The organism is Burkholderiales bacterium, assembly GCA_015075645.1.
Taxonomy (GTDB): Bacteria; Pseudomonadota; Gammaproteobacteria; order Burkholderiales; family Casimicrobiaceae; genus VBCG01.
This window is the reverse complement of sequence record JABTUF010000003.1, coordinates 113,451-169,575: the sequence shown is the minus strand read 5'-3', so window position 1 is coordinate 169,575 and position 56,125 is coordinate 113,451. Positions and strand designations below refer to the sequence as shown.

54 protein-coding genes and 1 pseudogene (2 of these 55 only partly in view) are annotated in these 56,125 nt (G+C 71.9%); 18 read left to right on the top strand and 37 right to left on the bottom strand.

Translation table 11 applies throughout. The annotated features are described in order from the left end of the window. Positions 1-727: the 5' portion of an SDR family oxidoreductase gene (locus HS109_07680; protein MBE7522250.1), read on the bottom strand. It extends 176 nt beyond the left edge of the window; the window shows 727 of its 903 coding nt (coding positions 1-727); it begins with the start codon at positions 725-727; the stop codon falls past the left edge of the window. 105 nt (positions 728-832) lie between these two features. On the opposite strand from HS109_07680, the gene HS109_07675 reads away from it, so the two are divergent. Continuing rightward, entirely contained in the window at positions 833-1,864 is a 1,032-nt protein-coding gene (locus HS109_07675; protein ID MBE7522249.1) for a CDP-6-deoxy-delta-3,4-glucoseen reductase, read from the top strand. 19 nt (positions 1,865-1,883) lie between these two features. Here the strand turns inward: HS109_07675 and HS109_07670 are convergent, their stop codons facing one another. From HS109_07670 to HS109_07660, 3 genes are read right to left on the bottom strand one after another with little or no spacing between them, the layout of a single operon-like run. Continuing rightward, positions 1,884-2,708 (bottom strand): polysaccharide deacetylase family protein, encoded by an 825-nt coding sequence (locus HS109_07670; protein ID MBE7522248.1) that lies wholly within the window; start codon positions 2,706-2,708, stop codon positions 1,884-1,886. Further along, positions 2,708-3,904 (bottom strand): heme biosynthesis protein HemY, encoded by a 1,197-nt coding sequence (locus HS109_07665; GenBank protein ID MBE7522247.1) that lies wholly within the window; start codon positions 3,902-3,904, stop codon positions 2,708-2,710. Before HS109_07665 ends, HS109_07670 begins: the two co-directional genes overlap by 1 nt. 36 nt (positions 3,905-3,940) lie before the next feature. Further along, positions 3,941-4,921, bottom strand: a complete 981-nt coding sequence (locus HS109_07660; protein ID MBE7522246.1) for a uroporphyrinogen-III C-methyltransferase — start codon at positions 4,919-4,921, stop codon at positions 3,941-3,943. 205 nt (positions 4,922-5,126) lie between these two features. Between HS109_07660 and HS109_07655 the strand changes: the two genes are divergently transcribed. Continuing rightward, a complete protein-coding gene (locus HS109_07655) occupies positions 5,127-5,801 on the top strand; it encodes a hypothetical protein (protein ID MBE7522245.1) in 675 nt (224 codons plus the stop codon). Continuing rightward, the gene (locus HS109_07650; GenBank protein ID MBE7522244.1) at positions 5,798-6,751 is read left to right on the top strand and encodes an EamA family transporter; all 954 of its coding nucleotides are present in this window, start codon (positions 5,798-5,800) and stop codon (positions 6,749-6,751) included. Before HS109_07655 ends, HS109_07650 begins: the two co-directional genes overlap by 4 nt. Positions 6,752-6,794: 43 nt before the next feature. Here HS109_07650 and HS109_07645 read toward each other — a convergent pair whose 3' ends face one another. The 7 genes from HS109_07645 to HS109_07615 form a co-directional block, all read right to left on the bottom strand. Continuing rightward, entirely contained in the window at positions 6,795-7,868 is a 1,074-nt protein-coding gene (locus HS109_07645) for a Gfo/Idh/MocA family oxidoreductase (protein ID MBE7522243.1), read from the bottom strand. Between the two features lie 159 nt (positions 7,869-8,027). Then, the gene (locus HS109_07640) at positions 8,028-8,978 is read right to left on the bottom strand and encodes a 2-hydroxyacid dehydrogenase (protein MBE7522242.1); all 951 of its coding nucleotides are present in this window, start codon (positions 8,976-8,978) and stop codon (positions 8,028-8,030) included. Positions 8,979-8,980: 2 nt separating this feature from the next. Continuing rightward, on the bottom strand, positions 8,981-9,790 hold the full coding sequence (locus HS109_07635; protein MBE7522241.1) for a uroporphyrinogen-III synthase: 810 nt from the start codon (positions 9,788-9,790) through the stop codon (positions 8,981-8,983). After that, positions 9,787-10,716, bottom strand: a complete 930-nt coding sequence (gene hemC / locus HS109_07630; protein MBE7522240.1) for a hydroxymethylbilane synthase — start codon at positions 10,714-10,716, stop codon at positions 9,787-9,789. Before hemC (HS109_07630) ends, HS109_07635 begins: the two co-directional genes overlap by 4 nt. Before the next feature lie 41 nt (positions 10,717-10,757). Then, positions 10,758-11,708, bottom strand: coding sequence for a hydroxymethylbilane synthase (gene hemC, locus HS109_07625; protein ID MBE7522239.1), 951 nt, complete (start codon positions 11,706-11,708; stop codon positions 10,758-10,760). 223 nt (positions 11,709-11,931) lie between these two features. Then, on the bottom strand, positions 11,932-12,324 hold the full coding sequence (locus HS109_07620; protein MBE7522238.1) for a RidA family protein: 393 nt from the start codon (positions 12,322-12,324) through the stop codon (positions 11,932-11,934). Positions 12,325-12,402: 78 nt separating this feature from the next. Continuing rightward, positions 12,403-13,956, bottom strand: coding sequence for an aldehyde dehydrogenase (locus tag HS109_07615; GenBank protein ID MBE7522237.1), 1,554 nt, complete (start codon positions 13,954-13,956; stop codon positions 12,403-12,405). A gap of 307 nt (positions 13,957-14,263) precedes the next feature. Here HS109_07615 and HS109_07610 point away from each other — a divergent pair, with 307 nt between their 5' ends. The 8 genes from HS109_07610 (at position 14,264) to HS109_07575 (ending at position 22,310) form a co-directional block, all read left to right on the top strand. Next, a complete protein-coding gene (locus HS109_07610; protein MBE7522236.1) occupies positions 14,264-15,280 on the top strand; it encodes an ABC transporter substrate-binding protein in 1,017 nt (338 codons plus the stop codon). Between the two features lie 3 nt (positions 15,281-15,283). After that, the gene (locus HS109_07605; protein ID MBE7522235.1) at positions 15,284-16,468 is read left to right on the top strand and encodes an ABC transporter permease; all 1,185 of its coding nucleotides are present in this window, start codon (positions 15,284-15,286) and stop codon (positions 16,466-16,468) included. Positions 16,469-16,512: 44 nt separating this feature from the next. Further along, positions 16,513-17,301 carry an ABC transporter permease gene (locus HS109_07600; protein ID MBE7522234.1) on the top strand — a complete coding sequence of 263 codons (789 nt, stop codon included), beginning with the start codon at positions 16,513-16,515 and terminating at the stop codon, positions 17,299-17,301. 32 nt (positions 17,302-17,333) lie between these two features. Continuing rightward, the gene (locus tag HS109_07595; GenBank protein MBE7522233.1) at positions 17,334-18,437 is read left to right on the top strand and encodes an ABC transporter ATP-binding protein; all 1,104 of its coding nucleotides are present in this window, start codon (positions 17,334-17,336) and stop codon (positions 18,435-18,437) included. 24 nt (positions 18,438-18,461) lie between these two features. Continuing rightward, positions 18,462-19,814, top strand: a complete 1,353-nt coding sequence (locus HS109_07590; protein ID MBE7522232.1) for an aminotransferase class III-fold pyridoxal phosphate-dependent enzyme — start codon at positions 18,462-18,464, stop codon at positions 19,812-19,814. A 134-nt stretch (positions 19,815-19,948) separates the two neighbouring features. Then, positions 19,949-20,449 carry a thioredoxin family protein gene (locus tag HS109_07585; GenBank protein ID MBE7522231.1) on the top strand — a complete coding sequence of 167 codons (501 nt, stop codon included), beginning with the start codon at positions 19,949-19,951 and terminating at the stop codon, positions 20,447-20,449. 133 nt (positions 20,450-20,582) lie between these two features. Then, positions 20,583-21,557 carry an SDR family oxidoreductase gene (locus HS109_07580; protein ID MBE7522230.1) on the top strand — a complete coding sequence of 325 codons (975 nt, stop codon included), beginning with the start codon at positions 20,583-20,585 and terminating at the stop codon, positions 21,555-21,557. 9 nt (positions 21,558-21,566) lie between these two features. Continuing rightward, complete coding sequence (locus HS109_07575) at positions 21,567-22,310, top strand: hypothetical protein (protein MBE7522229.1); 744 nt, start codon at positions 21,567-21,569, stop codon at positions 22,308-22,310. Positions 22,311-22,319: 9 nt separating this feature from the next. Here the strand turns inward: HS109_07575 and dusA are convergent, their stop codons facing one another. Continuing rightward, complete coding sequence (gene dusA / locus HS109_07570; GenBank protein ID MBE7522228.1) at positions 22,320-23,306, bottom strand: tRNA dihydrouridine(20/20a) synthase DusA; 987 nt, start codon at positions 23,304-23,306, stop codon at positions 22,320-22,322. A gap of 160 nt (positions 23,307-23,466) precedes the next feature. Between dusA and HS109_07565 the strand changes: the two genes are divergently transcribed. Next, positions 23,467-25,194 (top strand): tetratricopeptide repeat protein, encoded by a 1,728-nt coding sequence (locus HS109_07565; GenBank protein MBE7522227.1) that lies wholly within the window; start codon positions 23,467-23,469, stop codon positions 25,192-25,194. Here the strand turns inward: HS109_07565 and HS109_07560 are convergent. The 5 genes from HS109_07560 to HS109_07540 form a co-directional block, all read right to left on the bottom strand. Further along, positions 25,157-26,443 carry a TRAP transporter large permease gene (locus HS109_07560; protein MBE7522226.1) on the bottom strand — a complete coding sequence of 429 codons (1,287 nt, stop codon included), beginning with the start codon at positions 26,441-26,443 and terminating at the stop codon, positions 25,157-25,159. The two genes, HS109_07565 and HS109_07560, sit on opposite strands and share 38 nt — an antisense overlap. Continuing rightward, positions 26,440-26,922, bottom strand: a complete 483-nt coding sequence (locus HS109_07555; protein ID MBE7522225.1) for a TRAP transporter small permease — start codon at positions 26,920-26,922, stop codon at positions 26,440-26,442. The genes HS109_07560 and HS109_07555 overlap by 4 nt, the downstream gene beginning before the upstream one ends. 171 nt (positions 26,923-27,093) lie before the next feature. Further along, positions 27,094-28,068 carry a sialic acid TRAP transporter substrate-binding protein SiaP gene (locus tag HS109_07550; protein ID MBE7522224.1) on the bottom strand — a complete coding sequence of 325 codons (975 nt, stop codon included), beginning with the start codon at positions 28,066-28,068 and terminating at the stop codon, positions 27,094-27,096. After that, positions 28,065-28,802 (bottom strand): GntR family transcriptional regulator, encoded by a 738-nt coding sequence (locus tag HS109_07545; GenBank protein ID MBE7522223.1) that lies wholly within the window; start codon positions 28,800-28,802, stop codon positions 28,065-28,067. The genes HS109_07550 and HS109_07545 overlap by 4 nt, the downstream gene beginning before the upstream one ends. Before the next feature lie 11 nt (positions 28,803-28,813). Further along, positions 28,814-29,704, bottom strand: a complete 891-nt coding sequence (locus tag HS109_07540) for a dihydrodipicolinate synthase family protein (protein MBE7522222.1) — start codon at positions 29,702-29,704, stop codon at positions 28,814-28,816. 98 nt (positions 29,705-29,802) lie between these two features. Between HS109_07540 and HS109_07535 the strand changes: the two genes are divergently transcribed. Beyond that, positions 29,803-30,840 carry an aldo/keto reductase gene (locus tag HS109_07535; protein ID MBE7522221.1) on the top strand — a complete coding sequence of 346 codons (1,038 nt, stop codon included), beginning with the start codon at positions 29,803-29,805 and terminating at the stop codon, positions 30,838-30,840. Between the two features lie 74 nt (positions 30,841-30,914). Next, positions 30,915-31,748 carry an amidohydrolase family protein gene (locus HS109_07530; protein ID MBE7522220.1) on the top strand — a complete coding sequence of 278 codons (834 nt, stop codon included), beginning with the start codon at positions 30,915-30,917 and terminating at the stop codon, positions 31,746-31,748. 17 nt (positions 31,749-31,765) lie between these two features. Here the strand turns inward: HS109_07530 and HS109_07525 are convergent, their stop codons facing one another. Beyond that, a complete protein-coding gene (locus tag HS109_07525) occupies positions 31,766-32,947 on the bottom strand; it encodes an SAM-dependent methyltransferase (GenBank protein MBE7522219.1) in 1,182 nt (393 codons plus the stop codon). Positions 32,948-33,025: 78 nt separating this feature from the next. Here HS109_07525 and HS109_07520 point away from each other — a divergent pair, with 78 nt between their 5' ends. The 3 genes from HS109_07520 (at position 33,026) to HS109_07510 (ending at position 35,936) form a co-directional block, all read left to right on the top strand. Beyond that, positions 33,026-33,769: a pteridine reductase gene (locus HS109_07520; protein MBE7522218.1), complete on the top strand. Its 744-nt coding sequence runs from the start codon at positions 33,026-33,028 to the stop codon at positions 33,767-33,769. Between the two features lie 125 nt (positions 33,770-33,894). Continuing rightward, complete coding sequence (locus HS109_07515; GenBank protein ID MBE7522217.1) at positions 33,895-34,572, top strand: response regulator transcription factor; 678 nt, start codon at positions 33,895-33,897, stop codon at positions 34,570-34,572. Beyond that, the gene (locus HS109_07510; protein MBE7522216.1) at positions 34,572-35,936 is read left to right on the top strand and encodes a sensor histidine kinase; all 1,365 of its coding nucleotides are present in this window, start codon (positions 34,572-34,574) and stop codon (positions 35,934-35,936) included. The genes HS109_07515 and HS109_07510 overlap by 1 nt, the downstream gene beginning before the upstream one ends. Positions 35,937-35,953: 17 nt before the next feature. On the opposite strand, the gene HS109_07505 is transcribed toward HS109_07510, so the two are convergent. The 11 genes and pseudogenes from HS109_07505 to HS109_07455 all read right to left on the bottom strand — a co-directional run bounded on the left by HS109_07505 (position 35,954) and on the right by HS109_07455 (position 43,726). Continuing rightward, positions 35,954-36,640, bottom strand: a complete 687-nt coding sequence (locus HS109_07505) for a gamma-glutamylcyclotransferase (GenBank protein ID MBE7522215.1) — start codon at positions 36,638-36,640, stop codon at positions 35,954-35,956. Positions 36,641-36,642: 2 nt separating this feature from the next. Further along, on the bottom strand, positions 36,643-36,807 hold the full coding sequence (locus HS109_07500; GenBank protein ID MBE7522214.1) for a hypothetical protein: 165 nt from the start codon (positions 36,805-36,807) through the stop codon (positions 36,643-36,645). Beyond that, entirely contained in the window at positions 36,804-38,099 is a 1,296-nt protein-coding gene (locus HS109_07495) for an amidase (protein ID MBE7522213.1), read from the bottom strand. Before HS109_07495 ends, HS109_07500 begins: the two co-directional genes overlap by 4 nt. Further along, positions 38,096-39,310: an oxygen-independent coproporphyrinogen III oxidase-like protein gene (locus HS109_07490; protein ID MBE7522212.1), complete on the bottom strand. Its 1,215-nt coding sequence runs from the start codon at positions 39,308-39,310 to the stop codon at positions 38,096-38,098. The genes HS109_07495 and HS109_07490 overlap by 4 nt, the downstream gene beginning before the upstream one ends. A gap of 4 nt (positions 39,311-39,314) precedes the next feature. Beyond that, positions 39,315-39,749, bottom strand: a complete 435-nt coding sequence (locus HS109_07485) for an acyl-CoA thioesterase (GenBank protein ID MBE7522211.1) — start codon at positions 39,747-39,749, stop codon at positions 39,315-39,317. Beyond that, positions 39,746-40,363: an RdgB/HAM1 family non-canonical purine NTP pyrophosphatase gene (rdgB, locus tag HS109_07480; protein ID MBE7522210.1), complete on the bottom strand. Its 618-nt coding sequence runs from the start codon at positions 40,361-40,363 to the stop codon at positions 39,746-39,748. The genes HS109_07485 and rdgB overlap by 4 nt, the downstream gene beginning before the upstream one ends. Further along, complete coding sequence (gene rph / locus HS109_07475; GenBank protein MBE7522209.1) at positions 40,360-41,103, bottom strand: ribonuclease PH; 744 nt, start codon at positions 41,101-41,103, stop codon at positions 40,360-40,362. Before rph ends, rdgB begins: the two co-directional genes overlap by 4 nt. Positions 41,104-41,287: 184 nt before the next feature. After that, positions 41,288-41,533 carry a DUF2442 domain-containing protein gene (locus HS109_07470; GenBank protein MBE7522208.1) on the bottom strand — a complete coding sequence of 82 codons (246 nt, stop codon included), beginning with the start codon at positions 41,531-41,533 and terminating at the stop codon, positions 41,288-41,290. A gap of 7 nt (positions 41,534-41,540) precedes the next feature. Beyond that, positions 41,541-41,795: pseudogene (locus HS109_07465) on the bottom strand (DUF4160 domain-containing protein). A 75-nt stretch (positions 41,796-41,870) separates the two neighbouring features. Further along, a complete protein-coding gene (locus tag HS109_07460; protein MBE7522207.1) occupies positions 41,871-42,842 on the bottom strand; it encodes an NAD-dependent epimerase/dehydratase family protein in 972 nt (323 codons plus the stop codon). Continuing rightward, on the bottom strand, positions 42,833-43,726 hold the full coding sequence (locus HS109_07455; protein ID MBE7522206.1) for a glycosyltransferase: 894 nt from the start codon (positions 43,724-43,726) through the stop codon (positions 42,833-42,835). The genes HS109_07460 and HS109_07455 overlap by 10 nt, the downstream gene beginning before the upstream one ends. Before the next feature lie 183 nt (positions 43,727-43,909). On the opposite strand from HS109_07455, the gene HS109_07450 reads away from it, so the two are divergent. Beyond that, entirely contained in the window at positions 43,910-44,971 is a 1,062-nt protein-coding gene (locus HS109_07450) for an Ldh family oxidoreductase (GenBank protein MBE7522205.1), read from the top strand. 28 nt (positions 44,972-44,999) lie between these two features. Here HS109_07450 and HS109_07445 read toward each other — a convergent pair whose 3' ends face one another. From HS109_07445 to HS109_07410, 8 genes are all read right to left on the bottom strand, one after another. After that, on the bottom strand, positions 45,000-45,137 hold the full coding sequence (locus tag HS109_07445) for a hypothetical protein (GenBank protein MBE7522204.1): 138 nt from the start codon (positions 45,135-45,137) through the stop codon (positions 45,000-45,002). A 58-nt stretch (positions 45,138-45,195) separates the two neighbouring features. Continuing rightward, a complete protein-coding gene (gene prmC, locus HS109_07440; GenBank protein ID MBE7522203.1) occupies positions 45,196-46,002 on the bottom strand; it encodes a peptide chain release factor N(5)-glutamine methyltransferase in 807 nt (268 codons plus the stop codon). 53 nt (positions 46,003-46,055) lie between these two features. Further along, entirely contained in the window at positions 46,056-46,577 is a 522-nt protein-coding gene (locus HS109_07435; protein ID MBE7522202.1) for a GNAT family N-acetyltransferase, read from the bottom strand. Continuing rightward, the gene (gene prfA, locus HS109_07430) at positions 46,574-47,656 is read right to left on the bottom strand and encodes a peptide chain release factor 1 (protein MBE7522201.1); all 1,083 of its coding nucleotides are present in this window, start codon (positions 47,654-47,656) and stop codon (positions 46,574-46,576) included. Before prfA ends, HS109_07435 begins: the two co-directional genes overlap by 4 nt. A 71-nt stretch (positions 47,657-47,727) precedes the next feature. Continuing rightward, positions 47,728-48,975: a glutamyl-tRNA reductase gene (locus HS109_07425; protein ID MBE7522200.1), complete on the bottom strand. Its 1,248-nt coding sequence runs from the start codon at positions 48,973-48,975 to the stop codon at positions 47,728-47,730. 155 nt (positions 48,976-49,130) lie between these two features. Continuing rightward, a complete protein-coding gene (locus tag HS109_07420; GenBank protein ID MBE7522199.1) occupies positions 49,131-49,634 on the bottom strand; it encodes a hypothetical protein in 504 nt (167 codons plus the stop codon). Between the two features lie 111 nt (positions 49,635-49,745). Next, entirely contained in the window at positions 49,746-51,389 is a 1,644-nt protein-coding gene (locus HS109_07415) for an ATP-dependent DNA helicase RecG (GenBank protein MBE7522198.1), read from the bottom strand. 195 nt (positions 51,390-51,584) lie between these two features. Then, on the bottom strand, positions 51,585-56,125 hold the end of the coding sequence (locus tag HS109_07410; protein ID MBE7522197.1) for a PASTA domain-containing protein. The gene runs 4,549 nt beyond the window's last position; the window shows 4,541 of its 9,090 coding nt (coding positions 4,550-9,090); its start codon lies beyond the right edge, outside the window — the gene reads right to left on this strand; its stop codon occupies positions 51,585-51,587.

Genomic DNA, 56,125 nt, shown 5'->3' with positions numbered 1-56,125 from the left:
CCTCCCAGTCGACCCGCGGAGGCCGAGGCAGCCGATGCGCGTCGGCGAGCGCGTCGAACCACTGACCCATCCGAAGTTCCGAGTCGTCGGAGGCGTGGTAGGCGCGGTTGGGCCGGCCCCGGAAGAGCGCCGCCACGACCGCGCGAGCGAGATCGTCGGCATGGATGTGGTTCGTGTACACGTCATGCTCGGGCACGAGTACCGGCGTGCCCTGGCGGATGCGCTCGAGCGGCAGGCGCGTCTGCGCGTAGATGCCGGGCGCGCGCAGGATCGCGAGCGACACGCCGTTGCGCACCGCCCAGGAACGGAGCCGGTCCTCGGCGTCGACCCGCCTCCGTGCCCGCGGCGATTGCGCGCGCCTCGGCCGCGTCTCGGCGACCCGCGCGCCCGCGCAATCGCCGTAGACGCCCGTCGTCGAAACGTAGACGAGTCGTCGTGGTATCCTGCGCGCCGCCGAGAGCGCGGCCACGAGGCGCCCGGTACGCGGGTCGCCGCGGCCGCCGGGAGGGGGTGGCGCGAAGTGCAGCACGGCGTCGGGCGCGGCGCGCAGGCGCGCGAGCGTGCGCAGGTCGTCGAGATCCCCGACCAGCGGAACGACACCGTGTTCGCGCAGCTTCGCGACTTCGTCGGCGCGGCGCGTGAGCCCCACGAGGCGCGCGCGGCCGTCGAGGAGCTTCGCCGCGCGCATCGCGACGTCGCCGCAGCCCACGACGAGCACCCGGATCATGCGCCCGGCGGCGGGGAAAGTAGGGTCAGACTCGACTTTTCGATCTGCACGCCGCCCCGAAATCGTCGCCGCGGATAAAAGTCGAGTCTGACCCTACTTTTCCACATGACATTCGAGGTTACCATAAAGCCCGGCGAGCACGCGTTCCGGTGCGCCGCCGACGAGACCGTGCTCGAGGCCGCGATGAAGGCGGACCTCCTCCTGCCCTACGGCTGCCGGAACGGCGCCTGCGGCACCTGCAAGGGCAGGATCCTCTCGGGCCGCGTCGACTACGGAGCGCACCAGCCCTCGACGCTCCCCGACGCCGAGAAAGCGCGCGGCTACGCGCTCTTCTGCTGCGCGAAGCCGCTCTCCGACCTCACGATCGAGGCGCGCGAGGTCCGGCGCGCGGGTGACATCCCGATCAAGCGGCTGCCCTGCCGCATCGAGTCGATCGACCGGCCTTCGCACGACGTCGCCATCGTGAAGCTCAAGCTGCCGGCCACCGAGCGGATGCAGTACCTCGCCGGGCAGTACGTGGATTTCCTGCTGAAGGACGGCAGGCGCCGCAGCTTCTCGATCGCCAACCCGCCGCACGACGACGCGCTCATCGAACTGCACCTGCGTCACGTGCCCGGCGGCTTCTTCACCGACCAGGTCTTCAAGACGTTCAAGGGTCGCGAGATCCTGCGGATCGAAGGACCGCTCGGGTCGTTCTTCCTGCGCGAGGAAACCGACAAGCCGATGATCTTCGTCGCGGGCGGCACCGGCTTCGCGCCGATCAAGGCGATGATCGAGCACGCGCTGCACCACGAGATCGACCGGCCGATGGTCCTCTACTGGGGCGCCCGCGCGAAGCGGGACCTCTACCTGCCGTCGATTCCCGGCGCCTGGCAGGAGCGGCACCCGCTGTTCACCTTCATTCCGGTGCTCTCCGATCCGCATCCCGACGACGCCTGGCCGGGGCGCACCGGCCTCGTGCACCGCGCCGTCATCGAGGACTTCCCCGACCTCTCCGGCTACCAGGTCTACGCGTGCGGCGCGCCGGCGATGATCGACGCCGCGCGGCGCGACTTCACGACGCAGTGCGGCCTCCCGGAGGACGAATTCTTCGCCGACAGCTTCACCTACGCCGCGGAGGCGGAGGCGCGCGAATAGCCCGGCATGGCGCGGTCCGTCAGGCGCCGCGCAGCCGCTCGAGCAGTTCGTCGGGCGAACGCCAGTCCGCGCCGCAGACGAACCGCGGCAAAAGGAAGCGCGAGTCGCCCGGCGCGACGAGCCGGGGCTCGGTCGTGAACGCCGCGGCGCAGACACCCTCGCCGACCGCGGGCAGGTAATCGCGCGCGAGGAACGCGTTGTGGTGCCCGAACGGGTAGGCGAAGTACGGCGAGGCGCGCCCGCGCGTCGCGCTCCACAGGAATGCGGCCGCGTCGCGGATCTGCGCGTCGGCATCGCCGATCGTGTCCACCTGCGCGAAGTCGCCGCGCGCGTCGCGGGAGTGCCGCACCGCCGCGAGCGCGGGATGCAGGTGGTCCCAGCTGTGGTTGGCGATCGCGATCATGCCGCTGTCGATCGCGGTGGACCACCACGCATCGGCGAGCGAGCCCGGCGTGAGCCAGGTGTACGCGGGGTCGGCGTTCGACTCCATCGCGAGCCGGCCCTCCGGTGACGCGATGACGAAGCTGGTCGCGTGGAGATCCGGCTGCGCGCCCGGGCGCCGTGCCGCGAAGGCGCGCATCGCCCCGGCGAAGCCCTGCTGGATCCCGTATACCGGGTGCACGACGTCGTCCACGTCGAAGCGCGGCCCGTCGTCGAAGGTGAGCGCGACGAGCTTCGCGTCGTTGCCCCGCGCGTGCGCTCGGACGAGTTCGCCCAGCGGCACGATGCGCCACCCGGCGTCGGTCAGGACGTCGAGATCGAGCGCGAGCGCGACGTGGTCGTTCGCGTCGTAGTCGGGGCCGACCACGTGGTGCGAGTGGTAGGCGAGGATCGCGAGCGGCATCAGGCGCCCCGCTCGCGCAGTTCCGCGATCGCGAGCTTCAGCGCCGCCGCGAGGTGGGCGTTGGCCTCGTCGACGCGCCCGAGCCGGGCCAGCATCTCGCCCAGGAACACGCGCGTGTTCCAGTGGTCGTCGAGCGCGAGACTCGCCTCGCAGTAGGTCTGCGCCTTCCCCCAGAGCTGCGCACGCTCGCAGAGCCGGCCCAGCGCGAAGAGCAGCGTCGCGTCGTCGCTGTGCTGCGCGAGCCAGCGCTCGGCGACCTCGAGCTGGCGCGCGCCCTCGGGGGGATGGGCGTCCGCGAAGAGCGCGACCAGCGCGCTCTCCCATTGGCGGTCCAGCGATCTCGCGAGCAGGTCGGCGGCCTCGCGGTCGTCCCCCGATCGCAGGAGCCCCGACGCCGCCGCGCGGGCGACGCGCGGGTGGAGCCGATCGGCCTCGGGAAGCCGGTTCCAGTACGCGCGCAGCCCCGACGCGTCGTGGCCGAGTCCTGCCAGCGCGTCGGCGTGCGCACTCGCGCGGACCATCGCGCCCTGCTCCGCGTCGTAGACCTTCCGGCGCACGAGCTGATCGACGACCGGAGGCATCTCCGCGGGGCGGCCGGCGGCCGAGAGCGCGCGCAGCGAAAGGCGGAGCGCCGCCGTGTGCGAGCCCGCCTCGCGCCTGAGGTCGTCGAGACGCACGAGCGCCTCGCCGGCTCGCCCCTGCTCGAGCGCCATCTCGGCTTCCAGCATCAATCTGGGCACGCAGAGCGAATCCGCACGGGCGTCCGGCCGCGCGAGCAACGCCGCGGCGGCGCCGAAGTCGCGCATGTCGAGCGCCGCGCGCGCTCCGATCAGGGCCGGAAGTCCGCCGGACCGAGGCAGCGCCAGCGCCTCGTCGGCGAGCTCCCGGGCGCGCCCGTAGCGTCCTTCCAGCAAGGCGACGATCGCGGCGTCCTGTTTCGCGCGCGCGCGCTCGAGCTGGGCTCGCGCGCGGTGCGTACGCACCTCGCGCGGCATCGCGGCAATGCGCGCGGCGAAGCGCAGCAGCAGATGAACCACCAGGAACGCGACGAACGTGCCCAGCACGAAGACGAAGAACGACGTCTCGATACGCAGCGGCGGCAGCACGAACTGGACGTAGCCCGCGTCGGACTTCGCGAGGAGCGCGAATCCGACCGCGAGCGCGGCGATCGACAGGAACGCGGCGAGGAAGCGCATCGAGCGCCGGTCAGCGAAACGGAAGGCCGCGCGCGCTCACGGCCGCCCGCGGGGCGCGTCGGCGCGCGCCTCCTGCGCGACGCGCAAGGCCCGCGCGGCGTCGAGACTGCGCGTGAGTTCGGGCACGTCCGAGGCCATCGTCACCGAGGACATCGTCGCGAGCGAGGCGAGCGTGACCGCGACCGGCCTCGCGCGCACGTCGAAGTACTGGCGGATCCACGTGTCCGCCGCCTTCACGTCGGCGCGGAACGCTGCTTCGTTGCGCGCGATGAGCGAGAGGCGCGCCGACAGGAGGCGCAGGCGCAGGTTCTCGCGCAGGTAGTACTGCTGCGTCGGCGAGACGAGCGGCGGCGCCGGCCGCCCGCTCACCTCGACGCGCACGAGCGATTTGAGGTCGGACCACAGCTCGCGCAGGTGGCGCGACCACGACGGAGCGTCGGCGAGCGGGGGCGCGGGCGTCGGCGGCGGCAGGTGCTCGTCGCGCGCGAGCGGCATGGCGTCGATCGCGAGGACCGCGGCGTCGAGGCGTCCGGCGAGGCCGGCCGTGTCGACGTACGGCACCGCCTTCAGCTTCTCCATGTCCGCTGCGATCGCTCGGCGCAGCGGAGCGAACTTCGGCCGGTCGAGACGGGCGAGCTTGCCGTCCGCGAGCTGCAGCGCGGCGATCGCCGCGGGCACGTTGCCCGCGATCGCGAGTTGCTGGCTCGCGAGCGAGAGCACCTGCTCGACCTCGACCACCGCCAGTTCGTCGCGCGACGGCGCGAGGTCGCGGTAGAGCGTTTCGAGCGCCGCCTGCTGCGATTGCGATTCCGCGAGCCGCGTTTCGAGCAACGCGAGCTTCGCGAGGGCCTCGCGCAACTCGCCCGCCATCGCCGCGTCGCGCGCCTTCGCCTGCGCCTCCGCCGCGTCCGCGGTCGTGAGCCGGGCGGCCACCTCGGTCCGAAGCGTCGACAGGTCCCGCTTCGCGTCGATCCAGGCGACCACGGCGGCGGCGACGGCCACGGCAGCCGCGGCCATGCCGATCGTCCGCAGGCGCCGGGCGGGTCCCGACGCGGACAGGGGCGGTCGAGCGGGCCGATCGGTTTCGGCGCGATCGACGCGGTCAGCCGGCGTGTTCACCGCGCAATTCTAGCAGCGGGGGGCGCCCGCCGAGCCCCGGCAGCAGGGTGTTCGGGATTACAATGCTCCCTGCGCGAGCGTCCCGCGCGCCGCATCGCTCCCCGTGAACGGACTCACGTTGATCGCGCTGATCGCGCTCGCGATCGGCATCGTGTTCGCGTACCGCGCGGGCCGCATCGCCGGCCGCCGCGAGGCGAACGCGCCGCCGCCGCCGTTCTCGAGCGCGGCGCTGCAGGATGCGTCTCCACGTTCACCCCCCGCGTCGGCGCCGCCGGCGTCCGTGCCCGAGTCCGCGCCGTCGGCACCGGGCGGGCCGCCGGATCCCATCGACACGGAACGATCGCGGCTCGTCGTCGCCTGGGAGGCGGAATGCGCGCGGACGACGTCCGCGCTCGCCGACGAGCGCGCCTCGCGCGTCCAGTTCGAGGCATTCGCGCGCGATCGCCGCGCGCTCTTCTCCGACCTCGCGGACGCCCGCGGCGAGACCGCGCGCTACCGGCGGCTCGTCGTCGACTTCGAGACCAACGCGCCGCCGTCGATCCTCGGCGGCCCCGGCGCGCCGGACGACCTCAAGCTCATCGTCGGCGTGGGTCCGATGCTCGAGCGCATGCTGCAGCAACTGGGCGTCACGACCTTCCGCCAGATCGCGCGCTGGTCGGAGCGCGACATCGACGAGTTCGACGCGAAGCTCGCGGAGTTCCCCGGACGCATCCGCCGCGACGGCTGGGTGGTGCAGGCGCGCGCGCTGCACCAGAGCAAGTACGGCGAGCGCGCGTGACCCGGCCGGTCGACACCCCGCACGCGGTCGGGCATGCGCTGTCGCACGCCTTCGTGCCGATGGCGGTCCTCGCGCTCATCTGGGGCTGCAACTGGCCGGTGCTGAAGCTCGGCGTCACCGAGATCCCCCCGCTCACCTTCCGCGCCGTCACGCTCCCGTTCGCCGCGCTCGGGATGCTCGCGGTCGCGCGCGCGTCGGGCGAGTCGATCGCGATCCCGCGCGACTGGTGGGGCCGCGTCGCGGTGCTCGCGTTCTTCAACATCGCCGGATGGAACGGGCTCGTGCTCTTCGGCGTGCAACTGCTCCCGGCGGGCCGCAGCGCGATCATCGCCTACACGATGCCGGTGTGGGCGACGCTCGTCGCGCTGATGGTGCTGCACGAGCCGCTCGGCAGGCGCAAGGCGATCGGCCTCGTGCTGGGCATGATCGGCATGGCGCTGCTGCTGGGCGAGGACTTCGCGCTGCTCCGGCGCAGCCCGTTCGGCGCGGGCATGATCCTCGGGGCCGCGATCCTGTGGTCGATCGGCACCGTGCTGCTGCGCAAGTGGAAGCCGCCGATCGCGCAGAACGCGCTTTCGGGCTGGATGATGCTCGGGGGCTGGTTGCCGCTCGCCGTCGCGGCGCCCTTCCTCGACGACGCCGGCGTCGTCGCGCGCGTCGCGAACGCGTCGCACCTGGCCTGGCTCGCCATCGCCTACAACATCGTGCTTGCCGGAACGCTCGCGCACTGGGCGTGGTTCACCCTCGCACGCACGCTCCCGGTCGCCGTGTCGGGACTGGCGTCGCTGCCGGTGCCGGTCGTCGGCGTGTTCGCCGGGATGATCGTCCTGGGTGAACGCCCGGGCACGGCCGAGTGGCTCGCGCTCGGCTTCGTGGTCGCCTCGCTCGTCGCGGTGCTCTGGCCGGCGCGGACCGTGCCGAAACCGGCGCCGTTGACGCCGGCGGATTGAGCGTCGCCGCGGGGAGCCGCCCCGATCGGCAGCCCGAATCGCCCTACGCCACCGCCTCGTCGATCGCGTCGTGGTCGTGCGCGAGGTCGACCGGTGCTCCGCGTTCCGACGACGTCGAGATCGCGAGCGTCGCCGCGAGCGTGCGCGCGCCGTCCGCACCGGAGGCGAGCGGCACCTCGCGTCCTTCGATCGCCGCGCGCAGGTGTCGTACCTGCTCGAAGTAGGGATCGCGATCGAAGCTCTTGATCGGCGTCGAGGCGATCGGCTGGTTCCAGTCGCCGGTCGCCGGATCGCGGTAGCGCCAGACGCGAAGCGCCGGGAATTCGAGCGCTCCGCCGGTGCCGACGATCCGGGTGCTGTTCTCGCCCGACCACGGGAAGCTCGGGCTCTCGCCCAGGCCCTGCTCGATCGTCCACGGGCTCGCCGCCACGTCGCTCGCGAGGATCGTACCGAGCGCGCCGTTCGCGAAGGTCAGCACCGCGGCCGCCGTGTCCTCGACCTCGAACGCGCGGATCGCGCGGCTCGTGCGTCCCTGGACGCTCGTGACCTCGCCGACGAGGAAGCGCAGCATGTCGACCTCGTGGATCAGGTTGATGAGCACCGGGCCACCGCCCGCCGTGCGCCGCCAGGCCGCGTCGAAATAGGCATCGGGCTTGCGCGTCGCCCACAGCAGCGTCGCGCCGGCGACGCGGCCCAGCACGCCGTCGGCGACGATCCGTCGCGCCTCCTGCGCCTGCACGTGATGGCGGCGGTGGTGCCCGACCAGCAGCACGACGCCGGCGTGCTTCGCCTCGCGCAGCAGCACGCAGGCGTCGCCGACCGTGTCGGCGATCGGCTTCTCGACGAGCATGTGCACGCCCGCGCGCGCGCAGTCGACGCCGATCGGAACGTGCAGGCGGTTCGGCGCCGCGATGATGACCGCGTCCGGTTTCGCCGTGTCGAGCAGCGCCCGGTGCGAGGCGAAGACCGGGACCGGCAGCGTCGCGACCGCCGGGTCGTCGCGCGGGAGCGTGTCGGCGACCGCGCACAGTTCCGCGTCGGGAGATGCGACGAGCGTCGCGATGTGGCGCCGCCCGATCAGGCCCGCCCCGATCACGCCGACGCGCAGCTTCGCCATGCTCTCTCCCGTGGGTCAGGCCTGACGGGTTCTGCCGAATCGTAGGGCGTCAGGCTGAAGCCTGACCCACGAGGACAGCGGAGCGGCGCTCGATGCGCCGCCGCCGGAGACTCCCCCGCCACTGTCAACTGTCAACTGTCAACTGAATCCTGAACGCGCTCACGCGAGTTCGGGAATCAGCGTCGGCAGCGGGCGGTGCGCGAACCACGCGTCGAGGTTCGCCTTGCAGAGGTCGCCCATCGCCTGGCGCGTCTCCCGCGTCGCGCTGCCCACGTGCGGCAGCAGCACGACGTTCTCCATCGCGAGGAGCGCCTTCGGCACGTGCGGCTCGTCGGCGAACACGTCGAGCCCCGCCGCCTTGATCGTGCCCCGTTCCAGCGCGGCCACCAGCGCCGGCTCGTCGATGATCGAGCCGCGCGCGATGTTGACGATCGTGCCCTTGCTGCCCAGCGCCGCGAGCACGCCGGCATCGACGAGGTTCTTCGTCGCCGGCCCGCCCGGACACGCGACGACGAGGAAGTCGGACTCCGCCGCGAGCGCCTTCAGGTCGGGCACGAACCGGTAGTGCACGCCCGCCTGCGCGTTGCGGCCGGTATACGCGATCAGCATGCCCATCGCCTCGAGGCGCAGCGCGATCGCCTTGCCGATGCGCCCGAGGCCGAGGATCCCGGCCTTCCTGCCGCCCAGGCGCGTCGTGAGTTCCGGCCCGGACTTCTCCCACGCGCCGGATCGGACGAACCGTTCGGCCTTCGCGAAGCCCCGACCGGTCATCAGAACGAGGCCGACCGCGACGTCGGCGACGTCGTCGGTCAGGACGTCGGGTGTGTTGGTCACCTTGATGCCGCGCTTGCGGCAGTAGTCGATCGGCACGCCGTCGTAGCCCACGCCGAACACCGAGATGATCTCGAGCTGCGGCAGTGCGTCCAGGAGTTCGGTCGGTGTCACCGTGCCCCCGCCCTGCACCAGGCCCCTGATGCGGCCGGCATGAGCGCGCAGGAGCGCCGCCCGGTCCGCCGCCTGCACGTAATCGTGGCAGCGGTAGTCGCGCCGCAGCGGTTCGTAGAGGAACGGCGGCAACGGCGCGGTGACGATCACCTCCGGCATGCTCATGGTCATCCTGTCCTGTCGTTCGTCGTTCGGGTGCGGGCCCATTCTAGCAATCCGGCGATCAGTCCCGCGTCGGAACCGGGCGTGAGCCGCGCGTCGAGGCCGGCGGCGCGCGCGTGCATCGCGATGCGTTCGTGCGGCGCGAACGCGGGCAGGCGCGCGAGACGCGCGCGGCCCGCCTCGCCGGCCGCGCGCAGCAGATTGTCGACGCCTTCGGAGGACGTGAGCGTCAACGCGTGCGCGCGTCCGCCGTCGATCGCGTCGAGGACCGCCGCGACACCGCCCGTCGGAGCCGCGCGCCGATAGCAGGCCACCGTCGTCACGCTGGCGCCCCGCGCAGCGAGCGTCTCCGCGAGGAGTTCGCGGCCGCCCTGCCCGCGAAAGAGGACCGCGCGCCTCCCGCGCAGGTCGGCGAGTTCCGGGAGCGCGAGGAGCCCCTCGCTGTCGTAACGGTCCGGCGGAATGCGCACGTCGGGCACGCCCACGCCCGCGAGCGCCTCCGCGGTGCCGGGACCCGGCGCATACGCCTGCAGGTTGCGCGGCCAGCGCCCGGGCGGGGGCGCGCCGAACTCCGCCGCGTTCGCCGACACGAAGAACGCGAGATCGAACGACGCGAGCGCCGCGTGGGCGCGATCGAGCGCGCCGCGATCGTCGGGCGGCAGGATGACGATCGCGGGCCACGCGATCGGGTTCGCGCCGAGCGAGGCGAGCTTCTGCGCGAACGCGCCCGCCTGCCGCGCGGGCCGCGTCACGACGATGCCGAGCCCGGACAGCGGACCCCCGGCCGCCCGCGTGTTCCGCGTGACCGCGTTCATCCCGCGAGGAGCCGCGCCGCCCCGCGTGCGAGCAGCCGGTCGGCGACGGCGAGTCCGAGCGCGTCGGCGGTCCCGTGGTCTTCGACGACGGCTTCGTCCTCGGCACGCAGAACGTCGCGACCATCGGCGCTCGCGACCAGAGCACGCAGCCACAGAACCTCCCCGACCCACACCGCGTGCGCGGCGATGGCGGTCCGCCGACCGCCCGGGAGCGCGCGCTCGCACGCACGTTCGGCGGCCGTCGCGAACGTCGTCGCGATGTCGCGGAACGGCGCGAGCAGATCGATCAGGTCCGGTCGGTCGGCGCGGCACAAGAGCGCGACCGCGCCCTGCCCGGTCGCGGGCAAACTCTCCGAAGGGTCGAGGAGCTCGGTGATTCGATCGGCGTAGCCCAGCGGCCGCATGCCGGCCACGGCGGCCACGATCGCCTGGCATCGACCCGAGTCGAGCGCTGCGATTCTCGTGCCGATGTCTCCGACCAGCGGTTCGACCACGATCGTCGGCGCGCGATCGTGCAACTGCGCCCGGCGGCGAAGGCTCGACGTGCCCACGACACCTTCGCCGAACTCGTCGACGCGCACGCCACCGGAGGACACCCACGCGTCGCGCGGGTCATCGCGCGCGCCGATCGCGGCGATCGCGAAAATCCCGGGCAGGCGCGCCGGCACGTCCTTCAACGAGCGAACGGCGACGTCGGCGCGACCTTCCGTCAGCGCGTCCTCCGTCGGAGTCGGGCATCCACGACAACCGAGGGCCCGATGCGTCGGACGCCGCTGCGTCGAGCCCGAGCCGACGCGCAGGATGTCGACATGGGTATGCGGCAGCAATCCCGCGAGCCGCGCCCGGACGCGATCGACCTGCGCGCCGGCGAGCGCGGTAGCAGGGGCCACCAGCGTGAGCCGGCGCGGCACGGGAGGCGAGATCATCGGTCCGTGATCGAAACGCGCAACCTCCGGGGCGCGACCGGCTACGCGGCGATGAAGCGACTCGCGCCGCGAGCGAGGAACTCGTCGGCCAGCGCGCGCCCGAGCGTCTCGGCGTCCGAGGTCTCACCGGTCTCGGGGTCGATGCGGGCGGTGCGTTCGCCGCGCAGGATGTCGGTACCGTCGCGCGAGGCGATCAGTCCGCGCAACCACAGCCCGTCCTCGCGGAACGTCGCGAAGCCGCCGATCGGCGTGTGGCAACTGCCGGAGAGCGCGCGCGAGAACGCCCGCTCGGCGGTGATCGCCAGCAAGGTCGGCCGGTGGACCAGCGGCTGCAGCCACTCGATGACGTCGGTGCGAGCGCTCGGGCACTCGAGGGCGAGCGCACCCTGCCCGACCGCCGGCAGGAACTCCGCCGGGTCGAGCAGCGCGGAAACGCGGTGGCCCTGCTCGAGACGATTGAGGCCGGCCGCCGCGAGGACCATCGCGTCGTACTGACCCTCGTCGAGCTTCTGCACACGTGTGTTCACGTTGCCACGCAGGAGCTTCACCCTGAGGGTCGGCTTGCGATCGCGCAACTGCGCCTCGCGGCGCAGGCTCGAGGTGCCGACGACCGCGCCGTCGGGCAGCGCGTCGATCGACGGCCAGGCGTTGCACACCAGCGCGTCGCGCGGATCCTCGCGAACCGGCACCGCGGCGATCGTGAAGCCGGGCGCCATCTCCATCGGCATGTCTTTCAGCGAATGGACGGCGAAATCCGCGCGTCCCTCGAGCATTGCGGTCTCGATTTCCTGAATGAACAGGCCCTTGCCGCCGATCGCGGCGAGCGCCTGGTCGAGGACGCGGTCGCCCTGCGTGGTGATGCCGCGCAGCGTCACGGCGCAATCCGGATAGATCGCGAGGAGCCGGTCGCGGATGTACTGCGCATGGCACAGCGACAACGCCGACTTGCGCAACGCGACCAGCAGCTGTCGGGGGGGGGTGGGGAGAGCCATCGTCGCGTTGTCGTGGGCCGGCGCCCGCGGCTGCCTGCCTCCGGACGGCCGCAGATTCTAGCACTCCCGAACCGGCGCTCCGGAGCACGGGCAGGGCGCACGCGATCGACCGCGGACCGACGCCCCCGTCGTCGGGCGGACGCCCGTGTTGCATTCGCGGCGATCGAAGCGGGGGCCGCCGCGAACGCGCCCTGCCGGTCGGTCGCGCGCGTCGCGACGCGCGTCACGCGGAAACGCGCGCGATCGCTTTCACCTCGAGCAGGAGTCCGGGGACCGCGAGCGCGGCCACGCCGACGCAGGTCAGCGGAAACCGCGCGTCGGCGACGTACCGATCCTTGACCGCGCGGAACAGCGGCCAGTGCGACGCGAGGTCGACGTGGTAGGTGGTCAGGTCGACGATGTCTCCGAAGCCGCAGCCCGCCTCGGCGAGCACGAGGCGCAGGTTCTCGAAACAGGCGACGAACTGAGCCTCCGGGTCAGCGATGACCTCGAGGTCCGGCGTGCGTCCGACCTGTCCGGCCGCGAAGAGGAAGCCGCCGGCGACGAGGCCCGGCAGGTAGCCGCGCGTCCGCGGTATCGCGCGCATCGACTCGGGAACGATCGGTCGGCGGTCCATCGATGACTCGCTTTCTGCGCGCGAGCCAAGGCATCGCCTCCGCCCGCCGCAACGTCTCGCGCGCCGGCGTTTCCGTCATCAGCGGCGCACGAAGGGATTGGGGAACTCGGTCGCAGTCGACACCCAGACGCTCTTCGTTTCCAGGAATTCCCGGATGCCGGCGAGACCGCCCTCGCGCCCGTGTCCGCTCATCTTGAATCCACCGAACGGCGACGTCGTGCTCGTCATCCGGTAATTGTTGATCCAGACGGTGCCCGCGCGCACGCGATCGGCCATCGTGAGCGCCCGACGCATCGACGTCGTCCACACGCCCGCAGCGAGCCCGAATCGCGTGTCGTTCGCGATCGCGACCGCCTCGTCCTCGGTGTCGAACCCGATCACGGCGAGGACCGGGCCGAAGACCTCCTCCCGCGCGATGCGCATGCCGCTGGTGACGTCGACGAAGATCGTCGGCTTGTAGAACAGGCCCTCCGGCCAGCCCGGCACGCTCGCGCGCTCCCCGCCGCAGACCAGGCGCGCGCCCTCGTCCCGGGCGATCGCGACATAGCGCTCGATCTTCTCCATCTGCGGCTTGGTCGAGATCGGCGCGATCTGCGTCTCCGGGTCCGCCGGATGTCCGAAACGGGCGTCCGACACGAAATCGACGAGCCGGCGCACGAACGCGTCGCGGATCGTGTTCTGCACCAGCAGACGCGAACCGGCCACGCAAGACTGGCCCGAGGCCGCGAAGATGCCCGCCACCACACCCTTGACCGCGTCGTCCGGGTTCGCGTCGTCGAACACGATGTTCGGCGACTTGCCCCCCAGTTCCATCGTGACCCGCTTCATGTGCCGCGCGGCCTTCTCGGCGATCGCGCAACCCGCTTCGGGTCCACCGGTGAAGGCGATCCGGTCGACGTCCCGGTGCGTGACGAGCGCGTCGCCGATCTCCGTGCCGAAACCGGTGACCACGTTCACGACCCCGGGCGGGAAACCCGCGGCTTCGACGAGCTTGACGAACTCGAGCAGCGACGCCGACGTGAATTCGGAGGGCTTCAGAACGACCGTGCATCCCGCGGCGAGCGCCGGCGCGAGCTTGAGGCTCGTGAGCGGCAACGGGGAGTTCCACGGCATGATGCAGACGACCACCCCGGACGGCTCGAGCTTCGTGTAATTGAACACCCCCGGCTTGTCGCTCGGGATCACCGTGCCTTCGACCTTGTCGGCGAGACCACCGTAGTAGTAGTAGTAGTTCGCCATGTAGCGCATCTGCATGGCGAGTTCGGCGTACAGCTTCCCGTTGTCCTTCATCTCCACCCGCGCGAGCCACTCGCCGTGGGCCGAGATCTGGTCGCCCAGACGATGCAGCAACGCACCGCGCAGCGAGGCGGTCAACGCCGGCCAGGCGCCGGAGGTGAGTGCGCGTCGGGCCGCCAGGACCGCCGCGTCGGCGTCGGCGGCCGTCCCGCGCGGCACCCGCGCCCAGGGCTCGCCTGCGACCGGATCCTCGGTGACCATCCACCTTCCTTCGACCGGGTCGACGAAACGACCGTCGATATGGTGACGGTAGTGATAGAGCCCGTCGGGCGCGCGCGGGGTCGCAGGCAGGCCGGCGGGGAAGGGTTCGATCCTGGTGGTGTCGTGGGTCGTCATCGGCGCAGGCGGACCGCTTTATTGGTATTAGAGTATAGACATTAACACCACTGGGATGCTATAAAAATGCTCCGGCGCCGTTGACGACGACCGGGCGGGGTCCCGCACCGGGCCGCGAGGGCCGATCTCCTTCGCCAATGTCGCTCGTCGACCCGGCCGGCGTGTCGGTATGCTGGCGACGGGGCTTCGGACGGCCGGCCTCGCCCTCCCGGGGGCGTCGTCAGCGCGGCGAAGGTTCCGCGTGCCTTTCCAACCAGGAGACGCTTCGATGTCCATGCTCATGCGCACTGCGAAGTCGAGACCCCTCATGTTCGCCGCGATCGCGGCCGCCGCGATCGCCCTCCCGGCATCGGCCGCCGCGCGCGACCTGATGATCGTCGGATTCGGCGGCGGCTTCCAGGACAATGCGCGCCCGCATCTGTTCCAGGGATACGCCAAGGCGACCGGGCAGACGGTGAAGGACGACGTCTACAACGGCGAGATGGCGAAGATCTATTCGATGGTCAAGGCGAAGGACGTGACCTGGGACGTCGTGATGGTCGAGGCCCCCGAGCTCGTCCGCGGATGCGAGGACGGCGTCTTCGAGAAGATCGACTGGTCGGTCGTCAAGCAGAGCAAGTTCATCAGCGGCGGCACGTCGCCCTGCGGGGCGGGCGCGGTGCTCTGGGGCGTGACGCTCTTCTACGACCAGAACCGCGTCAAGGACGGACCGGACACCTTCGCCAAGCTCTGGGACACGAAGACCTATCCGGGCAAGCGGTCGTTCCGCAACGGACCCAAGATGACGCTCGAGATCGCGCTCCTCGCCGACGGCGTCCCGCCCGCCGACGTCTACAAGGTGCTCGCCACGCCCGAAGGGCAGAAGCGCGCGTTCGACAAGCTCGACCAGATCAAGAAGGACATCGTGTGGTGGAAGTCCGGCACCCAGCCGGTGCAGCTCGTCGGCAGCGGGGAGGTCGCCTACGCCGTCGGCTACACCGGCCGGACCGCGCGCGCGATCGAGGGGGGCGCCAAGTATCCGCTCCTGTGGAAGACGCTCCTCTACTCGGTCGACTACTGGTCGGTCGTCAAGGGCTCGCCGAACGCGAAGGAGGGCATGAAGATGATCGACTGGATCACCGATGCGAAGCCGCTCGTGGCGCTGTCGGAAACCTGGGCGGTCTCGCCGGCCAACGCCGAAGCCGCCGCCAATCCGAAACTCCGCGAGAAGAATCCCGCGATGCTGTCCGCGCACGCGTCGCAGGGCCTCTTCATCGACACCGAATTCTGGGTCGCCAACGGCGACGACCTCGAGAAGAAGTTCAACGCCTGGATCGCCAGGTAGTCGATGGCGACACGGACGAACGCCGCGGCGGCGGTGCTGATCGCTCCGCTCGCGCTCCTCGTCGTCGCGACGTTCGTCGTTCCCCTCGCCGTCGCACTGTACACCGCGATCGCCAATCCGGAAGTCCGGGAAACGCTGCCGCGCACCGCGGCGGCGCTCGCGACGTGGAACCGGGAGGGACTCCCCTCCGAGGCGGCGTTCGCCGCCGTCTCCGCCGAACTCGCGCGGGCGCAGGAGCGTCAGACGATCGGTCCGCTCGCGCGTCGGCTCAATTTCGAGCAGACAGGGCTGCGCGCGCTTCTCCTGAAGACCGCGCGCGCGCACGGGAGTCTCTCCGCTCCGTATCGCGACGCGCTCGCGGGGCTCGACGCCCGCTGGACCGATCCGTCGGTCTGGCGGCTGATCCAGCGCAACACGTCGCCGACGACGGCGCTGTACCTGCTCCGCTCGGTCGACCTGACGCTCACGCCGGTGGGCGACATCGCGAAGTCGCCCGCGGACGAAGCGATCTTCCTGCGACTGTTCGGCCGCACGTTCGAGATCAGCCTCTGGGTCACCGTCCTCTGCGTGCTGATCGCCTATCCGGCGGCGTACACGATGGCCCGCCTGCCGAAGCGTCAGGCGCACGTCGCGCTGACGCTCGTGCTCGTTCCGTTCTGGACGTCCATTCTCGTCCGGACGACCGCGTGGTTCATCCTGCTGCAGCGCGAAGGTCCGGTGAACGCATTGCTGCTCGCGCTCGGCCTCGTCGACGCCCCGATCGCGATGATCTTCAACCGCTTCGCCGTGTACGTCGCCATGGTGCACGTCCTGCTGCCGTTCGCGATCCTCCCGCTCTACAGCGTCATGAAGGGGATCGATCCCGCGTACCTGCGCGCGGCGGCCTCGCTGGGCGCTTCACCGTGGCGGCGTTTCGTGCGCGTCTATCTGCCGCTGTCGATGCCGGGCGTCGCGGCCGCCGCGTTGATGGTTTTCATGCTCGCGGTCGGCTTCTACATCACGCCGTCGCTGGTCGGCGGACCCGACGACCAGATGGTGAGCACGTTCATCGCGTTCTACACGAACAACACGATCAACTGGGGCATGTCGGCCGCGCTCGCGACGCTCCTGCTCGCGGCGACGGCCGCGATCGTCGTCGTCGCGCGTTACGCCCTGCCCGGCGTGACCACCCGGGGGCTCAGGGCGTGAGCGACGGCGTGCGGGGACGGGGACCGGCGCGATTCCTGCTCGCGATGACGACGCTCGCGGTGCTGGCGTTCCTCGTCGCCCCGATCGCGGTGGTCTTCCCGCTGTCGCTCTCGTCGGGCGAGCTCCTGACGTTGCCGGTCCCCGGCTACTCGCTCCGCTGGTACCGCGACTTCTTCACGAGCGACCAATGGCTGCTCGCGACCAGGAACAGCTTCGTCGTCGGCATCGCCACGGCGTTCGTCGCGACGTCGCTCGGCACGCTCGGTGCGCTGGGCATCTTCCTCGGCCGCTTCCGCGGCAAGGCGCTGCTCGTCGGGATCCTGGCGACCCCGATGGTCGTGCCGGTCGTCGTCACGGCCGCGGCCGTCTACTTCGCGTTCGCCCTCGTCGGCCTCAACAACACGCTGACCGGACTCGTGCTGGCGCACACGGTGCTTTCGGTGCCCTACGTGCTCATCACCGTCCTCGCGACGTTGCAGACCTTCGATCGCAATCTGCTGCGCGCCGCCGCGACGCTGGGCGCCCCGCCGCACGTCGCCTTCCTTCGCGTCGTGTTGCCCTCGATCGCCCCTGGCGTCGCGACCGGCGCGCTGTTCGCGTTCGCAACGTCATTCGACGAGCTCGTCGTCGCCCTCTTCGTCGCAAGTCCGGCGCAGTTCACGCTGCCGCGCCAGATGTTCGCCGGCCTGCGAGAGTTCCTGAGCCCGACGATCGCGGCGGCCGCCGTGCTGCTGATCGGCTGCTCGATCGTCCTCCTCGCGCTGAACGAATGGGTGCGCGCACGGGCGACGGGCCGCGCGCTCCCGTCCGCCACGACGGAACAGCGCGGCTGACCTCCCCGCCCCTCCAGACCGGTTCCCATTCGATGACCTCCGCTTCGCGGGAAGACACGCCGATCGTGCGTTTCGACGGCATTTCGAAGAGCTACGACGGGCGGACCGACGTCGTGCGCTCCCTCGATCTCGCGCTCGCGCGCGGCGAGTTCCTCACCCTGCTCGGCCCCTCCGGGTCCGGCAAGACGACGACGCTCATGATGCTCGCCGGCTTCGAGGAGCCGACCCGGGGCACGATCTCGATCGAGGGCCGCCGAATCGACAACGTGCCCCCGCACAAGCGGGGCATCGGCATGGTGTTCCAGAACTACGCGCTGTTTCCCCACATGACGGTCGCGGAGAACCTGGCCTTCCCGCTGCAGATGCACGGCGCCCCGCGCGCCGGCATCCGTGACCGCGTCCGGCGCGCGCTCGACATGGTGCGGCTGCCGGACCTCGGCGATCGGCGGCCCGCGCAGTTGTCCGGCGGCCAGCAGCAGCGTGTGGCCGTCGCCCGCGCGCTCATCTACGAGCCGAGGATCCTGCTGATGGACGAGCCGCTCGGCGCGCTCGACAAGCAGTTGCGCGAGCAGATGCAGCTCGAGATCAAGCACCTGCACGAGAATCTCGGCCTCACCGTCGTGTACGTGACGCACGACCAGTCGGAGGCCCTGACGATGTCCGACCGGATCGCGGTGTTTCACCAGGGCGTCGTGCAGCAGCTCGCCACGCCCTCGGAACTGTACGAGCGACCGACCAATGCGTTCGTCGCCGCGTTCGTCGGGGAGAGCAACCGGCTCGACGGCACCGTCGTCGCGCGCGACGGCGAGGGGTGCAGCGTCCGGATCGCGGACGGTTCTACGCTCGCGGCGACTCCCGTCGGCGATCTCGTGACCGGTGCCCGCGTCGTGCTGTCGGTTCGTCCGGAATCGATCCGCCTCTTCGCGGCCGACGGCGCCGCGAACCGGCGCAGCGCGAGCGTCATCGAAACGATCTACCTGGGCGACCATGCGAAGGTCCGAGTCGCGGTCGGGGGCGCGGCGGCGTTCATCGTCAAAGTCGAAACCCGAGAGGCGGCGGGACTCTCCCGCGACGCCGCCGTCACGATTTCGTGGGACGCCAGCGCGTGCCTGGCCGTCGCGCCCGATCCGCGATAGCCCCGCGCTCCAGAGGAGGTACCGATGCCCGATGCCCACGATTCGCACGACGGCGCAGCCCGCGCCGGGACGCGCTCGTTCGCCGGTTCGTTCGCCCATCGCGAGCGGGCTTCGCGTGTGCTGCCGCGCGGCGTCTCTTCCACGCCCCGGGCATCCCAGCGTCCGGTCGCGCTCTCGCTCGCCCGCGCCGAAGGCGCCCGCATCTTCGACGTCGACGGAAACGAGTACGTCGACTTTGCACTGGGATACGGTCCGCTGATCCTCGGCCACACGCCGAAGGTCGTTCGCGACGCCATCGAGCGCGCGCTGGCGTCGGGCCTGCGCAGCGGGTCCGTGCACGCCGCCGAGGTCGATCTCGCCGAGCGGATCGCGCGGCACGTGCCCGGCGCCGGGTTGTCCGCGTTCCTGTCGACCGGCACCGAAGCCTGCCAGCTCGCGCTCCGGATCGCGCGCGCCGGAACCGGACGGCTGCCAGTCGTGAAGTTCCGCTGCCACTACCACGGCTGGTCCGACGCGATCGACACGGCCGGCACGCCGGGCAACGACGGTCCGTCGACCGGCGGACAGGATCCCTCCGCGCTCGAGCACGTCGTCGTGCTCGACTGGGGCGACGGCGACGCGCTCGAGCGCGCGCTGCGTTCGCCGGTCGCCGCCGTGATCATGGAGGCCGTCGCGATCAACGCCGGCTGCTTCGCGCCGCCTGCGGGATTCCTCGAGCGCGCGCGCGCGCTCACGCGCGCGAGCGGAGCGATGCTGATCTTCGACGAAGTGATCACCGGATTCCGGCTGGGACTGGGCGGAGCGCAGGCGCTCCACGGCGTGACGCCCGACCTGACCGTGCTGGGCAAGGCCCTGGGCGCCGGCCTGCCGATCAGCGCGGTAACCGGTCCGGCGTCGATGATGAAACCGATGGTCGCGGGCTCGGTTTCGCAGCGGGGCACCTACAACGGCAACCCGTTGTCGACGGCGGCGGCGATCGCCTGCGTCGATTGGCTCGGCGAGCACGGCGCCGATGTCTATCCGCGGATGGAGCGCTACGCGACGGCGATCGCCGACCGGGCCCGCGACGCCGCACGCCGGCAGGGTACGCCGGTCGCGGTCAACCGCATCGGTTCCTGCGTGCAGCTCCTGGCCGGCGACACGACGATCCCGACGCTCGCCGACCTCCCGCGAGCGAGCCGGGAAGGCACGCTCGTGCTTGCCGAGTCGCTGATCCGCCACGGTGTCGCTCCGCTGCCGCGCGGACTCATGTACCTGTCAGCGGCGCACACCGAGGTCGATATCGAACGGACGCTCGCCGCCATCGACGCGGCGTTCATCGCCTGCGCGCCGTCGTTGTCACGGGCCGTCGAGACCGAGCGGGCGGGGCGTCGCTGACCGGGGTCCGGAGGTACGCGCGCGAGGCGCGATCTCCGAGCGTCGCGGCCCCACGGGGGAAGGTATCGAGCATGGAGTCGGAGCGGACGGGACGCGCAGCGCTGCCGAGGCGGCGACTGCTGCTGGCGATTGTCGTGCTCGCCGCCTCCGTCGGCGTTGGCGTCGCGCGAGCGCAGCAGGGCACGAGCGTCGACGCGCCGTCGCGTGGGGAACGCTCGCGACCGCGCGCCCACGCCCTCCCCGCGGCGCGCGATCTCGCCGCCGACGGCGCGACGGCCCGCGCGCGCCGCATCCCGATCCTGATCCTCTTCGACCGTGACGACTGCCCGTACTGCGAGCGCGCGCTGCGCGAACACCTGGTGCCGATGAGCCGCGAGGCGCCGTGGCGCGACGACGCGCTGTTCCGGCAGGTCGAGGTCGACCGCGACGACCCGGTCGTCGGCTTCGACGGTCGCCCGACGACCCACCGCGCGATCGCTTCGCGCTTCGATGCGAAGTTCACGCCGACCATCGTCGTCGTCGGCAGCGACGGCAAGGCGCTCGCCGATCCCGTGGTCGGCCTGCTCACGGCGGACTTCTACGGCGCGTACCTCGACGCGGCGCTGAAGCAGGGACTCGCGACGCTGCGGCGCTGAGCGCGGCCCGGCCGGCGCCCGGCGTCCGCGAGGACGAACGCGACGCCTTCGCGGTCGATCGCGTCCTCGATCGACGCGACGTCCTCCGTTGTCCTATGATAGCGCCGTCCTCGACAGGACCGGATCCGCGACCATGCACCTCGTCATCACCGGCGGCGCAGGTTTCCTCGGCCGCAAGCTCGCCGCGGCACTCCTCGCGCGGGGTACGCTCGCGGGTGCCGACGGCCGTGCGCGAGAGCTTTCGCGCCTGACGCTCGTCGATCTCGCGCCGGCGTCGGGCATCGACGATCCGCGCATCGCGTCGCTCTCCGGCGACCTCGCGGATCGCGCGCTACTCGACGAAGCGTTCGAGCGCGGCGTCGACGGCGTGTTCCATCTCGCGGCCGTCGTCTCCGGAGAGGCGGAGGCGAACTTCGACCTGGGCTGGCGGGTGAACGTCGACGCGACGCGCGTGCTGCTCGAACGCTGCCGCGCGCTCTCCGCGCCGCCCCGCTTCGTGTTCGCGAGTTCCTGCGCGGTCTTCGGCGGCCCGTTGCCCGAGCTTCTCCCCGACGACCAGGCGCTGATGCCGCAGTCGTCCTACGGCGCGCAGAAGGTGGTCGGCGAGCTCCTGGTGCACGACTACGCGCGCAAGGGCTACATCGACGGCCGCAGCCTGCGGCTGCCGACGGTCAGCGTGCGGCCGGGCAAGCCCAACCGGGCCGCGTCGTCGTTCGCGAGCGGCATCGTCCGCGAGCCGCTCGCGGGCGTCGAGGCACCCTGCCCGGTCGGCCGCGACACGCGCATGTGGCTCGTCTCGCCGCGCACGATGATCGACAGTTTCATCGTCGGCTACGACGCCCCGGCCTCCGCGCTCCCGGCGTGGCACAGCGTGAACGTCCCCGGCATCTCGGTCACGGTCGGCGCGATGGTCGACGCCCTGCGCCGGGTCGCCGGCGACGCCGTCGCCGATCGCGTCGTGTTCCGCCACGACGAGGCCGTCGACCGCATCGTGCGCACCTGGCCGCGCGCCATCGAGACCACCGCCGGCCGCGCGCTCGGCATGCGCTCCGACGCGGATTTCGAGGCGATCGTTCGGCAGTACGTCGAGCACGACATGCCGAGGTAGCGCTCGCGCGTGGACGCCATCGACCCGCCGCGTCGCTACGACCCGCTCGCGATCGGCCAGGTCGTCGCGCGCAACATCGTGCCGGTCGTCGGCATCCTGGCGTTCGGCTGGTCCGCGGCCAGCGTGCTCGTGCTCTACTTCATCGACACGCTGCTCGCGATGGCCGTGATGTTCGCGGGACTGGCGTCGCACTTCGGAAGGCAAGCGTCCGACGGGACCGCCTCGCGCATCAACAGCGAGGCGGGTGCGATCCTCGTCGCGGTCTTCCTCACCGCGATCGTCGCGGTGCCGATCGGCATGCCGCTCCTGTTCGTCGGCGCGATGTCCGGCTTCGAGGGCTTTCGCGAGCTGTGGCGCGACCCCGCGTTCCTGAGCGGGGCCGCCTGGCAGGTCGCCGCCGCCGTCTGGTCGTACGCCGGCCTGTGGCGCGAACTCGAGGTCCGCTCGCCCGACGAGCTCAGGCTCAAGCAACGCTTCGGACTCGTGTTCGGACGCTGGATCGTCGTGCTGTTCGTCGTCTATTCGCCGATCTCGGCGCTCGCCGGTCGCTACCTCCCTCACCTGCTCGTCATCGTCTACGCGGCGACTTCGATCTTCGTCGAGGTCGCGCCCGGCCGGTTCCTGCGCCTGATGCCCGGCGGCGACGCTGCGGGGGAGCCCGACCCGGACGCATCGAAGGCGCCGCACGCTCCGATGGACGTCGCGAGCGGCGCGGCGGCCGCCCGCAGGCGCAAGCGGCGCGACCGCCGATGACTGCCCGCGTCAGGCGAGCGCAGGCTCGACCGTCGCGAGCGCCTCGCGCAGCAGTTCGGGACCGGCTCCGCGCAGGCGCGCCGCGTCGGAGAGCAGTTGCCGGTAGCGGCGCCCGCCGGAGACCCCGTGGTAGAGCCCCAGCATGTGCCGCGCGATCGCGCGTAGCGGCGTGCCCCGCGACGCCTGCGCGGAAACGTAGGGCAGCATCGCCTCGACGACCGCCGCGCGCATCGGCGGCGGCGCGTCGTCGCCGAAGAGCCGCGCATCGACCTGCGCGAGGAAGTAGGGGTCGTGGTACGCGGTGCGCCCGAGCATCACGCCGTCCACCGACGCCAGCTCGGCCTCGATCGCCCTCCAGTCGGCGAGACCGCCGTTCAGCACGATCGTCGCGTCGGGGAAGTCGCGCTTCAGCCGATGGACGACCTCGTAGCGCAACGGCGGCACCTCGCGGTTCTCCTTCGGCGACAGTCCCTTCAGCACCGCATTGCGCGCGTGCACGATGAACGTGCCGCAGCCCGCGTCGCGGACCGTGCCCACGAAGTCGCGCACGAAGCCGTAGTCGCGGTTGGCGTCGAGGCCGATGCGGTGCTTGACGCTGACCGGCAGCGCAACCGCGTCACGCATCGCGCGCACGCAGCGGGCGACGAGCTCGGGTTCGGCCATCAGGCAGGCGCCGAAGCTGCCGGTCTGCACGCGCTCGGACGGACAGCCGCAGTTCAGGTTGATCTCGTCGTAGCCCCAGCGTTCGCCGAGCCGTGCCGCGTGCGCGAGGCTCCGCGGATCGCTGCCTCCGAGCTGCAGCGCGACCGGCGACTCGGACGGGTCGAAGTCGAGGTGCCGCGGCACGTCGCCGTGCTCGAGCGCAGGCGCGGTGATCATCTCGGTGTAGAGCCGCGCGTACCGGGTGAGCCGCCGGTGGAAGTAGCGGCAGTGGCGGTCGGTCCAGTCCATCATCGGCGCCACGCAGAATCGCCACGGTTGCGCTCCCGTCGTCATGGCGGCGATTCTACCGGCGCCGGGGCGGGCCGCACCGTTGCACCGGTACGACTGTCCGGCGTGCATCGCGCGCGGCAAGCGGAAGTGCAGACGGTCACCGGTGTTCCGGTCATCGGTGCGCTAGACTCGGCCATCGAACGGCAGCGCGCGCTCCTCGACCATGCTCAACCGGCTGAAGGCACTCGTTCGCGGGCACGGCAAGTCTTCCCCCGGCGCCGCGGCGGACGCCGTTCGCGAAGCCGAGGCCGCGTTCGCGAGCGGGCAGCACGCAGCGGCCGAGGCGGCGTTGCGGCGCGCCATCGCGACCGCGTCGGCTCCTGCGGAACGAACGCGCGCCGAGCGCATGCTCGCAAGCATCCTGTCCGCGCGCGGAGATCGGCGCGGCGCGATCGAGGCGCTGCGTTCCGCGCTCGGAAACGGACATCCGGACGAAGAGGCGTGGAACGAGCTGTGTTTCCTGCTCCATCAGGAAGGGGACGCCGCCGGCGCGAGGGACGCCGCCACGCACGGGATCGCGGCCTTCCCGTCGTCGGCCGTCCTTCGCACGAGCCTCGGCAACCTGCACGCCCTCGGCGGCGACTTCGTGCGAGCCGCGGCGGCGTACGAGGAAGCCGTCTCGCTTGGACCGCCATCGGCGGAACTCTGCTACAACCTCGCCATCGCGCTCGCGAAGCTCGGCCGGCGCGCCGACGCCATCGAACGCTACCGGCAGGCGATCGCGATCGATCCGTCGCACGCGGCGGCGCACGTCAACCTCGCGAACGCGTTGCGCGAGGATGGCCGGACCGGCGACGCGTGCGCGCACTACGAGCGTGCAGCGAACCTGGCGCCGGACTCCGTTCTCGCGCACCTCGGCGCCGCGGGCGCATACCAGGCGTCGGGCGATCTCGACCGGGCGCTCGCATCCGCCGGGCGCGCGCACGCGCTCGCCCCCGGTGACGCGCGCGTGCTCACCGCACTGGCCAACGTGCTCCTCGAACGCGGCGACGCGGAGGGCGCGATTGCCCGCTACGTCGAGGCGCTGGAACGCAAGCCCGGCGACATCGACCTCCTGATGCGCCTGGGCAACGCGCATTTCCGGCGCGGCGACCGTGCAGGAGCGGTCGAACGGTACCGCGAGGTGCTGGCGATCGACCCGGCCAATCCGGTCGGGCACCTCGTCGATTCGCTCACCGGCGGCACGACCGAGCGCGCGCCCGACCACTATGTCGCACGCCTCTTCGACGAGTACGCAGACCGCTTCGACGCTCATCTCGTGAAGGAGCTCCGCTACGACATCCCGCGCCTCGCCGCAGACATGCTCGCCCCGCACGCGGCGGCGGCCGGCAGGCGCTGGGACGTGCTCGACCTCGGCTGCGGCACCGGACTCGTCGGCGCCGCGATCGAGCCGTTCACGCGGCGCATCGTCGGCGTCGACCTCTCGCCGGCGATGATCGCCAAGGCGCGCGAGACCGGCCGCTACGCGCGCCTCGAGGCCGGCGAACTGGTCGCGATGATGCGAGGCGAACCCGATGCGAGCTACGACCTCGTGACGGCGGCCGACGTGTTCGTCTACGTCGGCCGCCTGGACGACGCGATCGGGGAGATCGCGAGGCTGCTGCGCCCGGGCGGGTTCGCCGTCTTCTCGGTGGAGTCCCGCGACGCGCTGCCTGCCGACGGCGACGCGTCGGCGCACGGACGCGGATTTCGGCTGAACCGCAGCGGACGCTATGCCCACGCGCTCGCCTATCTCGAACGCCTGGCGCGCGAACACGGGTTCGCGTTCGCCGAGCGCCACGACGTCACGGTGCGCCTCGACCACGGCGAGCCCGTCGCGGGTTACCTCGTCCTCTGGCGCGCGGCCGGCGGGCCTAGCGCCCCAGCAGCGCCTTCGGCAGGAACGTCGTGAGCGGCGGCCACACCGTGCACAGCACGAGCACCCCGACGAGCGGAACGAGGTAGGGCGCGGTCGCGCGCGCCATCCGGTCGAACGGCACCTGCGCGACCTTCGCCGTGACGTAGAGCACCACGCCTACCGGCGGGGTGATGGTGCCAATCATCAGGTTCAGCACGAAGATCAGCCCGAACTGGACCGGATCGATCCCGAGCGCGAGCGCCGGCGGCACGAGGATCGGGATCAGCACGAGCATCGCCGCGAGCGCCTCCATGAAACAGCCGACGACGAGCAGCAGCAGGTTGACGATCAGGAGGTAGACGAGCGGGTTCGTCGTGAGGTGCGCGAGCGCCGCGCCGAACTCCTGCGGCAGGCGCGACACCGAGATGCAGTAGCCGAGCAGCGACGCGGTCATCACGAGCGCCATCACGACGCCGGTCGTCTCGACCGTGTCGACGACGAGCTTCGGCAGGTCCTTCAGCGCGAACTCGCGGTAGACGAACAATCCGAGGACGAGCGCGTACACGACCGCGACCGCCGCGGCTTCGGTCGGCGTGAAGATGCCGGAGAACATGCCGCCGAGCAGCACGGCCGGCGCCATCAGCGCCCAGAACGCGCCGCGGAACGCGAGCCACAGCACTCGGCCGCCTTCGAACGGGTGGCGCGGCAGGTTCTTGCGGATCGCGAGGTGGCGGACCATCACCATCAGCGCGAGCGCCATCGCGAGCCCCGGGACGACGCCGGCGAGGAAGAGCGCGCCGATCGACGTCTCGGCGGTGACGCCGTACACGATCATCGGCAGCGACGGCGGAATGATCGGGCCGATCGTCGCGGAGGCCGCGGTGATCGCTCCGGCGGTCTCGGCGTCGTAGCCTTCCTTCTTCATCATCTCGATCTCGACGGTGCCCAATCCCGCCGCGTCGGCGACCGCCGAGCCGCTCATGCCCGCGAAGATCACGCTGCCGAAGATGTTCGCCTGGCACAGCCCTCCGCGCATCCAGCCGACGACGCACTTCGCGAACTCGAAGATGCGCACGCTGATCCCCGACGAGTTCATCAGGTTGCCCATCAGGATGAAGAGCGGCGCGGCGAGCAGCGGGAACGAGTTCGCCGCCATCGCGACCTTCTGCGGGACGACGATCCCCGGAATGCCTGCCAGCACGAGGAACGCGAAGCCGGCGAGCCCCATCGCCGCGTAGATCGCCGGTCCCGCGAACAGGCTCACGAACCACGCGGCGAGGATGCCCAGCATCAACTCGATCACGCCCGCGTCTCCCGGCCCGTCCACCACGCGCGCGCGGCACCGCGCAGGTCCGCGAGCGCGTAGAGCCCGACCGCGATCGCCGCCACCGGGACGATCGCGTAGACCACGCCCTGCGAGAAGAAGAGAGCGGTGGTCTCGACGTCGGCGTTGCGCAGCGCGATCCGCCAGCCCTGCCAGGCGAGGATCGCCGCGAAGGCGATCGCCGCGAGCGCGCCGAGCCCGCGCAGCGCCGCCCGGCCCCGCGGTCCCGGCCGCGCGAGCGCCATGTCGATCGCGAGGTGCGAGCGCTTGCGCGCGGCGATGATCCAGCCGAGGAACGACACCCACACGAACAGGTAGCGCGCGAGTTCGTCGCTCCAGACGAGCGGATCGTCGAGGAAGTAGCGGAAGACCACCTGCGCGAAGACGCAGGCGAACATCCCGGCGAACGCGAGGACGGCGAGTCCGTCGACCACGCGGTCGATGCTTCGAGACGGCATCCTCGTTCCTCCTTGCGTCGCGTTGCGAACGCCGTCGGGCTGAAGCCCGACCCACACGCACTCCGCCTGTCGGGCTGAAGCCCGACCCACAGCCACACCGCCTGTCGGGCTGAAGCCCGACCCACGGCCCCTCCGCCCGTCGGGCTGTAGCCCGACACCCGAAGCGCGCGGCTAGCGGATCGCCTGGATGCGGTCGTAGGTGCCGGCGCCCCACTTCGACTCGAACATCTTCGGCACCTTCGCCACGACCGGGTCGCGGAACGCCTTCGGGTCGGGCGTGATCACCGTCATGCCCGCGGCCTTGAAGGTGTCGACGAGCGAGCCCTCCTGCCGGATGAGTTCCGCGTTCTGCCACGCGATGCCGTTCTTCACCGCATCCGAGATGATCTTGCGATCGGCCGCGGAGAGCCCCTGCCAGAACGCCTCGTTCACGACCACGAGCCGCGGCGTGATGATGTGGCCCGAGAGCACCAGGTACTTCTGGACCTCGTCGAACTTGCCCGCCTTGATCGTCGGCAGCGGGTTCTCCTGTCCGTCGACCACGTTCTGCTTGAGCGCGAGGTAGAGCTCGCCGAAGTTCATCGGCGTCGGCTTCGCGCCCCAGGCCTCGGCCATCGCCTTGAACACGTCGTTCTCGGGGACGCGCAGCTTGAACCCGACCATGTCGGCGGGCGAGCGCACCGCCTTCGAGGTCGTCGTGATGTGGCGGGTGCCGTAGTAGGTCGTGCCGAGGATGCGCATGCCGCGCGCCTTGACGAGCGTCTCGTTGAACGACTCGCCGATCGGCCCGTTCATCGCCTTGTCGAGGTGCGCCGCGTCGCGCCAGATGTAGGGCGCCTCGACCACCGAGATCGACGGCACCCAGGCGCCGAAGTTCGCGGCGCCTTCCGTCACGATCTGCTGCACGCCGTTCGCGACCGCGTCGATCATCTCGCGCGAGCCGCCGAGCTGCCCGCCGGGGAACGCCTGGATCACGATGCGCCCGCCCGACTTCTCCTTCGCCTCGGCGGCGATGCGGTCGATCATCTGCACCGACGGGTGGGTGCCGCCCACCACGTCACCCCAGCGGATCGTCACCTGCTGCGCGCCTGCCGCGGTCGCGGCGCCCGCGGCCACCATGGCCAGCGCGATCGTCCATCGCTTCATCGTCGTCCTCCTCGAATGGCGCGCGGCGCGGCCGCGCGAGGGTCATGGAGCCGGGCCCTGACCGCCCCGGCGGATGCATCAGGTATCGGTGCGACGTCGAGCCCGAGCGCGCGGTCGCGCGACGCGGAGATGTGCGCCTCCATCGCCTCTGCCGCACGCACCGGATCGCGCGTCGCGATCGCGTCGATCACGCCCAGGTGCACGCGCATCACCGGCGCGACCAGGTCGGCGTCGAGCCGGGTCTCGCTCTGGCGGATCAGGCGGATCTTCAACTGGTTGACGCGCCAGGCGTTCGACACGATGCCGTTGCCGAGCGCGTCGACGATGGTCGCGTGCATGCCGTCGTCGACCGCCTGCGCGCGCGCGATCAGCGCCGCGTTCGCGCCTCTCGCGGCGCTGGCCAGCACCGCTTCGTGGTCGTCGCGCAGGCGACGGAACGCGTCGTCGCCGGCGTGGAGCGCGAACTGCGCGGCCGCCTCGCGCTCGATCATGATGCGGAATCCGAAGGCGTCGCGGATCAGGCGCACGTCGACCTGCGCCACCTGCATGCCGCGCTGCGGGACCGTGCGGATCAGGCCGTCGGCCTCGAGGCGCGGGATGAGTTCGCGGATCGCGCCGAGCGGCATGCCGGTCAGCTCGGTCAGTTCGCGCTGCGACACGAACTGGCCGGCGCGGATCTCGCGGGCGAGCAGGCCGCGCGTGAAGCGCTGGTAGGCCTGGTCGCGGAGCTTCATGCGCGCTCGCGTCAGCGCAGACCCGGCACGAGACGATCGAACGCCTGGGCGAGCTCGGCGCGCGCGGCGGCTGCGAGCGGGAGCAGCGGCGGCGCGGTGGCGACGAAGCCCTCGTCGCGGTACCGGTGCGCGACCAGCGCCTTCACTCCCGGCGTCACCGGATGGCGCAGCAGGATCTCGACCAGCGCGGTGATGCCCGGCACCTCGTCACCGCGCTCGACCATCGGCAGCACGGCGCTCGCGCAGAAGTTCGCGAAGCCGTTGATGGCGCCCGACCCGCCGTGGCGTACCGCGCGCGCGAGGAGCCGCTCGTCGCCGACGAGGATGTGAAGATCCGGATGGTCGGCGAGCAGGCGTTCGGTGGACGTCCAGTCGCCGCTCGAATCCTTCACGCCGACGACCACGCCGGGAAACGCGCGTGCGAGGCGCCCGACGAGCGCCGACCCGAGCGGCACGCCGGTGACCTGCGGAATGTGGTAGAGAATCACGCCGCGCGGGGACCGACAGCGCTCGATCACCGACGCCATCCAGCGGTAGACGCCCTCGTCGTCGACGCCCTTGAAATAGAACGGAGGCGCGAGCAGCACGCCGCGTCCGCCCGCGTCGAAGAGCTGGTTCGCCTGCGCCGCCGCGTCCTCGATCGAGGACGCGGCCACGCCCGCCAGCACGCGCGTCGCGAGGTCGAGGCCCGCCCTGGCGAGCGCGCCGAGCATCGAGGCACGCTCCGTCATGCCGAGCGAGGCGCCCTCGCCGGTGGTCCCGAACAGCGTGATCGACGAACAACCGTCGTCGACGCAGCGGCGCGCGTGCGCCGACAGCCGTGCGAGATCGACGCGGCCGTCCGCGGCGAAGGGGGTGACGAGCGCGACGCCGAGGCCGAAACGCTCGTCGGGGGCGCGCATCCGTCGCGCCGGCGCGGGGGCGGAGGTGGAGGTGGAGGTGGAGGTGGAGGTGGGGGCGAGCGTGGACGAGGACATGCTGACATGTTAGTATGTACGCGATGGTTGCGCAAGCCCCCCCGCCGCCCGGGATCGCGGTCCGCTCGCTCGGTCGCCGCGGGCCGGACGTGTCGACGCTGGGCTTCGGCGGCGCCCCGCTCGGCGACCTCTACACCGCGCTCGACGACACCGACGCGATCGACACGGTCGTCACCGCGCTCGACGCCGGCGTCACGCTCGTCGACACTTCGCCGCTGTACGGCCGGGGCCTCTCGGAGCACCGGATCGGCACCGCGCTGCGGCGGCGCCCGGGCCGCCGAATCGTGCTGTCGACGAAGGTCGGGCGGGTCTTCGCGCCCGCGCCGGCCGGCGTGACGCGCACCGAAGGCTACGCCGGAGGATTGCCGCACGAGGGGCGCTTCGACTACGGCTACGACGGTGCGATGCGCTCGCTCGAGCAGTCGCTGCTGCGGCTCGGCGTCGCCTCGGTCGATATCGCGCTCGTCCACGACGTCGATCCGTGGACGCACGGCGACGCGGCGCTCGCGCGGGCGCGCGAAGCGCTCGCCGGCGCATGGCGCGCGCTCGCCGACCTGCGCGCCCAGCGCGTGGTGCGCGCGATCGGCATCGGCGTGAATGACGCCGCGGTGTGCGCGTTCTTCGCGCGCGAGGCCGACCTCGACTGCGTGCTCCTCGCCGGACGCTACTCGCTGCTCGAGCAACCGGCCCTGGACGACTTCCTGCCGCTCGCGGCGGAACGCGGCATCGGCGTCCTGCTGGGCGGCGTCTACAACTCCGGGATCCTCGCGACCGGAGCGGTCGAGGGCGCGCGCTACAACTATCGTCCGGCACCGCCCGAGGTGCTCGCCCGGGTGGCGGCGATCGAGCGCGTTTGCGCGACGCACGGCACCGCGCTCGCGCACGCCGCGCTCGCGTTCGTGCTCGGCCACCCGGCCGTGTCGAGCGTCGTGCTCGGCGCGGTCTCGCCCGGCGAGGTGCGGCGCAACGCCGACCTGTTCGCCCGCCCGGTCCCGCCTGCGCTCTGGGCCGACCTCAAGGCCGCGCGGCTGTTGCGCGACGACGCCCCGGTGCCCGCGTGATCGGCGCGCGCTCAGAGCCGCCCCGAGCGCGCGGCGCCCCCTGGGGGGAGGCGGCCGACGGCCGCTCCGGGGGGATCGATTCCCACCAGCACTTCTGGCGGCTCGCGCGCGGCGACTACACCTGGCTCACGCCCGCGCTCGGAGCGATCCACCGCGACTTCGGGCCGGACGACCTCGCGCCGATCCTCGCGCGCCACGGCATCGCGCGCACGATCCTCGTGCAGGCCGCGCCGACCGAGGCCGAGACGCGCTGGCTCGTCGAGGTCGCGCGGGACACGCCGTTCGTCGCGGGCGTCGTCGGCTGGACCGACTTCGACGCGCCCGATGCCGCGGAGGCGGTCGGACGGCTGGCCGGCGAGCGTGCGCTCGTGGGCCTGCGACCGATGGTGCAGGACATCGCGGACGACGACTGGCTCGCGCGGCGCGACCTCGCGCCGGTCTTCGATGCCATGGTCGCGCACGGACTCGTGTTCGACGCGCTGGTGCTGCCGCGCCATCTGACCCGACTCGCCGCGGTGGTCGAGCGCCATCCGGGTCTGCAGATCGTCGTCGATCATGGCGCGAAGCCGCGCATCCGCGAACGCGAGATCGACGCCTGGCGCGCGGACCTCGCGGCGGTCGCGTCGCACCCGCGGGTCGTCTGCAAGCTCTCGGGACTCGTCACCGAGGCGCGCTCCGGCGACGATGCCGCGGAGCTCGCGCCGTGGATCGACGCGCTCGTCGACCTGTTCGGGCCGGGCCGGCTCCTCTGGGGCAGCGACTGGCCGGTGGTGAACCTCGCCGGAGGCTACGACCGCTGGCGCGCACTCACGCTCCGCGCGCTCGACGACCTGTCGCCGCCGCAGCGCGCCGCGGTGCTGGGCGGCAACGCCGCGCGCGTCTACCTCGGCCGTCCGGCAGCCGCCTGACGCACGCCCGCCGGAGGTCAGAGCCGGTAGCTCGCGTCGCCCAGCGCGAAGCCCGGCCAGCGGATCGCTTCGCCGCGCTCGAGCGCGATCACCTTGAAGATCTCGCCCATCTCCGCGGGCGAGAGCAACTGCTGTACCGCTCCGGCTTCGCGCAGGTAGGCAGGCGTCGAAGGATCGCCTGCGGCCGCGAGGCGGTCGAGGATCCCGCAGCCGATCAGGAACGCTGCCTGCGACGCGTAGCCCGCGACGCCCAGGCCGGCGCGCGCGCCGGCCTCCGCGACGCCGGTGAAGTCGATGTGCGTGGTGAGGTCCGCGAGCCCCGGCCAGAGGAAGATGTCCTCGGTGGCACGATGGCGGTAGTGGGCCATCATCGTGCCGCGCGAGCGCTCGGGGTGGTAGAACTCGCTGCGCGGAAATCCGTAGTCGATCGCCACGAGCGCGCCGCTCGCGAGACGGCGTCCGAGATCCTCGACCAGCGCCTCCGCCGCGCGCGGGATCTCGCTCGCGTAGTCGCCCGAACCCGGGAACCGCTCGCGCGCGAGCGCCTCGAGCGCCGCGTCCGCGAGCGCGCGATCGGCGAGCGCCAGGTTCCCATGCCGGTCGAGCGTCACGCCGCGCTCGTGCCAGCGCCCGCCGATGCGCGCCACGACGTCGGGAGGCACCGCGTCGAGCACTTCGTTCATCAGGATCGCGCCGTCGATGCGCGGGGGCGGCGCGTCGAGCCACGCGACCCGGCGGCTCCACGACGGCAGGTCGCGCACGATCGCGGCCTGCTGGCGTTCGCGCAGGTCCGGGCTCGGCTCGACGATCGCGTAGCGGGAGGGCAGCGCGTCCAGGCGGTCGAGTTCGCGCAGCAACGCGATCGCGAGCCCTCCGCTGCCCGCGCCGAGTTCGACGATCTCGCGCGCTTCCGTGGCCTCGAGGATCCGCGCGACCTGGCAGGCCAGCGCGGCGCCGAAGAGCGGCGTCATCTCCGGCGCGGTCGTGAAATCGCCCGCCGCGCCGAACTTGCGAGCGCCCGCAGCGTAGTAGCCCAGGCCGGGCGCATGGAGCGCGAGTTCCACGTAGTCGCGCACCGGCAGGAAGCCGCCGCGCGCCTCGAGCGCGGAGACGATGGCCGCGCGCACGCGCGCGGCGTGCGCCCTGGCGTCCGCGTCCGGCTCGGGCAGCGCGGTGTCGGGATCGCGTCGCGTCCGCATCGGCACTCCGCGCATCGCGCGGCTTGTGCTAGTGTACCCAAGTCGACAATTCGCCCGGCGCGGACCGCGGGAGCGCGCGTGCAGGACAAGGTCGTGCTGGTCACCGGCGGAGCGAAGCGCGTGGGCGCGGCGATCTGCCGCAGGCTGCACGCCGCGGGCGCGCGGCTGATGCTGCACTACCGGTCGTCCGCCGGCGAGGCCCGTCTGCTGCAGGCGGAACTCAACGGCACGCGCGCCGACTCGGTCGCGCTGATCCAGGCCGACCTGCTCGACCTGGGCAAGCTGCCCTCGATCGTCGACCAGACGGTGCTGCGCTTCGGCCGCCTCGACGCGCTGGTGAACAACGCGTCGAGCTTCTATCCGACGGCGATGGGCGAGATCGAACCCGTCCAGTGGGACGACCTGATGGGCACCAACGTCCGCGCGCCGCTCTTCCTCGCGCAGGCCGCCGCGGCTCCGTTGCGCAAGGCGCAGGGCGCGATCGTCAACATCAGCGACATCCATGCCGAGCGGCCGCTGCGCCACTACGTCGTGTATTCGACCGCGAAAGCGGCGCTCGCCGGACTCACGCGCGCGCTCGCGCGCGAACTCGCGCCCGAGGTCCGCGTGAACGCGATCGCCCCGGGCCCGATCCTGTGGCCGGACGGCGACGAGACCTTCGACGAGGTGTCGCGCCAGCGCATCATCTCGCACACGCCGCTCCGGCGCGAAGGCTCGCCCGACGACATCGCGCGCGCCGCGCACTTCCTGCTCGCGGACGCGCCCTACGTCACCGGCGAGACGATCAACGTCGACGGCGGCCGCTCCATCGCCATTCCGTGATCCGGCGCCCCGTCAGGCGCCGGGGGGCGGCGCGCCTGTCAGCGGTCCGTCAGACGGGACGCGCCCGGCGGCGCGATAGCCAACTTCGCTCCCCGAGGCGGGGCGCAGTTTGGTACGCTAGCCGCATGAGAGTGCTGATCGCCGAGGACGACCCGCTGCTCGCCGACGGCCTGGCCCGCGCGCTCGGCGCGGCCGGCCATGCCCCGGCGGTCGCCAGCGCAGGCGACGTCGCCGACCGGATCGCGAGCGGGGGCGCGCACGACCTCATCGTGCTCGACGTGGGCCTGCCCGGGATCGACGGGTTCGAGGTGTTGCGCCGCCTGCGCGCGCGCGGCGACGCCACGCGCGTCATGATGCTGACGGCACGCGACGCGGTCGAGGACCGTGTGCACGGCCTCGACCTCGGCGCGGACGACTACCTGACCAAGCCGTTCTCGCTCGACGAGTTCGAGGCGCGCGTGCGCGCGCTGCTCCGCCGCCCCGAGGTGCCGGCCACGCCGATCGTCGAGATCGGCGCGATGCACGTCGATCTCGCGGCCCGGCGGCTGAAGATCCACGGCAATCCGGTCGACCTCACCACGCGCGAGTGGGCGCTCCTGTGCATGTTCCTGCAGCACCCGGGGCGCGTCCTGTCCAAGGACGAGATCATCGAGGAACTGTGCAGCCAGAACGAGCAGGTCGCCACGAACACCGTCGAGGTGTACGTGTCGCGGCTCCGCGCGAAGATCGAGCCCGCCGGCGTCCACCTGCGCACCGTGCGCGGGTTCGGCTACCTCTGGAACAATCGCCCCGACGGGGGCTGATGCGCGCGCCGACGTCGATTCGCCATCGGGTGCTGCTCTCGATGGCCGGCGTCCTGCTCGCGGTCGTGGTGGCGACCGCGGTCATCGCCTGGAACGTGGGCGTGCGCATGGCCGCCGACGCCTACGACCGGTCGCTGCTCGACCCCGCCGTCGCGCTCGCCGGCAGCGTCCGGGGGGACGCGGACGCATTGCGTCTCGAACTGTCCGTCGACGCGCGGCGAGCGCTGCTGTTCGACGAATCCGACCGGCTCGCCTTCCAGATCCGCGATGCGCGGGGCCACGTCGTCGCCGGCGAGGCCGACCTTCCGATGGTGGCCGTGCCCGTCACCCCGGGCGACGCGATGTTCCACAACGTGACCTGGCGCGGCAGCCGGATGCGCGTCGCGTCGTACCGGGCGAGCAACGGCCTCACGGTGCTGGTCGGCGAGACGCTCAACAAGCGCAACCGGCTGGTGCGCGAAGTGCTGGTCGCCGCCCTCCTGCCCACGCTCGTCGTCGCGGTCGTGGCCCTGGCGCTGGTGTGGGGTGCGGTCGGCCGCGCCCTCGCGCCGCTCGATCGCGTGCGCGACGACCTGCTGGACCGCGCGCCCACCAATCTCGAGCCGCTCGACACGGGCGGCGCGCCCGACGAGGTGAAGCCCGCCATGCGCGCGCTCAACCGCCTGATCGACCGGCTGAGGCTCGCCGTCGAGAGCCAGCAGCGCTTCGTCGCCGACGCGGCGCATCAGCTCCGCACGCCGCTCGCGGGCCTGCGGATGCAGCTCGAACTCCTGAGGCGTCGCCCGCACGCGCCCGAGGTGGCGGCAGAACTCGAGAAGATGCACGCCGCGACGATCCGCGCGTCGCGCCTCGCGCATCAGCTCCTCGCGCTCGCGCGCGCCGAGGGCGACGCCGAGGCCCAGGGCCGGATGCGTCCGTTCGATCTCTACCGCCTCGGCGATGCCGCGGCGCGCGACTGGGCCGCCCGCGCGATCGAGCGCGACATCGATCTCGGCTTCGAGCTCGAACACGCGGAAGTTCAGGGCGACGAGGTCATGTTGCGCGAGCTGCTCGGCAACCTGATCGACAACGCGATCCGCTATGCGCCGTCCGGCAGCGTCGTGACCGTCCGTTGCGGCCTCGAGGACGGCCGCCCGTTCCTCGCGGTCGAGGACGACGGCCCGGGCGTGCCGGAGTCCGCGCGGCCCAGAATCTTCGAGCGATTCTTCCGTGTCGATGGTTCGCCGGGCGACGGTTCGGGACTCGGCCTCGCGATCGTGCGCGAAGTCGCCGGCCGGCACGGCGCTTCGGTCGAACTCGTCACGCCCCCGACCGGCCGAGGAACCGCGGTGATCGTGCGCTTCGCCGCGATCGTGCCGAACTGACGCCCGCGCCCCGCGCGTCAGGCCCGGGAAGGCCCCCGGACGCCCGAGTGTCGCTGCCGCGCGGCCACGTCGGTCGCGAGCCTCTCGAGGTAGGCATCGACGATGCCGTGGACGGCGAGCGCCTCGCGCGTTCGCGCCAGGTAGTCGCAGCAGCTGCCGAACGCGCCCTGCGCGGACGCGATCGCGTCGGCCTGCCGTCCGAGCGGAAGCGCGGCGTACTGCGGGTGGTCGCGCTGCACCGCGAACGTCAGCGCGACCAACGTCCGCCCGCGCGCGCGGGCGCGCACCCACACCGGCCGGTACGATCCGACGACCATCTCGCGCCGCCACAGCAGTCGGAGTTCGTCTCGGGCGAGCGCCGCGGGAAGTCGAAGCGCGACGCCGCGGCACGCACCGCCCCGCTCGAGGCCGAGCACGAGGCCCGGGCGCTCGCATGTGCCGCGCGAGGCGAGCGATCGCAGGCAGAAGCGCCGGTGCAGTCCGTGCACCGTCGCGGGTATTGCGTCGGCGACCGGAAACAGCGGATTCCACAGCAGCGACCCGTAGGCGAACACCCACCAGCCCGCGCCCTTCGGCCGCTCCGCCAGCGTCGCCGCGAGCGACCTGTCGAGCGCATGGTCGTCGAGCGCATACGCAGCGCCGATCGTCGCCGCGTAGATCTCGCGCATGCGGCCACGTTCGAGGTCGCTCCGGGAGAGCGTCACGCTCAGTCCTCCCGCTCCGGCTCGCGGGCGAGCTTCGCGAGCTCCATCGCCGCAGCCCGGCGCTTCGCCGCCGTCGTCTTGCCGTGCGCGCCCCCCTTGGCGAGGAGCGGCGAGCGAGCGACCGGATTGCGCGGCTTGGGCACCACGTGCCGCTTCGCGCGCTTCACACGAGCCCCCGCCAGCGCGGCAGCCGGGACTCGCACCAAGCGGCGACGCCGAGGAGCGCCGCGTCCTCGCCGCCGCGCGCGACGAGTTGCATGCCCACCGGCAGCCCGTTCGCGCCGTGGCCGATCGGAATCGTGATCGCCGGGAAGCCCATGAGCGAGGCGAAGGTGCAGCACGACGGGTCGCCGGTCGCGGCGAGCCCTTCGGGCGCCGGCGACGGCGCGGACGGCGCCATCAGCGCGTCGTAGTCCGCGAGCCAGGACACGGCCGCCGCGATCATCGCCCGGCGCGCGGCCAGCGCGTGCAGGTGCGCCTCGACGGAGACGGTCCGGCCCTCGTCGAGACCCGCGTTCAGCGTCGCCGACATCCGCGCGCGTTCGCGCGACTGCAACGATCCGAGCGCACGGGCGCCCTCGGAGAGCATGATCGCGCGGTGCACGTCGCGTCCATCCGCGAGCGCGTCGGGCATGGCCGCCGCGACGACGTCCGCGCCCGCGCGGCGCAGATGATTGGCGGCGTGGTCGAGCGCGCCGCCGTCCTCGACCGGGGCGGTCCAGGGAAAGCGGTGGATGAACGCGAGGCGAGGCGGCCGCGAGGCCGCGACCCCGCGCGGCATCGCCGGTGCGAGCGTGTGCACGACGATCGCGGTGTCGACGACCGAGCGCGCGAACGTGCCGAGCGTGTCGAGCGTCGGGCTGAACACGTGCACACCGTCGAACGGCACGAGCCCCACCGTCGGCTTGAAGCCCACGACGCCGCAGTACGCGGCCGGGCGGATGATCGAGCCGTTGGTCTGCGTGCCGAGCGCGGCGGGCACCTGTCCGAGGGCCACCGCCGCCGCGGATCCCGACGACGATCCGCCCGGCGTGTGGCGCGCGTTCCACGGGTTCGCGGTCGCGGCCGGATGCATGTAGGCGAACTCGGTGGTCGCCGTCTTGCCGAGCACGAGACCGCCCGCTGCCCGCCAACGCCCGACGCAGGCGGCGTCCTCGCCGGGGCGCCGTCCCGCGGCGATCGGCGAGCCCAGCTCGGTCGGCCACTCCTCGGTGTCGATGATGTCCTTCACGCCGAGCGGCAGCCCGAACGCCCCTCCGCGCGCGCCGACCGGCGTGTCGTCGAGCCGGGCCGCGGCGTCGAGCGCGATGCTGCGGTCGACGTGCGCCCATGCGCGCACGCCGGCGTCGGTGGCGGCGATTCGCGCGATGAGCGCGTGCGCCAGTTCGTGCGCCCGCAGATGCCCGGACGCCAGCGCGGGGGCGAGTTCCGCGAGGGATCTCGCGTGGAGCGCGTTCATCCCGGCGCCTTCGCGGGGGCGCGCTCGCGCAGGAACATCGCGACCAGTTCGTTCTGGAACCGCTGGCCGAGCGGCGTCGCGCGCAGCACGGCCGGATCGGGATCGAGCAGGCCGCGGGACGTCGCCGCCGCGATCTCGCGGGCGATCGACGCGATCGGCACGCCGGTGCGCTCGGCGAAGAGCGCGGAGGGCACGCCGTCGACGAGGCGCAGCGCGTTCAGCATGAACTCGAAGCCCAGTTCGACGGGCGCGACCTCGCGCCGCTCCATCACCGGCTCGCCGGCCGCGACGCGCGCCATGTACTGCTTCGGTTGCTTCCAACGGACCTCGCGCACGATCGATGCGGGCATCGACACCTTGGCGTGCGCGCCGGCGCCGATGCCGAGGTAGTCGCCGAAGCTCCAGTAGTTGAGGTTGTGCAGGCAGCGGTGGCCGGGGCGCGCGTACGCGGACACCTCGTAGTGCGCGAAGCCGGCGGACGCGAGGCGCGCGGCGATCGCCTCGTGCATGTCGGCGACCTCGTCCTCGTCGGGCAGTTCCGGCCGATGGCGGTGGAAGCGCGTGTTCGGCTCGATCGTGAGCTGGTAGCACGACAGGTGCGTAGTGCGGAACGCGAGCGCCGTCTCGACGTCGGCGAGCGCGTCGTCGATGCCCTGGCCGGGCAGCCCGTACATGAGGTCGAGGTTGACCTCGTCGAACAGTTCGACCGCGGCCGCCGCGGCCGCGCGCGCCTCCGCGCCGTCGTGGACGCGTCCCAGCGCGGCGAGACTGCGCGGCGCGAAGCTCTGGACGCCGATCGACAGCCGGTTCACGCCGGCATCGCGGTAGCCTTCGAAGCGCGCGCGCTCGAACGTTCCGGGGTTCGCCTCCATCGTGACCTCGGTGCCCGGCACGAGCGCGACGCGCGCGCGCACCGCCGAGAGCAGCCGGTCGATCGCCTCGGGCGCGAACAGGCTCGGCGTGCCTCCGCCCAGGAACACGGTCGACACCGGGCGCCCCCAGACCGACGGCAGCGCTTGCTCGAGGTCCAACACCAGCGCGTCGACGTAGGCGTCCTCGGGCGGCATGCCGCCGCCGCGCCATTCGTGCGAGTTGAAGTCGCAGTACGGACACTTCGCCAGGCACCACGGCAGGTGGACGTAGAGCGACAGCGGCGGAAGTTCGCGGAACGTCGGCGAAGAACGCGGCGTCGGTGCCATCGCCGGGGCCATCGGGTCAGTCTTCGTCGGAGGCACCCGAGAGCAGCGCGCGGGCGCGTTCGAGCACGTCGGGCGGGAACGCGCGCGAACGCCGCTCCGCGGCATCGAGGCAGACGACCGTGAACGTGCTGGTCGCCGCGACCTCGCCGGTCTCGCCGTTCACCATCTCGTGCATGAATTTCAGCACCTTGTCGCGAGCTTCGAGGATCGTCGTGTGCACGACCACGACGTCGCCGCCCAGCAGCTCCTTCCGGTAGGCCGTGTCCTGCTGGACCGCGGCCATGTGGATCTCGCCGGCGCGCAGCCGCGACGGCCGGATCCCGAGCATCGCGTAGAACTGCCAGCACGCCTCCTCGAAGCGTTCGCCGTAGGCGCGCACGTTCACGTGGCCCATGTGGTCGCACTGCCACTTGTGCACGGTCCCGCGCGCGGTCTCGACGCGCCGGCTCATGCCGACACCGCCGCGGGCACGAGTTCGCGCTCGACGAGCGTCGCGATCAGTTCGCGCATCGCGCGCCCGCGGTGCGAGAGCGCGTTCTTGCGTTCCAGCGGAAGTTCCGCGCCGGTGAGTCCGGACGCGAGGTCCTCGAAGTGCGGGTCGTAGCCGAAGCCGCCGTGGCCGCGCGGCGCATCGATCACGCGTCCGTGCCAGCGTCCCTCCGCGATGACCGGCTCGGGATCGTCCGCAGCTTCGACCAGCACCAGCACGCACGCATAGTGCGCTCGGCGATCGGCGACGCCGGCGAGCGCGGCCACGAGCTTCGCGTTGTTGCGCGCGTCGGATTTCGGTTCGCCCGCGTAGCGAGCGCTGTGCACCCCCGGCGCGCCGCCCAACGCGGCGACGCAGATCCCGGAGTCGTCGGCGAGCGCCGGGAGGAGCGCGTGCACGCTCGCGTGCCGCGCCTTCGCGAGCGCGTTCTCGACGAAGGTCGGGTGCGGCTCGTCGGCTTCCGGGACGCCGAGTTCGGCCTGCGCGACGACCTCGATCCGGTGCGGCGCGAGCAGGCGCCGGAACTCGCGCAGCTTGCCCTCGTTGTTCGAGGCGAGCACGAGACGCTCGATCATCGCGGCGCGCCCCGCTGCCCGAGCGCCTCGCGCTGCGCGGCGACGAGTCTCGCGATGCCGCCGCGCGCGAGGTCGAGCAGCGCGTCGAACTGCGCCCGGCTGAACGGCGCACCCTCCGCGGTGCCCTGCAACTCGACGAATCCGCCGGCGCCGGTCATGACGACGTTCATGTCGGTGTCGCAGGACGAGTCCTCGGCGTAGTCGAGGTCGAGCAACGCCTCGCCGCCGACGATCCCGACCGACACCGCGGCGACGTGGTCGGTGAGCGGCGCCCCGGCCACGAGGCCCTGCCCCCGCAAGCGGGCGACCGCGTCGGCGACCGCGACCCAGGCTCCGGTGATCGACGCGCAGCGCGTGCCGCCGTCGGCCTGCAGCACGTCGCAGTCGATGCGGATCGTGCGCTCGCCGAGCGCGGCGAGGTCCGCGACCGCGCGGATCGAGCGGCCGACGAGGCGCTGGATCTCGTGCGTGCGTCCCGACTGCGTGCCCTCCGCCGCCTCGCGCCGCGTGCGCGTGTGGGTCGAGCGCGGCAGCATCCCGTACTCGGCCGTGATCCAGCCCTGCCCCTTGCCCTTCAGGAACGCCGGCACGCCCTCCTCGACGCTCGCGGTGACGAGCACGCGCGTGTCGCCGGCCGACACGAGCACCGAGCCCTCGGCGTGCTTCGTCCAGCCGCGCTCGAAGGCGAGCGGGCGCAACTGGTCGGGGCGGCGGTTGAGACTGCGCGTCGGCGGGGCCATGAGCGGTACGGGAGATCGACCGACTTCTGATCCGGTATGGGCGCCGCGCGCTCAGCGTGCGTCCACGATGCGGGCTTCGCCGGGAAACGTTGCCGGCGCCGTCGTCGTCGAACTCCCGGGAGACAACGCCGCCCCAACTCGCGCCGCAGGAGCCACACCGAACGGGAGCCGCTCGACCGGCACGTCAGGCGGCCACGCGCAGCAATGACCGCAGGAACTCAGGCGCGAAGTCAGCGCCGTTCGGCCACACCAGCGTGCGAAGCTCCGGGTGCAGAATGACCTGCCGGAACGTCTCGACATCCTTGAGCGGTTCGAAAACGGGTCCGTCCAGTTCGCCGGACAGATCGACTTCGCCTTGTGCATCGTCGCTGAATCGGAGCCACAACGTATGACCTCCGACGTAACGACATTCCGCAATGTGGGGCAGCATGACGTCGCTCCAGTGGTTCGATTCGCGGCAACGGCTGTCTCGCCCGAGCCAGCGCCCAGCATTCCCGAAGCTCGGCCCGATGCAAGTCCCGCCACTCCATCACATGCGCGAGCGCCCGCTTCGGAAACTCGCCGCTGACACGCCCGGACTCGATCTCGACCGTCACCTCGATGCCGCCATAAACGGCGTGAAAATGCGCCGGTCCGTGATCGCGGTAGTACATCGCGATGACAATGCCGAGGAAGCGGCTCAGCTCGGGCATCCTCCATTGTAGCGCCGGGCGCCCGGCGTCGGCCCGGAGGACGCACGATCCCGGTTGGCTGTCGGATGCCGAGAATCATCGCCTGTGCGTTGACGCGAATCGCGCAATCTCGTCGTCCAGCGTCCGCGCCGGACGCCACCCGGTCGCCGCGCGAAACGAGGCATCGTCGACCTCGAGCGACCCGGCCACCCGGTCCACCGACGCGCCGCGGCCGGCGAGGCGCCCGGCGAGCCGCAACAGCGGCACCGGCACGTACGCGAGCGGCACCGGCACGCCCAGCGCCGAGGCGATCGAACGGACGAGTCCGGGCGTCGAGACGGGAACGTCCTCGGCCACGAAGTGCACGCCGGCGGGCGGCGGAGTCGCATCGAGCGCCGCGGCGAACGCGTCGCACAGGTTGGCGAGCCCGATCACGCTGCGGCGATTGTCGATCGCGCCGAACGGCAGCGTACGGCGTTTCGCGATCGCGTCGACCAGACGCGCGAGGTTGCCTCGCGCGCCCGGCCCGACGACGAGCGGCAGGCGCAGTACGACGACCGCCATCGACGAGCGTTCGGCGGCGTCGGCGAGCGCGACCTCCGCGTCACGCTTGCCGCGCGCATAGGCATCGGCGGGCGCCGGAGGATCGCCTGGCCCGAACGGCCGCCCGGCGGGCGTGCTCTCGCCGTTCACCTTGACGCTGCTCGCGAGCACGAAGCGGCGCACGCCGGCATCCACCGCGGCGCGCGCGATGCGTGCGGTCGCCTCGACCGTCATCTCGCGGTGCAGGCGCTCGAGGTCGGGCCCTCGCTCGTCCATCCGGTGTGCGCGCGACGCGAGGTGCACCACGGCGTCCGCGCCGGCGAACACGCCGGCGAGCGCAGCGGGCGATGCCTCCTCGAGCGCGCCGAGCGCGACCGCGCCCTCCGGTGCGCCGCGACTATCGCGCACGACGGGGCGGACCACGCGGCGGTCGGCGCGGAGCCGCTCGACCAGCGCGCGGCCGATGAACCCCGCAGCGCCGGTCACGACGACGGCGCGCGACGGCGTGCGCGGCGCTAGAACCATTTCCAGCCGTGCTTGCGGTAATAGCGCCAGCCGCCCCGCACGAAGTGGCCGACGTGCCGCACACCCTTGCGCGCCGCGGCGCCGCCGTGGTGCACCACCTCGAACGACGGCACGTACGCGGTTCGCGCGACCCGGTTGAGTCGCGCCGTCCAGTCGTAGTCCTCGAAGTACAGGAAGAACGCCGGGTCGAATCCGCCGGTCTGGTCGATCGCCTTGCGCCGCACCAGCATGCATGCGCCCGACATGGCCGCGATGTCGACGATCTCGCGCGCGGGATCGGGATCGATGACGTCGCGCATCTCGTAGCGGTCGAGGCGGCGGCGGAAGAGCGCGCGCCCGATCCCCGGCAGGAACCCGCGCAGCGCGAGGTCGAGCACGGCGGGCTTGCGCTTGACGAGGTAGTCGCGCGTGCCGTCGCGGCGCTTCACGAGCGGCGCGATCGCGCCGACGTCGGGATGCGCATTCATCCAGCGCACCCCGTGGGTCACCGCTTCGGGCGCGAGCTCGACGTCGGGGTTGAGCACGAGGTGATAGTCCGCGCCGCTCCCGTGCAGCACGAGGTTGTGCGCGGCGCCGTAGCCGATGTTCGCGTGTCCGTGCAGGAAGCTCTGCTGGACGCCCGAGTCGGCGAAGCGCGCCTTGCCGAGGTCGATCACCTTCGCAGCCACGGCGCGGTCCGCGCTGTTGTCGACGAGCGCGACGTTGACCGTGCGCACGATACCGGACTCGCGCGCGGCGCCGATCGACACCGCGAGCTTGCGCAGGCAGCGGTCGAGCAGGTGGAGGTCGGGCCGGAACGTGACGATCGACACCTGCAGCGACGAGGGGACGACGGTCTCGGTGACCAGCGGGACGCCGCCGTCGTCGGCGGTGGAGGTGGACACGTGCGGTCGGTGGAGTAGTAGGGTCAGACTCGACTTGCTTGCGCAATCCCGACCTTTCGACGCCGTTCCAGGAAAGTCGAGTCTGACCCTGCTTTTCCGGGGGAGCGGAAAGGGTTGCGCTAGAATCCTTGCAATCCCTCGCGGCGTCAACTTCGCGCCGGCGCCGGGGCGCCGGATGCGCGCATGACCCGCGACGAACGCCGATACCCTGCCTCCTCGCTCGTGACGTTCGCGCACGCGCTCTTCGCGCGTGCGGGCGTCCGCGACGACATCGCCTGCGACATCGCGGCCGTGCTGGTCGACGGCGACCTCCTCGGGCACACGACGCACGGACTCGCGCTGGCCGCGCCCTACCTCGCGGAACTCGCCCAGGGGACGATGGCGAAGACGGGCGAGCCGCAGGTCTTGCGCTCGATGCCGGCGGCGCAGACCTGGGACGGCGGCAGGCTCCCCGGCCCGTGGCTCACGCTGCGTGCGCTCGACGCGGCCGCGGCGATGGCTTCGAGCGAGGGCACCGGAACCGTGGCGGTCCGCCGGTCGCACCACATCGCCTGCCTCGCGGCGTACCTCAGACGCGCGACCGACCGCGGGTTGATGGCGATCGTCATGAGTTCCGATCCGGTCGCGGCGAGCGTCGCGCCGTTCGGCGCGGTGAGCCCGGTGTTCACGCCCAATCCGATCGCCGCCGGCATCCCGACCTCGGGCGATCCGATCCTGCTCGACGTGTCGGCGAGCCTCACCACCAACGGCCTCACCGCGCGGCTCTATCAGGCGGGCGGGAAGTTGCCGCACGCCTGGGTGCAGGACGCAGTAGGCAATCCTACCGACGATCCGCGCGTGCTGTTCGAGGAGCCGAAGGGCACGCTGCTGCCGCTCGGCGGACTCGACGCCGGGCACAAGGGCTACGGACTCGCGCTCCTCGTCGAGGCGATGACTGCCGCGCTCACCGGATTCGGCCGCGCCGACCCGAAGGAGGGCTGGGGTGCGACGGTGTTCGTGCAGGTGTTCGATCCGGGCGCGTTCGGCGGCCTTCACGCGTTCCGCCGCCAGATGGACTGGCTCGCCGATGCCTGCCACGGCGCGACGCCGCGGCCTGGCGTCGAGCGCGTGCGCCTGCCGGGAGAACGCGGACTGAAGTTGATGCGCGAGCAGCTCGCGACCGGCGTCACGCTGCATCCGGCGATCCTGCCCGCGCTCGAGCCCTGGGCGGCGAAGCTCGGGGTCGAAATGCCGCTATCCGCGTAGGCGGGTGACGCGCCCGCGACGGCCCCGGTCAGGCGAGCACCGAGAACGCAGGCACGACGAGCATCACCGCGACCGCGACCCAGGCCCAGAGCGCGGGGTCGGCGAAGTCGAGCCACCCCGGACTCGGGCGGCAGGTGCGGCAGCGCGCGGGGGGGCGTGATTCCATGCGCCCATTGTCCGGACCGCGACTCACCGATCGGGCACCGATCGGCCGCGTGCGGCGATCAGCGTGCGGCCACTCGCCCCGCGACGACCCTGGGGATGCCCGCGAGATCCCGGCGGATCGCGATCGCGTCGAATCCCGCCTCCGCAAAGAGGGTTCGGACCTCGTCGGACTGATCATGCCCGTGCTCGACCGCGAGCCATCCTCCGGGCACGAGCCGCGCGGGCGCGCCCGCGATGATCGTGCGCAGTGCATCGAGACCGTCGCCTCCCGGCGTGAGCGCGTGCGCCGGCTCGCGCGGGAGATCGCCCCGGGCCATGTGCGGATCGTCCTCCGCGACGTAGGGCGGATTCGCGGCGATGGCGTCGAAGGGCGGAGCATCGTCGGGCAGCGCGTCGAACCAGTCGCCCGCGCAGAACGACACGTTGGTGAGACGGTGCCGCGCCGCGTTGCCCCGCGCGACGTCGAGCGCGGCCTCCGACGCGTCGGTCGCGACGACTTTCGCGAGCGGGCGATGCGCGGCGAGCGCCAGCGCGATCGCGCCCGAGCCGGTGCCGAGGTCCGCCACGCGCGTCGCGCGATCGGCCGGCAGGCGCTCCAGCAGGACCTCGACCAGCGTCTCGGTCTCCGGCCTGGGGATCAGCACCGCCGGCGTCACCGCGAGGTCGAGGCCGTAGAACTCGCGCCGGCCCGTGAGGTAGGCGACCGGCTCGCCGTCGCGGCGGCGCTTCGCGAGCGCGAAGAACGCCTCGGCCGACGCGCGCGGAAGCTCGTCGGTCGCGTGCCCGATCAGCCACGCGCGGTCGACGCCGAGCACGTGCGCGAGCAGCACCTGCGCGTCGACCGGCACGAGGCCCGAGCGCGCCATCGCCGCCGACACCGTGCGAACGCCCTCGCCGGGCGCGCGCCGGATGCCGGAAGTCATGCGTAGACGGCGAAGAGCCGCAGCCGCCGGTCGTAGTAGCGGCCCCAGCCTTCGTCGGCCATGCCGATCTTCGCGAGGACGTGTTGCGAGGCGCGGTTGCCCGGGTGCGTCACGCCGATGATGCGCGAGAGCCCGACGTCGTCGAAGCCGTAGTCGCGCAGCGCGGCCGCACCCTCGGTCGCGAAGCCCTGGCCCCAGGCCTCCGGGACCAGCCGATAGCCGATCTCGACGTCGCAGGACTTGCCCGCGTACTTGAGCGAGAACCAGCCGATGAACGCACCCGTGTCGCGCCGCGACGCGCGCCAGATGCCGAGGTCCGCGTAGAGCCGCGAGTAGCGCAGCGCGCGCGGGAAGATCGCCAGCGTCTCCTCGCGCGTGTGCACGCGCCCGTCGCCGATGAACTTCATCACGCGGCGGTCGCCGTCGAGCCGCACCACGTCTTCGACGTCCCGCGGCACGAACTCGCGCAGGTCGATCCGCAGCGTCTGCAGCCACGGCAGACAAGCCCTGCTCTTCACGCCTCGCCTCCCAGAGCGGCGAGCTGCTCGGCCTGGAACTCGCGGCGCAGCGCGTCGACGATCTCGTCGAGATCGCCCGCCATGATCGCGTCGATCCGGTAGAGCGTCAGGTTGATGCGGTGGTCGGTGACCCGGCCCTGCGGGAAATTGTAGGTGCGGATGCGCTCGCTGCGGTCGCCCGAGCCGATCAGGCTCTTGCGCGTGGCGGCCTCCTTGCGCTGCCGCTCGGTGCGCTCGCGGTCGAGGAGCCGCGTCGCGAGCACGCTCATCGCCTGCGCGCGGTTGCGGTGCTGCGAGCGGTCGTCCTGGCACTCGACGACGAGGCCGGTCGGCAGGTGGGTGATCCGCACCGCCGAGTCGGTCTTGTTGATGTGCTGCCCGCCCGCGCCCGACGAACGGAACGTGTCGATGCGCAGGTCCGCGGGATTGATCTCGATGTCGGCGATCGGATCGGCCTCGGGCATCACCGCGACCGTGCAGGCCGAGGTGTGGATGCGACCCTGCGCCTCGGTCTCCGGCACGCGCTGCACGCGGTGTCCGCCCGACTCGAACTTGAGCTTCGCGTACGCGCCCTCCCCCGCGATGCGCACGATGGCTTCGCGGTATCCGCCGAGCTCGGAGGGCGACGACGACACGAGCTCGACCTTCCAGCCTTCGCGCTCGGCGTAGCGCGTGTACATGCGCAGCAGGTCGCCCGCGAAGAGCGCGCTCTCGTCGCCGCCCGTGCCGGCGCGGATCTCGAGGAAGACGTTGCGCGCGTCGTTCGCGTCCTTCGGCAGCAACGCGGTCTGGAGGTCGCGCTCCAGCGACTCCATCCGCTCGCCGGCGAGCCGGCGCTCGTCGTCGGCGAACGCGCGCATCGACGGATCGGCGGCCATCTCTTCGGCGGCGGCGACATCGGATTCGGCCCGCCGCCACGCCTCGAACCGCTCGACCACCGGCGCCACCTCGGCGCGCTCCTTCGCGCAGGCGCGGAAGCGCTCCATGTCCCCGGCCGTCTCGGGCGCGGCCAGCAGGTGGTCGAGTTCCGCGAGGCGCGTCGCGAGCTGCTCGAGTCTCGTGCGCAGCGTGATCTTCACCGTGGGCCCGTGCGGCCGACGCCGGAGCCCGGCCCGAAACGCGGTTCGGAACCCGGCCCGGGACGCCGCAGCTAATCGTGCAGCTTGTAGACGCGCTGGAACAGCGCGATCAATTCCGCGCGCTCGGCGTCGCCCGCCGAGTTGAGCGCCGACAACGGCGCGTGCAGGAACTTGTTCGCGAGGCCGCGCGCGAGCGCCTCGATCACGCGCTCCGGCGACGTTCCGTTCGCCAACATCCGCCGCGCGCGCTCGAGCTCGAGTTCGCGCAGGTCGTCGACGTGGCCGGAGAGCGCATGGATCGTCGGCACGACGCTGCGGCCCTCGAGCCAGTTCAGGAACTGGCCGGCCTGCTCGGCGATCATCGCCTCGGCCTCTGCGACGGCCTCGCGGCGGATCGCGAGATTGTCCTTGACGATCGACGAGAGATCGTCGACCGAGTAGAGGAACACGTCGTCGAGGTCGCCCACCTCCGGTTCGACGTCGCGCGGCACCGCCAGGTCGACGATGAACACCGGCACGTGCCGACGCGCGCGGATCACGCGCTCGATCAGCCCCTTGCCGAGGATCGGCAGCGTGCTGGCCGTGCAGGTCACGATCATGTCGAACTGCGGGAGCCGGTCGGGCAGTTCGTTCAGCAGGATCGCGTCGGCGCCGATCCGCTCCGCGAGCGACTGCCCGCGCTCGTGCGTGCGGTTCGCCACCGTGATCGACTTCGGCTTGCGCGCGACGAAGTGGCTCGCCGCGAGTTCGACCATCTCGCCCGCCCCGATCAGGAGCAACCGCTGGTCGGCGATCGACGGGAAGATGCGCTCGGCGAGCTTCACCGCGGCCGCGGCCATCGAGATCGACGCGCTGCCGATGTCGGTGTGCGTGCGCACGTCCTTCGCGACCGCGAAGGTGCGCTGGAACAGCCGGTGCAGCACGAGGCCGAGCGAACCCGCGGACTCCGCGGTGCGCACCGCGAGCTTCATCTGGCCCAGGATCTGCGGCTCGCCCAGCACCATCGAGTCCAGTCCCGACGCGACGCGAAACGCATGCGGCACCGACTGGTCCTGCCCGAGCGTGTAGAGGTGCGGCCGCAGCGTGTCGCAGGCGAGCCCGTGCACGTCCTCGAGCCAGCGCGCGACGCGCAATGGTTCGCCGCCGCGGAAGTACACCTCGGTGCGGTTGCAGGTCGACAGGATGGCCGCCTCGTTCACCGAGCACGCTCCGGTGACATCGCGCAGCGCGTCGGCGAGCGCGTCCTGCGCGAACGTGACCCGCTCGCGCACGTCGAGCGGCGCGGTGGTGTGGTTGAGGCCGATGGTGTGCAGCGACATGGCGCGGCCGGCGGCCCGAGGCGGACGACCGGAACGCCGGCATTCTACCCCTGCCGCCGGGGTCGTGGCCGCAGGTAGTTGATTTCGATCAGTATTCCCCGCCAATGTCGGCGATTCGGAGCCGCCCGCCCAGCCGCCCCGTCCCTGCCGACGGCTCAGGCCCGGATGAACTCCGCGCGCCCCCCGAGCCAGCGCTCGACGTGCGCCCGCGCGGCGTCGGGGAACTTCGCCAGCATCTCGTCGGCGGCGTCGCGCGCCTGCTCGATCAGCGCGACGTCGCGCTCCAGGTCGGCGAAGCGCAGCATCGGCACGCCCGACTGCCGCGCGCCGAGGAACTCGCCGGGGCCGCGGATCGCGAGGTCCTGCCGCGCGATCTCGAAGCCGTCGTTCGTCTCGTAGATCACCTTGAGCCGCGCCTTCGCGGTCTCGGAGAGCGGCTCCTCGAACAGCAGGATGCACACGCTCTCCGCCGCGCCGCGACCCACGCGGCCGCGAAGCTGGTGCAACTGCGCGAGCCCGAAGCGCTCGGCGTGCTCGATCACCATGACCGACGCGTTCGGCACGTCGACGCCGACCTCGATCACCGTCGTCGCGACGAGCACGGAGAGCTCGCCGCGCACGAACGCGTCCATCACCGCGGCCTTCTCGGCCGGCTTCATCCGGCCGTGCAGCAGGCCGACCGAAAGGCGTCGGGCTGAAGCCCGACCCACCGGAAACGCCGTGGGTGGGGCTTCAGCCCGACTCGCCCCTCCTCCCCCGTGGGTTGGGCTTCAGCCCGACTCGCCGCCCCATCCCCCGTGGTCAGGCTTCAGCCGACTCGCTCCCTCCTCCCCCGTGGGTCGGGCTTCAGCCCGACGATCTTCATACGCCGCCGACAGCTCCGCATGCAACGCGACCGCCGTCTGCAGTTCGAGCGTCTCGCTCTCCTCGATCAGCGGGCACACCCAGTACGCCTGCGCGCCCGCCTCGCAGCGCTTGCCGACGTAGTCGACGATCTCGGCGCGCCGCTTCTGGCTCGCGAGCCGCGTGACGACCGGCGTGCGCCCCGGCGGCAATTCGTCCAGCACCGACACGTCCAAGTCCGCGTAGAAGGTCATCGCGAGCGTGCGCGGGATCGGCGTCGCGCTCATCATCAGCTGGTGCGCGTCGGCCAGCCCCTTGCCGCGCAGCGCGAGCCGCTGCGCGACCCCGAAGCGGTGCTGCTCGTCGACGATGACGAAGCCCAGCCGCGGCAGCTCGACACCTTCCTGGAAGAGCGCGTGGGTGCCGACCGCGAACTGCGCCTCGCCGCTCGCCAGGCGCTCGCGCGCGCGCTTGCGCTCCTTCGCCGGCAGCGAGCCCGACAGCCACGCGGCCTCGACCGGCAGGCCGGCGAGCCAGGCGGCGAGCTTGCGGTAGTGCTGCTCGGCGAGGAGCTCGGTGGGCGCCATGAACGCGACCTGCCGCCCGCTCTCGATCGCCTGCAGCGCGGCGAGCGCCGCGACCACCGTCTTGCCGGAGCCCACGTCGCCCTGCAACAGGCGCTGCATCGGCATCGAGCGCTTGAGGTCGTGCGCGATCTCGCGCCCCACCTTCTGCTGCGCGCGCGTGAGCGTGAAGCCGACGCGGTCGAGCAGTTGCTTCTGCAGCGCACCGGTCCCGGTCAGCACCGGCGCATTGCGCTTCGCGCGCGCCGCACGATGCGCCTTCAATGACAACTGCTGCGCCACGAGCTCGTCGAACTTGAGCCGCGTCCACGCCGGGTGCGTGCGCGCGTCGAGCGCCTTCTGCGTCAACGCGGCGAGCCTCGGCGGCGGCGCGTGCAGGAACGACACCGCGTCGCCGAACTTCCACAGCGCGCGCCGCCGCACGATCTCCTCGGGCAGCGTCTCGGTCAATCGATCCGGGTGGCCGGCGATCGCCCGCGCCACCTGCTTGCGCAGCACCTCCTGCGAGAGTCCCGCGGTCGTCGGGTAGACGGGCGTCAGCCGATCGTCGAGCGGCGCGCCCTCGTGCACGACCTTGAACTGCGGGTGCACGATCTCCGGCCCGAAGTAGCCCTCGCGCACGTCGCCGTAGACGCGCACGCGCGCGCCCTGCGCGAGCGCCTTCTGCTGGTTCGGATAGAACGAGAAGAAGCGCAGCGTCAGGCCCGCGCGCCCGCCTCGTGCGTCGACCTCCTCGATCCGGCAGACGAGCTGGCGCCGCGGCCGGTACGCGATGTCGACATTCGCGACCGTCCCCTCGGTTTGCACGGTCTCGCCGACCTTCACTTGCGCGAGCGGCACGAGCCGCGTGTGGTCCTCGTAGCGCAGCGGCAGGTGCAGCACGAGGTCTTCCTCGCGCGCGATGTCGAGGCGGGCGAGCTTGTCGGCGAGGCTTTCGGCGCGCTTCGGGGCGGCTTCGTCGCGGGGCGGCTTTCGTCGGGCGGCCATGCGGGCCTGGACCACAAGATGGTGGGTTGCCCGCGTCCAGGTCTTCATTCCGACCTCGCGGCCGTGACGACCCGACCCAGGCGGCAGCCGCCGATTCTACTAGGATCGCGCAACCAGACCGAGCTCGATTCGCCAGGCCCTCGGCGTGGCGCGTCTGGAGCATCACGCCCGATTCGACCCAGGACTAGGCCGTGGTCACGGACACCCGAGCGCCTGCTTGACGCCCACGACGATCGCCTCCGCCTGTGCTGAGATCTGAGGCAGATCCTTGCTGAGGAGTGAAACCTGCTGGAAACCGCCTGCCGCCTCGAGCAGCATTCTCCTGCTCGCATAGCCAACGACGATCGCGCTTAGCGAGTTGGCGACGAAGCAACGCGCAGTCTGGGTCCGGAAGCTGTTGCGGATGAACGTTGTCGCCGCGGTCCGCGCGATTCCGAGGTGCATTTGCGCAGTGGCGCCAGACTCCGTCGCCGCCGCGAACAGCTGTTGCCCTACGTACTTCAGACCTTGTTTGAGTGGAATGGCAAGATTCCCGGCCTCCACGCCTGCGAGTTCCTGGGACGCCGCGAGCGCACTGGGGAAGAACACCGCGAAGGTCCCGGCCGCGGCGACGGCGCCCAGCGTTGCCGCCTGACCCCAATCATTCGCAATGCCCAAAGCCTTCGTGCCGAACGTGGTCCCTATCCCGACCGCCGCCGAGGCCCACGCGGCTTGCGTGAGCGTGAGCGTGAGCAGGTTCTCGCGGCCGGTGGGATCGATCCGGCCGACCGGATCGCCTGCGGCATACAGGTATCGGTGAAGCGTCGACGGATCCTCGATGTCGCCCGCCACCGGATCCGTCGACGTGAACCGGCCGATCGACGGATCGTAGTAGCGCGCGCGGTGGTACTGAAGCCCGACGACCGGATCGAACGCCTCGCCGGCGTACCGATAGGGGTTGGGCGTGCTCCCGACCGAGGCGAGCTCGACGCCGAACGCGTCGTAGGTGTAGCGATCACTGACGTCGCCCGCGGCCGTCGTGAGCTGTCGGACCGAATGCTGCGCATCCCGCAGGTAGGCGTGCGTGCCGGCGCCCACCTCGGTGCGCTCGAGCAGCGCGTGGCCGTAGGTGTAGCTCACCGTCGTCGCGGCCGTCGTCTCGGCGACGACCTGCGCCATCGCGCCCGGCAGGTCGGGGCCGCAAGGACATCTCGACGCGGGCAGCGCCTTGTCGACGAGATACGCGGTCGTCACGCCGCCGGCGCTCCGGCTGATGCGAATGCCGTCTGCGTCATACGCGTAGCCGACCGTCCCCGACGGGCCGCTGACCGCGGTCAGTCGGTCCTCGCCGTCGTGGAAATACGTGTCGACGACGGCACCCGCGGTGCGGCTCGCCAGGTTGCCGTTCGCGTCCCAGCCGTAGCTTACCGTCGCGGCACCGGTCACCCGCGAGACCAGGCGGTCGTCGGCATCGTACGCGTAGTCGGTTGCCGTTCCGCCGCGCACCATCTTCGTCCGGTTGCCGGCCGCATCGTACGTGTAGTCGATCGCGTACGCGGGGAGTCCGGGTTCCTCGATCTGCTCGCGCGTGAGCCGGTCCGCCGCGTCGTAGGTGTAGCGAACCGTCCTTCCCGTGGTCGCGGGACCGGACTCGTCGACTCGGGTGCGGTGGCCCGCCGGGCCGAGCGTGTAGACATACGCGGCGATCGGCCCGCCCGGACCGGCATGCGCGAGGGAAACCAGACGGTCGAGCGCGTCGTGGCCATAGGTGGTCGTCACGCCGTTCGGGCGCGTCACTCCGGCGAGATTGCCGATCTCGTCGTACGCGTAGGTCGTCACGCCCGAGGCAGCGGCGACCGTGGCGAGGCGCCCGAGCGCGTCGTAGGTGTAGGACGTCGTCCCGTGCGGCGAACCGAACAGCGTCACGTTGCCCGCCGCGTCGCGCGTGTAATCGAGCACGTCGCCTCCTGCCTTCGTCTCGCGCACGAGGCGTCCGCGAACATCGTAGACGTAGCTGTCGCCGCCGGCCGACGTCCGGCGGCCGGCCGGGTCGTACGCGTACGTCGTGACCGCTCCTCCGGGAAGGACCTTTCGCACCACGCGATTCATCGAGTCGTGCACGTACGTCGTCACGCGCCCACCGAAATCGGTTCGACTCACCAGATTGCCGGCGGCATCGTAGGTACGTTCCTCCTGCTGTCCGCCGGGCCGCGTGAGCGTGAGGAGCCGGCCCGCCGCGTCGTAGCCGTAGGAGGTCGTATGCCCGTTCGCGTCGCGATGACGGGTCCGGCGACCCGCGGCATCGTAGTCGTAGGTGGTGATGCCGCCTTCGGGATCGGTGACCGATGCGAGCCGGCCGGCGTCGTCGTAGGCTCGGTGCACGACGCGGCCGGCCTGGTCGGTTCGCGCGACCGGCTGGCCCGCGGCATCGTAAGCGGTGGACGCCGTGCTTCCGTCGGGGTAGGTCGTGGCCAGCAGGTTGCCGGCGCTGTCGTAGGCGTACTGCCAGATCCGGCCGAGCGGGTTGGTGATGCGGATCGGGCGCAGCGAGCCGTCCAGATCGCGCGTCGTCGTCCTTCCAAGCGGGTCGGTCACCGACAGCTGTCCGGGCGCGTATCCGAACGTCGTGGCGTTGCCTCGCTCGTCGGTGGACGAGGTCTGCCGTCCCGCCGCGTCGTACGTGGTCTCTCGCGTCGTTCCGTCGGCGAACGTCGTGCGCGTCGTTCGCCCGAGCGCGTCCCGCAGGAACGCCGTCGTCGCGCCGGCCCGGTCCGTCGACGACACGACCCGCCCTTCGGCGTCGTAGCCGGTGAGCTCGGTCGTTCCGTCGGGGTTCGTCGTCTTCACCCGCCGCGCGAGAGCGTCGTACTCCCAGGTCGTCGTGCGTCCCAGGGGATCGGTGCGGCTCGTCGGCCGGCTGCCGTCGCCCACCGCGCCGTAGGCGATCGTCGTCCCATTGCCCATCGGGTCGACGACCTTCACGACGCGACCCGCGGCATCGTGGATGCGCAACGTCGTCCCGCCGAGCGGATCGGTCAGCGAGACCCGACGGTTCGCAGCGTCGTAGGCGTAGCTCGTCGTGTTGCCGAGCGGATCGGTCGTCGAAACCAGATTGCCCGAGCCGTCGTGCCCGAAGAGCGTCACTCGGCCGAGCGGGTCGGTCGACGAAGTCCGATTACCGGCGCCGTCGTAGGCGTGGCGCGTCACGCCGCCCTCGGGATCATCGACGCGCACGAGGTTGCCGCTCACGTCGTACGTGTGGGTCGTGATCCGGCCCTCCGGATCGGTCGCGACCAGTACCCGGCCCTGCGCGTCGTAGGTCCAGGTCCGAAGGTTGCCGTCCTCGTCCGTCTCAGTCAGCACGTTGTCGCGCGCGTCGTAGGTGCGCACCAGCGTCCGCCCGAGCGGATCGGTCCGAACGAGCGGATTGCCTCGCGCGTCGAACGTGGTCGTCCACAGTCCACCGAGCGCGTCGGTCCTCGCGACCAGGTTCCCGTCGGCGTCGTAGTCGTAGACGGTCGGCCATCCGAGCCGGTCGCGGACGATCTCGCGCGAGGCGCCGAGGTCGTGCGTGTAGGTCACCGTCGCGCCGTTGGCGTCGGTCATCGACACCAGGCGGCCGCCGGCGTCGTAGTCGTTGCGGATCGCCCGGTTCCCCGAGGGATCGAGCGCCTCGATCAGGTTGTGCGCCCGGTCGTACAGGTAGCTCGACGTCCGCCCGGTCGCATCGGTCCGGCTCGCGAGGTCGCCATTGGCGTCGTAGGCATAGGTCTGGACATGGCCGAGCGGGTCGACGATCTGCGTGATGCGCCCCTGCACATCGCGGGTGAAGGCCACGCTCTTGCCGGACGAGTGCGTGATTCCTTCCGGGCCGAACACGAGCGTGTTGCCGTTCGTATCGGTCATCCGTGTGACGCCGTCGGCCCGGTGGATCTCGATGACCGTCCCGTTGGCCGCCGTGTAGCGGAAGCGCGTCGGGTCGTAGTACTCGAGCGTCGTGTCGTCAACGAGGACCGTCGCCGCGCCGTCGTCGAGGATGATCAGGTCGCGATTGCCGAGCACTTCGAGCGCCCCGAGCGTACCCGGGCGCGCGACAAACCCCGTGACCGTCGTGAAATCGAGCGAACCGATGTTGGCGGTCGGCGACACGACCATGTCGAATTCCTCGATGCGACCGTCGGGCAGCGTGACGCTGATCTTGTGCTCGGCCGTGGGCGAAAGACTCACCGTCGGACCGGACACCGTCCTCAGCCAACCCGTGCCCAGGACGCGGTTGGCGCGCAACCGGAGCGTCTGCAGACCGAGTCGCCAGCCGACACCGAAATCGCCCTTCGCCTTGTCGCGGCTGTCGTAGGTCCGCGACACGGTGATGGGCAGCCCCGCCATCGGTACCTGCAGGTCGATGAAGGTCAGCGTGAACAAGCCGATCTTGCGCTGCCCCTTCGCCTGCACCGTCGCGCTCGTCTCGGTGACGTTCTCGCCCCGGTCGAACACCCGCAACCGCAGCGTGTAGAGGTCGTTGACGAGCACCGTCGGATCGAAGGTCCCGAGCACGCCGCCCGCGACCGGCGACGTGCCCTCGCCGATCACCGTCCACGCCTCGTCGCCCGCGAGCGCGAACGCGAGTTCGTAGCGCAGGAAGTTCGGGTCGGTCGCGGTGCCGGTGACGTCGACCGGGCCGTTCACCGAAGCCCCGTCGGCGGGCGCGTCGATCGCCGCGACGGGCGGCGTCGCGTCGCCGGGCGCGAGCGCCGACA

What these genes read in the sequence shown, in the direction of transcription:
- HS109_07675 (MBE7522249.1), top strand. Translation starts at nt 833, where the DNA reads ATGACATTCGAGGTTACCATAAAGCCCGGCGAGCACGCGTTCCGGTGC.
- HS109_07670 (MBE7522248.1), bottom strand. Translation starts at nt 2,708, where the DNA reads ATGCCGCTCGCGATCCTCGCCTACCACTCGCACCACGTGGTCGGCCCC.
- HS109_07665 (MBE7522247.1), bottom strand. Translation starts at nt 3,904, where the DNA reads ATGCGCTTCCTCGCCGCGTTCCTGTCGATCGCCGCGCTCGCGGTCGGA.
- HS109_07660 (MBE7522246.1), bottom strand. Translation starts at nt 4,921, where the DNA reads ATGGCCGCGGCTGCCGTGGCCGTCGCCGCCGCCGTGGTCGCCTGGATC.
- HS109_07645 (MBE7522243.1), bottom strand. Translation starts at nt 7,868, where the DNA reads ATGGCGAAGCTGCGCGTCGGCGTGATCGGGGCGGGCCTGATCGGGCGG.
- HS109_07640 (MBE7522242.1), bottom strand. Translation starts at nt 8,978, where the DNA reads ATGAGCATGCCGGAGGTGATCGTCACCGCGCCGTTGCCGCCGTTCCTC.
- HS109_07635 (MBE7522241.1), bottom strand. Translation starts at nt 9,790, where the DNA reads ATGAACGCGGTCACGCGGAACACGCGGGCGGCCGGGGGTCCGCTGTCC.
- hemC (MBE7522240.1), bottom strand. Translation starts at nt 10,716, where the DNA reads ATGATCTCGCCTCCCGTGCCGCGCCGGCTCACGCTGGTGGCCCCTGCT.
- hemC (MBE7522239.1), bottom strand. Translation starts at nt 11,708, where the DNA reads ATGGCTCTCCCCACCCCCCCCCGACAGCTGCTGGTCGCGTTGCGCAAG.
- HS109_07620 (MBE7522238.1), bottom strand. Translation starts at nt 12,324, where the DNA reads ATGGACCGCCGACCGATCGTTCCCGAGTCGATGCGCGCGATACCGCGG.
- HS109_07615 (MBE7522237.1), bottom strand. Translation starts at nt 13,956, where the DNA reads ATGACGACCCACGACACCACCAGGATCGAACCCTTCCCCGCCGGCCTG.
- HS109_07610 (MBE7522236.1), top strand. Translation starts at nt 14,264, where the DNA reads ATGTTCGCCGCGATCGCGGCCGCCGCGATCGCCCTCCCGGCATCGGCC.
- HS109_07605 (MBE7522235.1), top strand. Translation starts at nt 15,284, where the DNA reads ATGGCGACACGGACGAACGCCGCGGCGGCGGTGCTGATCGCTCCGCTC.
- HS109_07600 (MBE7522234.1), top strand. Translation starts at nt 16,513, where the DNA reads ATGACGACGCTCGCGGTGCTGGCGTTCCTCGTCGCCCCGATCGCGGTG.
- HS109_07595 (MBE7522233.1), top strand. Translation starts at nt 17,334, where the DNA reads ATGACCTCCGCTTCGCGGGAAGACACGCCGATCGTGCGTTTCGACGGC.
- HS109_07590 (MBE7522232.1), top strand. Translation starts at nt 18,462, where the DNA reads ATGCCCGATGCCCACGATTCGCACGACGGCGCAGCCCGCGCCGGGACG.
- HS109_07580 (MBE7522230.1), top strand. Translation starts at nt 20,583, where the DNA reads ATGCACCTCGTCATCACCGGCGGCGCAGGTTTCCTCGGCCGCAAGCTC.
- dusA (MBE7522228.1), bottom strand. Translation starts at nt 23,306, where the DNA reads ATGACGACGGGAGCGCAACCGTGGCGATTCTGCGTGGCGCCGATGATG.
- HS109_07565 (MBE7522227.1), top strand. Translation starts at nt 23,467, where the DNA reads ATGCTCAACCGGCTGAAGGCACTCGTTCGCGGGCACGGCAAGTCTTCC.
- HS109_07555 (MBE7522225.1), bottom strand. Translation starts at nt 26,922, where the DNA reads ATGCCGTCTCGAAGCATCGACCGCGTGGTCGACGGACTCGCCGTCCTC.
- HS109_07550 (MBE7522224.1), bottom strand. Translation starts at nt 28,068, where the DNA reads ATGAAGCGATGGACGATCGCGCTGGCCATGGTGGCCGCGGGCGCCGCG.
- HS109_07545 (MBE7522223.1), bottom strand. Translation starts at nt 28,802, where the DNA reads ATGAAGCTCCGCGACCAGGCCTACCAGCGCTTCACGCGCGGCCTGCTC.
- HS109_07540 (MBE7522222.1), bottom strand. Translation starts at nt 29,704, where the DNA reads ATGCGCGCCCCCGACGAGCGTTTCGGCCTCGGCGTCGCGCTCGTCACC.
- HS109_07535 (MBE7522221.1), top strand. Translation starts at nt 29,803, where the DNA reads ATGGTTGCGCAAGCCCCCCCGCCGCCCGGGATCGCGGTCCGCTCGCTC.
- HS109_07525 (MBE7522219.1), bottom strand. Translation starts at nt 32,947, where the DNA reads ATGCGGACGCGACGCGATCCCGACACCGCGCTGCCCGAGCCGGACGCG.
- HS109_07515 (MBE7522217.1), top strand. Translation starts at nt 33,895, where the DNA reads ATGAGAGTGCTGATCGCCGAGGACGACCCGCTGCTCGCCGACGGCCTG.
- HS109_07510 (MBE7522216.1), top strand. Translation starts at nt 34,572, where the DNA reads ATGCGCGCGCCGACGTCGATTCGCCATCGGGTGCTGCTCTCGATGGCC.
- HS109_07495 (MBE7522213.1), bottom strand. Translation starts at nt 38,099, where the DNA reads ATGAACGCGCTCCACGCGAGATCCCTCGCGGAACTCGCCCCCGCGCTG.
- HS109_07490 (MBE7522212.1), bottom strand. Translation starts at nt 39,310, where the DNA reads ATGGCCCCGGCGATGGCACCGACGCCGCGTTCTTCGCCGACGTTCCGC.
- HS109_07485 (MBE7522211.1), bottom strand. Translation starts at nt 39,749, where the DNA reads ATGAGCCGGCGCGTCGAGACCGCGCGCGGGACCGTGCACAAGTGGCAG.
- rdgB (MBE7522210.1), bottom strand. Translation starts at nt 40,363, where the DNA reads ATGATCGAGCGTCTCGTGCTCGCCTCGAACAACGAGGGCAAGCTGCGC.
- rph (MBE7522209.1), bottom strand. Translation starts at nt 41,103, where the DNA reads ATGGCCCCGCCGACGCGCAGTCTCAACCGCCGCCCCGACCAGTTGCGC.
- HS109_07470 (MBE7522208.1), bottom strand. Translation starts at nt 41,533, where the DNA reads ATGCTGCCCCACATTGCGGAATGTCGTTACGTCGGAGGTCATACGTTG.
- HS109_07460 (MBE7522207.1), bottom strand. Translation starts at nt 42,842, where the DNA reads ATGGTTCTAGCGCCGCGCACGCCGTCGCGCGCCGTCGTCGTGACCGGC.
- HS109_07450 (MBE7522205.1), top strand. Translation starts at nt 43,910, where the DNA reads ATGACCCGCGACGAACGCCGATACCCTGCCTCCTCGCTCGTGACGTTC.
- HS109_07445 (MBE7522204.1), bottom strand. Translation starts at nt 45,137, where the DNA reads ATGGAATCACGCCCCCCCGCGCGCTGCCGCACCTGCCGCCCGAGTCCG.
- prmC (MBE7522203.1), bottom strand. Translation starts at nt 46,002, where the DNA reads ATGGCGCGCTCGGGCCTCGTGCCGGTCGACGCGCAGGTGCTGCTCGCG.
- HS109_07425 (MBE7522200.1), bottom strand. Translation starts at nt 48,975, where the DNA reads ATGTCGCTGCACACCATCGGCCTCAACCACACCACCGCGCCGCTCGAC.
- HS109_07420 (MBE7522199.1), bottom strand. Translation starts at nt 49,634, where the DNA reads ATGAAGCCGGCCGAGAAGGCCGCGGTGATGGACGCGTTCGTGCGCGGC.
- HS109_07415 (MBE7522198.1), bottom strand. Translation starts at nt 51,389, where the DNA reads ATGGCCGCCCGACGAAAGCCGCCCCGCGACGAAGCCGCCCCGAAGCGC.